We start from the raw sequence: 49706 nt of genomic DNA, 5'->3' as shown, positions 1-49706 counted from the left end.
CAGAAGGCAGAAGGCAGAAGGCAGAAGGCAGAAGGCAGAAGGCAGAAGGCAGAAGGCAGAAGGCAGAAGGCAGAAGGCAGAAGGAAAAAACAGAACAGGAACCATTTTGGCGGTTGCTGTAATATGAATCTCGATTAGCCGTGTTGGAGACAGAAAGGGGGTTTGATGAAGGAAAAGACCTTGTTGCAGTTGTTGAACCGGGTAAAAAAAACTCGGTTTGTGCGATCGCGATCGCGTAATATCATGTCAAGTAATTTAAGCATTATGGGTACGCAGCGAGGAATGCAAGTCCTCATACAATTGTGACGACGAAGGCCCTCACTACGAACCAATTTTATTGCGGTTGTTCTAGCGGACAGAATATAAGTTTTTATCCCAAATTCGCAAAGGGCGGATTTTTTTGTGTTTGGAGTTGCAACAAATATTGCGGGTAAAACCCGCGTCTACAACCACTGACTAAAAACTAAATAATTTAGCTATGAACAGTACCGTCGGGTAAGATTGTACCTGTTAATGTAGTCCGGGTAAGTTTGACCATAACTCGATCGCCGTAACCGATTTTCGCTCCTGTTAAGTCAGCACCGCTCAAGTCAGCACCGCTCAAATCGGCTCCGATTAAGTTGGTTTCTCTCAAGTTGGCATTGATCAAACAAGCTCCTAACAAATTGGCCCTGAACAAGTTTGCTTGGTGCAAATTAGCGCCTGTGAGATTGACGTTGTGTAGAAAAGCATCACTTAAGTCGGCTTCACTCAGGTTTGCATTGCTCAAGTTTCTTCCAGAAAAATCCTTTTCTTTTAAGGAAGCTCCTTGGAAGTTGGAACCGCTCAAATCGGGAGCTTGGGGGCCAGCTTGGCGGTAAGACTGAGATGGCGGCGGCTGCGATTGGTAGCGGGAGGCCTCTGAATAGGGCCCTGCAGGGTTTCCCCCATAGTTTCCCGCATAATTTCCAGGATATTTTCCTGAAGAGGGTTCAGAAGAGTAGCGGGGTTCTTTTGGGTTGGCCGGTGGTGGCTGGGTGTTTGGATACTGAGTATTTCTGTACTGATTGTTTTGGTACTGAGTGTTTTGGTACTGAGTATTGGGTTGCTGATTGTTTTGGTACTGAGTGTTTTGGTACTGAGTATTGGGTTGCTGGGTATTTTGTTGCTGGGTGTTTCTGTACTGGGTATTTTGTTGCTGGGTATTTTGTTGCTGGGTATTTTGTTGCTGGGTGTTTCTGTACTGAGTATTTTGTTGCTGGGTATTTTGTTGCTGGGTATTTTGTTGCTGAGTGTTTTTGTACTGAGCGTTTTGTTGCTGGGTAGTTTGTTGCTGAGTGTTTCTGTACTGAGCGTTTTGTTGCTGGGTGTGTTTGTGCTGGGTGTTTTGTTGCTGGGTGTGTTTGTGCTGAGTATGTTTGTGCTGAACGTTCTGATTCTGACCTCTTGGTTGAATCGATCGCAATTGTTCGCGAGCTTGATTAATTTCCTTAATCTTTTCTTCAGCTTTCTGTAGTAGTCTGGGATTGTCTTTGGGGATGCGATCGGGGTGCCAAATGAACGCTAAATCCTTGTAGGCTTGGCTAATTTCTTCTCTGGAAGCTCCCGGCAACAGTCCCAGCACTTTATAGTATTGGTCGAGGTCGTTCATTGTACCACCTTTCGCTTTAAGAAATTAGGAATTAAAAATTAAGATCGGAGCAAAAGCCGTTCTCAAAGCTTGCTTGTCCGATCGTGCATTAGATGAACAATAACTCAGCTAAGCCGCTGCTGGCAAAAAGTCTCGAATTCGCTGCAAGTATGTTGCAGCATCCTCCAGCATCGGAAAGTGAGCCGTATTCGGAATTATAACAAATTCTACTTTTTTGCTGAGGGAGGCCGCTTGCTCTCCCATGACGGCGGGGATAATTTGGTCAAATTCTCCTGCCACAAGCAGTGTGGGAACACTCAGCCGCGCAAATTCTTGGGGCATTTCCTCGGCTGCTCTTTTGCTGACGGCTGTCACCATTGTACCTATAGCAGCTTGCTCGTCTGCCATTAAAAAATCCTTGAGAAACGCCAGACTGACCTCTGTGGGCAGGGAACGGCGCAAAAACCGGGCCATAAATAGCCGATCGGCAAAAGGGATCGATGCCAGCCAAGATGGTCTAAATTTTACCACATAGCCACCGAATTTGTGAAAAGTTGTAAAGGCTTTTTCATCGTATTCAAAAATCCCGCTGCAAGTGAGAATTGCTTTTTCTACTTTTTCAGGGTAAAGGTTCAGAAATAAAGTAGCAATTGATGCACCTGTAGAGTGAGCATTGAGAAAGACGCGGCTTAAATTCAGAGATTCTAATAATTCCGCTAAGTCGTGGGCATAGGTTTCGAGTTCGTAGCTGGACTCAGGAGGCTCTTTCGGCAAGGGCGATCGACCAAAACCTCTCATATCGTAAAGCAAACAATCAAAATCATCAGCAATAGCCCGTGCCGTGCTTTCCCAGTAGCGCGCTGATCCCGCCCAGCCGTGCAGGAATACCATCACTGGTTTCCCGCTAGGTTGGGCCGTGTTATCTGCCGTTATCCACTCGTAATAATGTTCTACACCGCGAATTGAAATGAAAGACATGATTAAGTAGTTTTGAGTTGTGAGTGATAATTTTAAATCATATAGGAATGAGGGGCGATCGCGTCTCATATCAAATCCGGTTGCATCGTCCTGTATTCATCTCTGTATTCTCTCCCTCTGCGTTCTCTGCGCCCTCTGCGGTTAAATCATTCCGATGCTACCGGAAACGATATCAGTTAGCCGAACTCGTATAATGTAAGCAGCAAAAGATTAAAAGGAAATTTAATATGAAAGAATTAAATAAATTAGAATTGGATGGAATTAAGAACATGGGGGCAGTTAAGACTCAGGTAAAGCTGACCAATGCCATAGATGAAGCTCTAATTAGTCGGGGGTTGCTCGCGCCTCGGCTGTTGCGTGAGTGTGAAACAGAAGCTCTCGTAGATACAGGATCGGTTTACCTAGTAATTTCAGCAGAGATGGTACAGCAGCTAGGTTTACGAATTATAGGACAGCAGCTTGTTAAGTATGCTGATGGTCGTCAGGAAACCGTAGGAGTAACGGAGGCTATATTAATTGAAATTGAGGGGCGTAGGACTACCGAGGATGCTCTGGTAACAGGTGATGAGGTGTTGATTGGTCAGGTGGTTTTGGAGAAGTTAGATTTGCTTGTCGATTGTAGGAATCAGCGGTTAATCGGGAATCCCACTAATCCTAACTATCCTGTAACTTATATCAAGTTAACAGGCGGATGCTAAAAAAAACACCCAGATTACCAACTTCTTAAAAAAGTCGGTAATCTCAAAAAAATCTGCGTTAATCTGCGTCAACCCGCCCACATCTGCAGTCAAAAATTACCAACATAGGAACCAATCATAAATCTTAAGCCGCAGAAGCAGCCAGCCAAAATAAACCATCTACCAAAAGCGTGCTTAACACCGCGCCGCTAAACGCGCGCCAGTGCAGTTGCGTGCCCCGCAAACTCAGCAAACCGACTGTTAGCAACACAGCGATTAAAACTAGAGCGCAACCTATGCCCCAAGGAGTTTCAATTTGACCGATCGCACTTTGAAAAATCGGCATTGCTAATTCCGGTTCCGCGTGCATCACTTGCCGCCAGTAGGGCATCAACCCAGTTAAATAAAAATATAAATCAGTAATGGCAGTACCGAATAGCGAACCCAAGTAAAAATATCCGCCAACTTTTCCCCAAGATTTGCCCAAGCACCAAATAGCAAAAGGCAAGCCAATTGATTCTATAGGTAGATGTAAAATTGGTTCCCATCTAAACCACCCCCAATAGATAGAACCTGCCAGCCAACATCCGGCGAATCCTAATAATAAATCTCCCCAAAGTTGTGTTTTGGGGCGGAAAATTAGAATTAAACTCAGAACGAACCAGGGGATAGTTGATAGCAAACTGATGGTTGGATATAAGCGCACTAACGGTGCTTGCACGAAGACGGGAATTGAGACTAAAAAAGCTGAGGCACCAAATATCAACCACTGTTTGATGCTGTTGGTTGTGGCTGAAGTGAGAGAATTGTCTAGGCGGGCGATGGTGGCAATAGGTGCGATCGCTGAGGATACTAAATTTAGATTAAACAACTGATTGGACTCCGTATTGTTTCAATAGGTGGACTAAAAATTTTGCTGCGGTTGTTGGTGCGACAGTCTCAATCCCGGCGGCGGTGTGGCTGACGTGCCAGCCTTTTGCCGTTTGGGGATCTCGCCATAAATCCAAATGTTCGATCGCGGGATCTGCATAAAAGCTTTCTCCACCGCCACCGAGAATTGCCGAACTCCAGTGCGTAAAGCGATCGTGGCTGATTCGGTGGATCGGAAAATTGCCCGCCAGAGGTACTCCCCAACCGTCTAAGGCAAAAAATGCCCCGACTTTGCCGCCGAGTTGCTGCCACATCCAAGCCGCCCCGATCGCCCCGGCTACTCCTGCCGAAAAGCTGACAAATACTAGACTTTCTCCTGCTAAGTCTTCGCTGCACAAAAAGTGCAATATGTCAAGAGCCGAGAAAGGTGGATATTTATGAGCGGGAAAAATCTTGACACGATCGACTATTTGCTGGTTTGGGCGATCGGCTGCCAGTCCCCAAAGCCCCGAAAGTCCCGCCAGGAAACAGTCGGTTAGCTTTGGTTCGTGGACTCCGGGGCAAATTACCAGTCTCATAGTTCGTCAAGAAAGTTAATATAGTTCGCAACATAACTTTATCATATAGCTATTATATCATATACTACCCCAGGGGATAGGGTGTTAAAGTTATAATAGAGTCAAGTTTGAAGAGTATCCCCCCAAGTTAAAAGCTGGGAACGCTCCAAACCGCATTAATCTTAGGCAAGGTCAGGGAGTCTTAAGAAAACATAAAAGTTATCCCCCCCGGCCCCATGCCCTGTCAAGCTTAGCAAAGGCTGATTCTAGTTTTAAGCTGTTCTGTATTTAGATTTAACTTTTCCGGCGGCGTCGAAGCTGACCCCACAAAAGCTTAAAGAAACAGGATTGTGAAAATTAGAGGCCTGCCAGCTTAGCTGCCCTACGAATTTCGGGTCAGGGTCAATCGATTTTAGATTTGAGATTTTAGATTTTAGATTGACCCCACGGATAAATGCGGCGGTGTGAGGATTTTCGATTTGGGATTGATTCCACGGATAAATCACGTGGCGGGTACCACCTTTGAAATTCTTGGTCAAAAAACCTACTTAGGAGTGATGCCCATCAATCCGGTTTCTAGGATAAATAAGAGGTTTGACCGGGAAGTATGGGCCAAGAAACCGGGAATCAGCCCCGCGCACGTCAGTCGTGCGATCGCACACAATGAAAAATCTCCCATTCCCCCTTCATCCTGCCTGGATCTCTTAGAATAAATAAAATTGAGGAATACAAAGTGGTTGCTTCTCCAGAAAAAATCGATTTCAAAACATCTGCAGCACCCGCAAGTAACGATCGCGTTGCTGTATTGCTGATGGGTTACGGCGAAGTCGAAAGCTACGACGATTTTGCCAACTACAACGAACAAGCTTTAAATTTGCTTACGGCAAAGTTTGCGCCAGTACCGCTTTGGATTTATCCGCCGCTGGCGAAGATTTTAGCAATCTTTGACTTGCACGAGTGGAGTCACCAACACGGTCAATTCGTTTCGCCGCACAATGCAATTTTTGAACAGCAGCGCGCTGGGATTGAAAAGAATTTACAGGAGAAATGGGGCGATAAAGTAAAAGTGTTCAAAGCTTTTAACTTTTGCGCGCCGTTTTTGCCGGAACAAGTAATCCCTCAAATTCAAGCAGAAGGATTTGACAAAATTCTGATTTATCCGCTGTTGGTAGTTGATTCTGTTTTCACCAGCGGCATTGCAGTCGAACAGGTGAATAAAGCTTTAGCACAAACCTTTGATGGCAAAGAACATTGGGTAAAAGGACAGCGCTACATTCCTTCTTTTTACGATGAACCTGCTTACATCCAGCTAATGGCGGATTTGGTTGAAGAGGAAATTAAGAACGATTTAGCTGTAGCGCATTTGCCTTCTCAGATTGGGATTGTGCTGATGAATCACGGTTGTCCGCACAAGGCGAAGGGCTTTACTTCGGGAATTGTGGAAAGTCAAGCTTTGTACGATCGCGTGCGGGAACGTTTGATGTATCGCTATCCTTTGATTTCGGTGGGTTGGCTGAACCACGACACGCCGCTGATTGAATGGACACAGCCGGATGCGACGTTAGCTGCGAAGAATTTGATCGATCTGGGTGCAACTGCGATCGTCTTTATGCCGATCGGATTTGCGACAGAAAATCACGAAACTTTGTTAGATGTAGACCACATTATTGAGTCTTTGCAGAAACAGCGTCAAGGAGTTACTTACCGCAAATTGCCTTGCGTTAACGACCATCCAGAGTTTCTGAAAATGGCCGCTGAGTGGGCAAATCCGCAGATTGAAGCGTTGTTGAGTGAAACTGCGATCGCTGTTAATCCGAGTTTGGCTGCGGCGCACCGCGAGCACGCGCATTCTCATGAAGGGCACGGTCATTCTCATGGGGGACACGGGCATTCTCATGGTGATCACGGGCATTCTCATGGTGATCACGGGCATTCTCATGGCGGGCACGGGCACAGTCACTAATAGGACTTGGGCCTGAGAGCTCAGAAACCGGGTTTTTTGCGAAGATACTGCATGGAAATGGCAGATTTAGTGAAAAACCCGGTTTCTTTTGTTAGGGTGCGTAGGTCGAAATTTGGGCGAAAAGGGCGATCGGCTACGGGATAGCTATGCTTTACGGCTTTTTTATCAGATTTTCTGTGCTTGTCAAACATCCGCTTAGTCGCTACACTGTAGATACTCTGTATATACATTATTTTACCAAAGGTTGATTAACAGTAAGACTTTTTCTGACATTTGCTAACAATCACTTACATTTGCCTTCTGGTCTTCATGTCATATAGAATGAATTTAGCCACTCAGATGTAGGTGAAAAACCTTGGTAGTACGCAACCGCTATATAAATAAGTTGCCTCTACATTATCAAAGCAAATAATCAGATTGGCGTGGGGCTGTAAGCGATAACCAAGCTGAAGGCAAGAATATAAGTGCTTGTAGAAAATTCTACGGGCATCGGTTGATACGCCTTGGTTGATATCTGATCTCAACTTATGTATTTGTTAGCAAATGTTAGCAAAAAAGTATCGGTAAATTCCTCAGAGTAATATTACTAGCTAGGGCATCGGTACAGTATTAGGAGTTGACAAAAAAAGAGATGAAAGGCTTGTGAGATGAGGATTACATCTGTTCACAATCTTAAAGCATAGCTTTGAGCAGTGAACAGATGGATGACGAGGCGAACAAACTTCTTACTCACTATCTTGGGGAATAGGTGTTGCGCTCGCGCCCATTTTCCAGCTTCCCATCGCGCTCGCCTTACTTCTCTCCTAACTCGATTTTCGATTTTTTGCTGAAAATCAGTTGATCGCAAAAACCGGGTTTCTCCACAATCCAAAATCTTTTTGGTGAATATCAGACTGGAAAAAACTCGGTTTTTGCCTACATTATCTATTTCTTGAAGTTGAGCGTAGGCGTTTTACAAAGGTCAACACCATATAACTCAGTGGATTTGCCGTCTGAGTATTCGGCGCTGACATCAAAAATACAGCCCGCTTCCGAGCCGCCGTAGTCAGCTTGATCCCAAGAAAAATTTTGCGTTTCCCGATCGGCAATGGGGGACGGTAGCTCGTTTTTTCCCCAATCATTTGTATCGGGAGGGCCGATATAGATGGCTGTCATCGTCTTGCCGCTGTTGTTAATTACCGAAATTTTGATTATCTCAGCGAAAACGCTAGCTGCTGTCAGCGCTAACAGGGGCAGTGACAGCCCCGCAGCGATCGTTACTTTGCTTAACAACTTGTTAATCATTTACCCTCGTACCTCAAGAAGTGTGATATTTATTTAACTTTAGCAGAATACTTTTTTAAACGTCTCCTGCTCAATAGTCCGGACAGTTTTTATATGGCCCAATGGCTTATTCTCGGTTGACTTCGCAGCCCCTGTGGATAATTAAATCAATGTCAGCTCCACCCCGCTCGTTGCATTTAATTGGACTTTATTTATGATCCTTGCGCCGCGTAAGCTTGTAGTCTCGTTCCAAAAACTGTCCGGAGTAGTGCTGCTAAAGTAACACTAATTGAGGCGTATTAGCCACAACTTTATGAAAGCACCCTACAGGCCTGGAACTTAAATTATAAGCTTAGGAATGAGAATTAAATAACTTACACAAGGAAAGTGGGGTGTCCCGCCCGCCCTTTTTGGACGGGCGGGCGGGACACCCCACAATAACAATTACAATTGTAAGTTATTTAATTTGCGAGCCTTAAGCACAATCATCGTATTAATATCCATAATTTATCTTTACAGATTAGAGATTAGAGGAAAAGAAAAATTATTTGTCCGTACATTCCTGCTCCCATAATCTCTCTATTTAGCACTCGGTTGCGGATGCAAACAGTAGTCATTGCAGCCCATAAATGGGGTTTTTCGCTAAATCAAATTGCCGCTGAGTATGATTTAAGTGAAGCTCAAGTGAACGATGTATTCGCTTTTTATGCAGTCCACTGTCAGGAAATAGACGCCTCTATTGTCGCCGAACAAATTATCGAGCCTATCGTTCGTCGGCGGTATTCGCTTGAGGAGTTGGTTGGGGCGATCGCGCCTGAGAATCTTCATAATGAGATTGACAGTGGAGTTGCTGTGGGGAACGAAGTGTGGTGACACAATATTGCTATTTGTATGGTGCGTCGCTGTGAGATTTTCCTGCTAGTTGAAATAGCTACGGGAAGCGACGCACCCGAAGGTATTACTGTAGGGAACGAAGAGAGTTTCCTGTCATACTCACCAAATTGTTTGAATAGTAGTTAACGCTTGAATTTTTGCGTCGCGAGTAACTAACGGAAGACTCAAAGATAAAGCAGTAGCCGCAATAATCCTGTCTGGCATATCAGGAACCGTTGCCCTGTCAATTTGTTGAATAGTTGCCGAGATATTGCGATCCAAAGGTGCTAGCATAATCCCCACATTTGGATCGTCCGCAGCATTTAAAACTCGTGTCAGCACCTCGCCTGCCAAACGCCCTCGCTCAATCAAGTAAGAAATTTCTACAATTGTAATTGCGGAAAAGTAGATAAAATTTCCCTCATTAACCGCTTGCTCTAATGCTGTTAATGCTGCTGGCGACAATCTTGGCAGTTCAAAAATGTACCAAATTAGGGTATGGGTATCTGCTACGACTGAGGGCATCAAACAATATCCCTGGGAAAATTTCCCCACATTTCTTGTCGGGCTTGGGCGATGTCTTCTTCCGTAATATCTACTTTTAAATCAGCACACAACCCTTTGGCACTCTTTAGCGGTCGTTTAGCCATAGTTTTTTGTTGAAGAAATTCAGCAAAATCTAAAACTTCTTGCTGTCGTTCAGGGGGCAATGCCCGCAACTTATCTAAAACTGCTTGCTCTAAATTCATCGTTTATTGCCCTCCGTAATTACTCTAAAATTATCTTCACGCTTTTACTTACCAAATTCAAAAAATGTGCTTGCAACCTACTTACCATATTATAAGGTAAATCCCACAAAAAACTAACGCCTCTTGCATCCTAGTTTGAAATAATATTTTTCGGATTGGAGTGCGATCGCCTCTAATTTTGTAGGTGCGTCGCTATGAGATTTTCCAGCTATTTGAAATAGCTCAAGGCGACGCACCCTACGTTATGGCGATCGCCCCAACCAACCTATCAATCTCCGCCTCAGTTGTAAAATAGTGAACACAAGCCCGCACACAATCAGGATTAAGAATAGTCCTTACCATAATCCCCTGTTTTTCCAACAAATCGACAAGCTTTTTGTGCGGCATCCCATTAGTTAATCGAAACGAAACCAAACCAGCTTCCGGCGCAGATTTTCGCAAACATTCCACATCGGGAAGTTCCGACAAACGCTGCCAGAGATACTTACTCAAACGGCAGATTTCTGCATACCTTTCTTCAATCGTACCCCATTCATGTTGCAGGGCGATCGCACTCCGCAAACCCGCATACAAAGGATAAGCCGAAGTCGCAATTTCATAGCGCTGCGATCCAGGCTTCCACCCAAGAACTTTAGCATTAGCATCCGTCACAATTCCCCGCCAACCGATAAACACCGGATGCAAATCTGCCAAAGCTTCAGCACTCACATAAAGTCCCCCCAAACCTTCCGGGCCGCACCACCATTTGTGACCAGTAAAAGCATAAAAGTCAACCCCTGATTCAATCAAATTTAAAGGCAAAACCCCCACAGACTGAGCCGCATCAACTAACACCCTAACTTTGTGCTTCTTTGCAGACAAATCCTCTTGTCTCCCCCCTTGAATCAGGGAAAAATCCTCTTGCCTATCCCCTTGAATCAGGGAAAACCCCTCTTGTCCCCCCCCTTGGCAAGGGGGGGTTAGGGGGGGTTTTATATCTGTTTCCCCATCCCCTTGAATCAGGGAAAACCCCTCTTGTCCCCCCCCTTGGCAAGGGGGGGTTAGGGGGGGTTCATGACATAATTTCACAATCTCAGCCAGAGGCAAAACTTGGCCAGTATTCCACAAAATGTGACTGATTACCAACAAGCGAGTATTTGGCCGCAAACTATCAGCAATCACCGCCACCGGATCACCCTCATTCAAAGTAGCCGTCAACGGACAAATCGAAACCTCAATGTTGAAACGGCGCTGAAGTTCCATTACACTAGCTACAATGCCGGGGTGTTCGCAATCAGAAAGCAGCAAATGGTCGCCTGCTTTCCAGTCAATGCCCCACAGCGCAATATTGCAGCCGACGGTGACATCTTCAGTTAGGGCAATGGTTTCAGGAGGTACGGTCAACTCAGATGCGATCGCACGTCGCGTCAGCATCGCCTCCTGAACCACCCAAGCCCCCACCTCCCCCGAAAACGGCCCCCCAAGCTGCACCCGTTTGTAAGCCTGATAAATCGCGTCTAAAGCAGGCTCAGGCAGCGGCCCTTGTCCGCCGTAGTTAAAATAAGCTTTATTGGCCAAAGCTGGGAATTGTTGCCGGTGATTGTCCTTTGTCATTTTTTCTGGCGAATTATTGATAGCGTTAATATTGAATAAGTAATGCTGTGAATTTTATACCTTTTGCCTGATACTCTATGCCTTGCGAATACTAAATGTTAATAACTGACAAACTACTACTTTCCTATCAGCGATGCCATCTCCGAGCATTTTTAGATACCTGCGGAGACTGGAAACAACTCGACCCCCCCAGCGACTTTCTGCTGAAACTGATGCGCGACAGCGCCGCATACCAGCAGCAAGCTTTGGAACACGAGACTTACCAACAACCATATTATCCTAGAGGGGATTGGGAAGCCGGCGCGGCCGCTACATTGAGTTTAATGCAGCAAGGGGTCGATCGCATTTACCGAGGAGTTCTGATCCAGGGCGAATTCGGTCAAACCAACGGCGCAACAACTTCTCTGGTAGGAATTGACAGTCAATATTTCCCCGAATTTGGCGAAATCCCCGAAACTCCCGTTCATTTTTCATCCTCCAATCTTCCCTCTTCAAACATTACCCTGATCAGCCGCCCCCATTTATTAATCAAACAGCCGGGACAATCAAAATTTGGCAATTGGAGTTATATTACTGCGGATATTTGGCTTAGCAAGCGACCAAAACAAGAGTATCAAATTATCGCTGCTTTTCACGCCCAAGTTTTAGCTTCCGTACAGGAAACAATGCCCGAGGCTGCGTGGCTGATGCTGCGAAAAAAAGGGTGGTGGCAGGTGAATCTCGACCAGCGAACTCCTCAGATGTTCGAGATTTTAGATGATTGCATTCAGATGATAGAAAATCGGGATAAACCAGAGGTGTTTATTTCCCGGCAAAAGTGCAATCTTTGCGGTTGGTATACTATCTGTCACGCCGAAGCAGAATCTATTAAACATCTTTCCTTATTGCCGGGAGTTACTGCCAGCCGCTATGCTAGACTAAAAACTCTCGAAATTACTGATGTAGAAGCTCTCGCTAATGCTAGTTCCGAACTGCTTGCTGAGTATCCAGAATTCCCGGACAGAGTTGCTTTTGATGTGGTGCAGCAAGCTCGATCGCACTTGCTAAATCAACCGCTGTTGCGGGAAGAAGGAAGTTCGGCAACGGATTTTGTAACGGATGTAACGGATGTCAGTCCGATGGAAGTCGGAAGAGGGAAGAAGGAAGAAGGAAGGCAAGACACGGATTTTGACACGGATACAGGGATTAACGATCGAGAAGAACGTAGAAGTGAGAATTCAGAAGAACTTAACTCATCTGAAATAGTACCAGATATTGTAGACAATATCTTGAATGGCATCGCAGTTGAGGAAATAAAAATTAGAGAAAATAAGCCTGCGACATCTTCTATACCTGCGCCAATCCTCCGCAAGAAACCAATTCCCTATTCCCAATCTGTCTTTTTGCCGATCGCCCCAATCGAACTCTACTTTGATATTGAAGCCGAACCCGAGTTAAACTTAGATTACCTCCACGGAGTCTTAGTTGTTGACAGGTACAACAATACGGAAAAATTCCACGGTTTTTTAGCAGAATCAGCAGCAGAGGAAGGTGCAATCTGGCAGCAATTTTTAGAATTAATGTGGGCTTATCCTATTGCTCCGATTTTCCACTTTTGCGACTACGAAGTCAAGACTTTTAAGCGACTGGCTAAACTTTACAATACTCCCGCTTATTTGTGGAAACCTGTGCTGAAACGGTTTGTAGATATTCACAAACAAGTGACACAAAAGGCGATTATGCCGGTGGAAAGTTACGCACTCAAACCAATTGCCCGCTGGTTGGGTTTTGACTGGCGAGATGCTAAGGCTAATGGTGCTCAGTGCGTCTGCTGGTACGACGATTGGCTCAAAACTGGCGATCGATCGCTCTTGGAGGCGATCGTCCGGTACAATGAGGACGACTGTCGGGCTACATACATAGTTAAAGATTGGTTGACCAATTTTTTGCTGAATCATGAGCCGTGATTTTTAGATGTAATGAACCGCGAAGGCGCGAAGGGCGCGAAAGAAGAAAGGGAAGAAGAAGGTAGTTAAGCTAAAAAATATTCGGTTGGCATTTTGAAAAATATTACACTTCTTGTATTCGGCCTCCTGTAAAATTATTGTGGGGTGGGCATCTTGCCCGCCCCAATATGCAGGCTCAAAGTGAAATAGTTTAATAGCCTACTTATTCATCAAATGCGAAATCTAATAAAAGCAACTATATTTATTTTCTGTTTTTTGATGGCAGCAAGTGTTGCTATTTGGGTAAACCAGTCAGCTCAATCTTTCGCCGTTACGAAAATAAATTTTATCGACCGAGCAATATTTCCTACAGGTTCTCCGTTTCAGGGGACGGAAATTGGCGGACTTTCGGGCATTACTTATGATGCCGAGAAACAAGTTTATTATGCCATTTCTGATGACCGCAGCAGCAAGGCTCCGGCGCGCTTCTATACTCTCAAAATTAACTTGCAATCTGGGAAACTGGAAAAAGAGCAAATTACTTTTACTGGTGTCACTACTTTATTAGATGAAAACGGCAAAGGTTTTCCTGAATTAAGTTTAGATCCGGAAGGGATAGCTTTTACTGGCAATAGCGTGTTTGTTTCTTCTGAGGGAGATGTCGATCGCCAAATAAATCCTTTTATCAAAGAGTTCTCCCTCGATGGTAAACTCCTGAAAACGCTGGCAATTCCTGAACTATTTTTGCCGGATGACAAGGGTACTAAAGGCATCCGCAACAATCTCGCTTTTGAAAGTTTAACTTTAACGCCCGATCGCAAATACCTATTCACCGCTACCGAAAACGCGTTGGTTCAAGATGGCGCTGTACCTTCCCTGGAAACCGGGAGCCCGTGCCGGATTTTGCGCTACGATGCGGTGAGCGGCAATCCAGAAGCGTCGTTTCTCTACATCACCGAACCGCTACCCGCTGGTGCGAATCCTGTGGGAAAATTAACTACTAACGGTTTAGTGGATTTATTGGCGATCGACGATAATCGGTTACTGAGTTTAGAGCGTGCTTTCTCCCTGGAAACCGGCACAACTATCAGAATTTTTGAGATTTCTCTGGAAAAGGGCGATCGTATTGAAGCACTCGAAAGCCTCAAAAGCCGTCTGGGCGAGCTTTCTCCCGCTCAAAAACGCCTGCTGCTGGATTTGGAAACGCTGAAAATTCCCCTAGACAACATTGAGGGGTTGACATTTGGCCCCGCCCTGGCGGATGCTAGCAGAGGTCTGATTTTGGTGAGCGACAACAACTTCAGCCCGTTGCAAGAGACTCAAATTTTGGGCTTCCAAATAAAAGTTCAAAAAACCTCTTGACAAAAGGTGAAGTGATAGGCATAATAGAAATTGTGCCTGAAAAAACGGCAAAACGAGGGACAGTAGTTCAATTGGTTAGAGCACCGCCCTGTCACGGCGGAAGTTGCGGGTTCGAGCCCCGTCTGTCCCGTTCAAAATAGAAAATGTTCAGATTGCTGAAAAAAGCTATCGCAATTTCTTATTGATTATAAATCAATGGGTAGTTGAACATTTCACTACTCAATAAATGGGTAGAGATACGGAAGTCTCTCGATATCATCTCAAATCAGGTGACATCTGGAGACTTTCGGTATGTCATCGGCTTACAGAAACAGCCTTGGACGCATCAAAACCAAAGCAACGGGGTTTTTGGCCGTTGAGGCGGGCTGTAACTAATTATTCTCGCAAAAAAACCCGGTTTCTGGCCGCCCGGGAGTCCACTACTAAGAAAGAGTTGCGGAAACTTGATGTTATATTTTAGTTGTTGGTATATGAATTACCTAAATTTTAGCTACATAACGGGTTGATTAGGAAAATGCTTACCAAAACCCATTTATAGCAATCATTTGCGTAAACGATATTATAGGAGGAGGGAAAATGCGTGACTCAGCCTTCGACGGGTTAGACGAAAAGAGCTTTTTTGACCGGGTACAAGCGAAATTTGTTGAACAAGCACCTGATTTATCCCAATCCCTCAACATTGCGATTATCGGCAAGGTAAGTGCGGGCAAAAGTTCACTCATTAATGCTTTGTTGAAACTGAGCCGAAGAAAAGCTTTAGAAATTGCCAAGGTAGGAGCAGTTTCGGGCGTTACTAAAGATTTAACTATTCTAAAACTTGATGAAAAGGTTTATTTAATTGACTCACCAGGTCTTGATGATGTGCGTGCAGAGAATAGTGAAGTCACCAAGAATTTTTTGAGGCATATTGATGTTGGCATATTTGTAGTAACTGGTTCATCAGATGCTTCACAAAAGAAAAGCCTAGATGACTTGAGGCAGCATTGTGATTCATTTTTTGTCGTTCTTAACAAAATTGATGAGTGGGATGATCTAGATCCAACGGTTGTAGACGATGTAGTCAATCAGTGGAAAAACGATTTAAAGGTAGACAAGATTTATCCAACTTGTACGAAGGGTTACGATCCTAAAAGCCGTAATCCCAAGATGGATATTAGAGGAGTTTTCCCGCTACGCAGTGAGATCGAGGCATTTCTTGAAAAAAAGGGAAAAGACCTGCTGCTGGCAAGACACATGGCTGAAAAGCAGTCTTATGCAGTCAAAATAATTGCGGTAGCTTTGATAGCAGTGGCAGGTCAAGCATTGATTCCGGGCAGCGCAGTATTTATTACCGCAACCCAGGCAGTTGCCATAGGGTCTTTACATTACTTATACACTGGCCAACTTTTGTCTCCTCAAGCTGCGCTTGCTATTTTGCCAACATTTTTAGATGAAACAGTGAGTTCCAGCCTCTTTTTGTTTGTTAAATCCTTTTTTCCACCTACAGGTATTTTTGATGTGGCGGCGGCTGGGGTTGCAGTTATTCTCACTCTTGCAGTATTGGCAACCGTTAATTATATTCTTTCTAGTGATGCTAAGCTTGAGCAGGAAGAGCTTCTACGTTCAAAATTTAGAAGCTACCATAAACAAGCTAAAGATGTGTTGAGGGATTTAGCATTGACTGACATACGCGATCTGCGCGATCTGCCTTCATGGACAGTGCTTGTTAGCAAATTTTTGGGTGGTCTCTAGTTTCCGCCTAGTCCAGCGCGAAGTTGTGGCACTCACTCCACCCCCATCAACGACTCCTAATATTCATTGCCCTTTCCTAGAAATCTCCTCACAAGTTCCGCAAACTATTGGCCTATAATTAAATTTCAATATCGACTCCCAGCAGCCCTCAAAGGTGCGAGGAAATAAAGGGTCGGGCGATCTGATATGTCAAAACCAGGACGATCGGCACGAGTATCGGAATCGCCACTAGCAGTCCCCATTTGCCAAACCTAAGTTTTTGACCGTCCGATTTTAACAGGAAAATCACAGCGGCAATTCCCATAAGTATCCAGAGACCACCGAAACCCATGAAGACTGTATAGCCTGCATCTTGCATTTTTTTTGACCTTTAATAGTAGTCCATCTTTAATGTTAGTTGCAGTCTGTTTCGAGTGACATCTTCTGATAGGTCGATCGAACTTATTAAATATTACTCATTTCGAGTTGGGTTGGCAGCGGCCCTGACTTTCGCACTCGATCCGCTGAGTTCGATCGCTCATAATAGTTGCTAAATCCGGCCTTCCCGTCAGCTTCAGCCGCCAGTCTGCCCAAATTCCGTACAGCCAATTGGCGATCGCCCCGATCGCTGGTAACTTAGTCACAGCATAAACCCAGCCCATACCTAAAATCTCGTAGGTGCGACGAAAAACCTCCACATTTTTAATTGCCGTACCGTCGGGTAACACCGCGTGAATCCGACCCATCGCCGTTTCGTAGTCGATTCCGCCGTGGGCCTCCGGGTTGTAGCCATCATCCGCGATATCCACAAACGACACTAAATCTCGCCCCGCGTCCTGTTTTTTCAAGAAATTAACCTCCCGCACGCACAGAGGACATTCACCGTCGTACAGCAACTCAATCTGCCAAGCAGGCGCAACAGACTCTGGTGAGGGCGCAACAGATTCGGAAAACTCGGTTTTAGTAGCAGACATAGGGAAATATATTTTAATGTCGTCGATCGCACACAAACATTTTACAAGCATCAATAGTTATCAGGTGCGGCTTGGGTAGTCCTAAAGCAGTTATTTGTGGTGTGAAAAATAGTCCCAAAGGTGAATCCTGTCTTGGCCGCCCGCAAGCTATTATCATCAAGATGCCCTCTCCTGCCTTGCCGGAGACTTTACGCCCGATCGCCCGATAGTCGAATATCCAACAATTCGAGGCAAAGCACCGGCCAAGCACAACTGTTAATTCGGCAACAAAATATAATAAAATTTAAAGTCTTAAACATCAGCTATTCCCCCAACCAGCAAATCGCCCCCAATCTAAAAGCAAAAATCTACATGAATGTCAGAGTCCGTCTAGCCCCCAGTCCCACCGGAAACCTACACATCGGTACCGCCAGAACCGCCGTATTCAACTGGCTGTTTGCCCGCAACCAAGGCGGCAAATTCATCCTGCGGGTAGAAGACACAGACGTAGAACGTTCTAAAAGCGAATACACCGATAACATCCTCGAAGGACTCACCTGGCTGGGTATGAACTGGGACGAAGGCCCGAGTTTTCAGTCACAGCGTCTGGAAATATACCGCCAAGCAGTCCAAACCCTTCTCGACAATGGACTCGCCTACCGCTGCTACACCACGTCGGAAGAACTCGACGAAATGCGGGAAGCACAAAAAGCCAACAAACAAGCCCCCCGCTACGACAACCGGCACCGCAACTTGACAAGCAAAGAGCGCGCAGCTTTTGAAGGCGAAGGGCGACAAGCTGTGATTCGGTTTATCATCGACGACGATCGCACGATCGCTTGGAACGACATGGTGCGCGACACCGTAACCTGGAAAGGTAGCGACCTCGGCGGCGATATGGTGATTGCCCGTGCATCCAGCGGCGGCGTCATCGGCCAACCCCTCTACAACCTCGCAGTAGTTGTCGATGACATCGACATGGGCATCACCCACGTCATTCGTGGCGAAGATCACATCGGTAATACTCCGAAACAAATATTGCTCTACGAAGCTTTGGGCGCGACAATCCCAGAATTTGCCCACACGCCGCTGATTTTAAACTCCCAAGGACAAAAGCTTTCTAAACGCGACGGCGTAACCTCGATTTCTGACTTCAAAGATATGGGCTACCTGCCCGAAGCTTTAGTTAATTACATGACTTTGCTCGGTTGGACTCCGCCGGATTCAACGCAGGAAATATTTACACTGTCGGAAGCAGCAGAATTATTTACATTCTATCGAGTCAACAAAGCCGGTGCAAAATTTGATTGGGATAAACTCAATTGGCTAAACAGTCAATACCTGCACAAAATGCCAGTGCCGCAATTGACAGATTTGCTGATACCTTATTGGTGGCAGAAAGGCGGTTATGAGTTTGACTTGGAGGCCGATCGCCCCTGGCTCGAACAAATAGCTGCTTTAATCGGCCCGAGTCTCGTTCGCTTAACCGACGCTGTGGATATGTGTAAGGTATTCTTCTCCACCACGGTGGAATACGAAGAAGAAGCACTCGCACAATTGCAGCAAACAGGGGCTGCACAGGCTTTACAAGCAGTTGTAGAAGCGATGGAAAGTCATTCATCCCTGACATCAGCGGAAGCTCAGAAAATCACTAAAAAGCTCAGTAAAGAGAAAAATCTTAACAAAGGGCTAATTATGCGATCGCTCAGAGCCGCTCTGACAGGTGCAATGCACGGCCCCGACCTGATAGAATCTTGGGTAATCCTTCACCAGCGAGGAACGGCTAAAACCCGTTTGCTTGATGCCATTAGCAACTTGAATTTGCCGGCTGTTGGTGTCGCGGACGAAACTTCTACCCCAGAACAACCAAAGGCAGAAACAGTCGCCGAAACTTCTGCTACAGAACAGTCAGCAGCGGAGGTTTCAAAAGTCGAAACACCGACTATTGAAACAATCGAAACCCCGGTTGTTGAACCATCAGCAGCAGAGGTTTCAGAAGTCGAAAAACTTGCGATCGAAACAGTCGAAACGCCGACTGTCGAACCAGCAGTGGAAGTTACAGCAGTCGAAATACCGACTTCAGAAACAGGCGAAGTGTCGGCTCTTGAACCAACCGACGGGGAGGTTGCAGCAGTCGAAATACCGGCTCTTGAAACAGTCGCAGCAGCAGTTGAAATACCTGCCGCCAACCAGCAAACAACTATTGCGAGTGGAGAAATGACTTCATCAAACGAACCAGAAACAACCGTTATCATCACCGAAATTCCTGCCGGAAATGAAGCAGACAGTTCAAGCGGTACAACAAAAGTCATAATTACCGAAGAACCGCCGAGTCAGGGCCAGCAGATCAAAGAACAAATTATCTCAATTTTGTCCGAGTTTCCCGCTTACATTGGCAGCTTTTACGAGCAGTACAAAAGTCCCCTGACTGTTATCGGTGTAATTGTAGCCTCGATTGTCTCTTTGAAAGTGCTTTTGGGCGTAATAGACGAACTCAACGACATCCCCCTGCTAGCACCCACATTCGAGCTAATTGGTATCGGATACACCGTGTGGTTTGTCTACCGCTATTTGCTGCGATCGTCCAACCGGCAACAATTAGGTCAAGAAATTCAAGCCTTGAAAGAACAAGTTTTCGGCAAAAAGTCCTAAAATTTTGCTGGTAATTTGTTGAATTTGTGCCCGACATTGATAACTTTAAATAAGTTGTTAGTGTCGGGTTTTTAAATCAGGGCTGTTTCATTCTTTTGTAGGGGCAAACCCCCCGTGGTTGCCCCGATCGCTGAAATGCCCAATTTATCGTGTCTGGGCCTGGGCGGGCACGGGGGCACCGCCCCTACAAAATCCTGGTTTTTCTGAGAATGAAACCGCCCTGGTTTTTAAATGACTAATAACTAATGACTAATGACTGTTGACTAATGACTGTTGACTAATGACTGATGACTAATGACTACTGACTACTGACTACTGACTAATGACTAATGACTAATGACTAATGACTAATGACTAATCACTAAACCCCAGTCGCAGTAAAAGCCGCCCAATAATAAGGATTAGCAAAAGGATAGGGTTTGCGGTTGCGAATTTGCTGCAAAGAAGCCTCCGCAATCAGGCGCGAACTTTGAGAAAGCCGCTCGAACATTTGCGAAATTTGAGGTTGAAAATCCGCCAGCAACACCTCCAATTCCTCGCTAGTCAAATCCCGCAGCCACCTTTGAGCGTCCCCCAGCGCGATCGCCACATCTCCCACCTGCAACCGAGAAAACCGTCCCAGATTTTCATAAAACTTGCTCGTCAGCAGCAGCGTAGAAACATCGTTAACCTTCCAAAGACTGCTAACCACACTAGACGTGCCAGCATACAACAAACCCGCCGACAAACCCACAAAATCTCCTCCAGCACCGCTAACTCCGCCAGCGGCAATTTCGCAACCCGATAAAGTAACTAAAAAATATTGCCGAAAATCCAGATTAAAAATTTCCTCCAAACTCAGAGAATCATTCCTCAAAAACACTGCGGATTTCAGTGGCCAAGCCAAATTAAGCAAACTCAAACAAGCAAAGTGAGCGCATTTTTTATGCGGCAACTGCCCTATTTGCTGGGGCGAATTCCCATTATTAGCAGACATTTCTGGGGAAAAAGCCTCTTTAATTGCCGGCTTATGGCGCACAACTTCTGTACTGGCAAAATACTGGGAAATAGTGCCGATTTCAATGTTGCTGTAGAACGCATCTCTGGTGAAAGTTGGAATTGCCAAAAGCTGCTGCAAACCGGGTTTGTACCGACCAATAGCCGCTCCGTGTGCACTTTGTCTCAACAGCAATAGCTGACAGCTAGGAGCATAGCGAATTCCTCCGGGAAATCGATCGATCAAATAAGCAGCAGGCGCTGCAACGTCGCCAAAAGACGAACTTTGAGAAAAATCCGAAAGGCTGTAGGTTTCCACATCAAAACCGCTGCGATCGCTCCACCCAGACCTAAAAATTCCCCCACCATCCTCAAACCCGTCTCTCCCCGCCAAAGGCAAAGCGTGGAGTGGCAAAGCGTGCAAAAATCGGTGCGGCACAAAAATCAGCCGATCGCAATTGTCGGGAATCAGCGCCACCACTCGATCGATTTCCAGCATCGTAGCCAAGCGTTTGAGGCGAGTCGGGAGATGATTGATCCAGCGACCTTTTTGTTCAGAATAAGCGGTGAGGTACTCCTGGCCCCAACTTTCGGCAGCCAAAGCATTTTCCGACGAACACAGGTGAACGGCGGGATATTGTGCACTCTTTACCACCACAAAAGCAACCAGCAACTCCCCCAAACTCGCCCACACCACAGCAGCGCAATTGTCATCAGGCAACAATTGGCGAATTTGCTCGAAAGCGATCGGTTCAACTTTGTGAGCTAGGCTGAAGAAAGGATCGTTTGCCTGCACCTCCCGTGCAATCAACCTATCAAACTGCTTCCACAATTGATTTAAGTGCATGAAGTCCGAGTTCGACAGCAGAGAACCGCTGTTCAAACCTGGGCTATCGCCCTCAGAAATCAAAGTCGTGTTGGGATCAGGTTCTCCCTCTTCTTGGTGCTGCTGTTCCCCCGCTATTTCCAGTTGCAGCGACTCCAACTCGCTTCGCACCCCTGCGGGAATTTCGGCTTTCGGAGTCAAGTGGCATTTAACCAGCAGTTCTACCAAATTCCGATTTTTGTGGCGTTCGGCGTATTCCAGAGCCTTAGCGTAATATTCAGGTTGGGTGGCGCCGAGTTCCAGGCAAACTTGCACCAGGCATTTATAGAGTGCAGCCCAGGTGCGGGTTAATTTGACTTTTGCGGTACTCGTCTGTGAAGCGTAGCTATCCCGTAGGGAATCGCCAAAATCAACTGTATCAACCCCAACTTCGCAACGCAAAAATTCCACAGTATCGACAGCAGCAGTAAAAACCCCGTAAGCGCGAAGCAAGTCGCCTCGAACTCGGTAAGCTTGACCCAAATAAAATAAAATTTCAGCCCAGCGGTGAGGATAGGTTTCGCGAGTGTAGACTTGACAGGCACTGTGATAGCAGCCGATCGCGCTTTCCATGTGCGACAAGTTTTCCGCCTCCGTCAGTTGCGAATAAGCCCTACCGAGATAAATTTGCAGCATTGCCCAGCGGTTGGGATATGCCTGCCTGGTGTAGACTTCGCCCGCATTTTGATAGCAGGCGATCGCGCTTTTGAGGTTGCGGTTTTTTTCCCCTTTCAGGTGTTCGCAGAAAGCGCGGCCGAGGTAGGCACACAGCATTGCCCAGCGTTCTGGAGTTTTTTGGCGGTTGCAAAACAGCAAAGCATTTTGATAGCAGGCGATCGCCATTTCCATATTTTCGGCTTTTTCCCCTTTCACCCGCCGACTGTAGATCCTACCGAGGTAAGTTTGGATCGAAGCCCAGACTTCTGGAAATTTGATGCGGGTGTAGACTTGTAAAGCATTTTGATAGCAGGCGAGCGCCATTTCCAAATTTTCCACCGGATCGCCTTTGATGCGATCGACAAACACCCGGCCCAAGTTCCTTTGAGTCGTCGCCCACTGCAGCGGAAAAGCTTCCCGAGTCCGCACCTGCAAAGCTCTCTGATAGCACGTAACCGCGTATTCGAGATTTTCAGCTCGGTTGCCCTGCAGCAACTCGCAGTAAGCATTTGCCAAATTATTTTGAGTGGTGGCCCAACGCCGGGGAAACACCTTGCGGTTGTAGACTTGCAAAGCATTGTGGTAGCAAGCGACGGCCAGTTCCAGATTTTGGGATCGGTTGCCCTGCAGCCGGCGGCTGTAAGCACGGCCGAGATTGTTTTGAGTGCTCGCCCACTCTTGCCCGAAAGCCTCGCGGCTGCGAACTCGCAGCGCGTTTTGATAGCAGGAGATCGCGTGTTCTAGATTGTCTGCCGGATCTCCCCGGAGACGCTCGCTGTAAGCGTTGCCCAGATTATTTTGCAGCGTCGCCCACTGTTCCGGGTACTGTTCGGGCGTGCGTACTTGTAGGGCATTTTCAAAGCAAGCGATGGCCTGTTCGATATTTTGAGCCTTATCACCTCTGGGGCGATCGGTGTAAGCGTTGCCCAGATTGTTTTGCATCACCGCCCATTCTTGGGGAAAGTCTTTGCGGGTAAACACCTTAGCAACTGTTTCGTAACCGGCAATTTCGATTTCCAAGTTATGAGCCTTGCTGCCGAGGGGAAACCGCCCAATTTTGTTGCTCAGATTGCCGATTAAGGCTGCAATGCGCCTAGTCTCTGATTCTTTGGCAGCAGAGAACACCAAATTGGCCCAGTGGCGCAGCAGTTCTGCGAAATTCTGGTCGAGTTTGTCTAAATTGTTTCTCAGCAGCGAGTACAGGTGCTGCGAATCAGCGTCGCGCGCGACTGCTTGCAATACTTCTGCTAAAAAAGCCAGATATGCTGCTCCCGTTGCAGGCAATTTATAATTCCCCTTTGCAGATTCTAAGGGTGCGATCGCCCTTTGGAAAAATTTTGCAGCTTTGAGCAAGCTTTCTCGCGTCAGTGCCACTTCTTCTAAATAAAGCGTTTGCACGAACTCAAAGTCGATCGACTTTGGGTTCGTCCTCAAAATCAAATCTATTCCTGAGTCCCCAGGATTTTCCAGCAGCGCTTGGAGCATATTAACATCTGTTTTGCGACGCTGTTCGTCCATCGTGCATTCCGCCAAACTATTAACCATAGGAGCGCTGCTTCCCTGCAACCAAGTGAACTACCCACCCCTAAATCGTAGTACCGAATATAGTAGGGGCTTCTGTACTCATAGGCGAGTGCCTTAGCGGAGACTTTCGTCCCAGCTTTGGTCTTACCTCGCATCCTAAAGCAGAAACGGCTGAACCTTCCGCCTTTAGTATTTTGATACCTTCTGCTTTCATCTTTATCGCTGCGTTCCCCTCCCGATCATGGTCAGTAGCACAGTGAGGACAAGTCCATTCCCTCATATCTAAGGGCATCTCGGTCATTTTATCGAAACAATTAGAACAGAGTTTGGAACTGGAAACCCCTCTATCAATCTCGACTAAGTTTCCGCTTTTGCGTTCCCACTTGTAGGCTAAGAAGTTTGTAAAACTTTCCCAAACCTCCTCTGATATTGCTTTCGCCAACTTGGAATTGCGAATTATGTCCCAGAAATGAAATTTTTCTACTATGACCGCGAGGCGATCGCTGACCAACTTATAACTAAGTTTATGTAGAAGAAAGTCTTGCCACGAATTCCTCAACCGTTCGCATACCTTGGTCACAGCTTTTATATATTTGTATTCAGAATTACTTTTTTTCTGCAAGTCTGTTAACTTTTGCTGCTTGCGCTTCAAGTTCTTCTCGTGCTTGGCCAAATGCTTAGCATTAAAGTCATATTTAGATTTTTTTTCATCATCGGGGACAATAGCAAAGTATTTCACTTCTAAATCAATGCCCGCAATCCTACCTTTTTTTGTTGTCTGGTTTTCAGCTTGAATTTCAGTCAGTATAGATGCAAGATATTTCCCTGAATATTTTTTACTAATAATTGAATTAGGAATTTTACCCTCACTTAATCTATATCTATTTATTTGGGGCTTCGTTATTTCGCTATACCGGAAAATTCTAGTATCCGCTACCCATGTGACGGTTTGAGGATACTGAAATGACTGTTTTTTCTCTTGAGATGGGAACTTATAAAAACCAGCCAATCTATCAAAAAAAAATTTGTAGGCAGTGGTTAAATTGAGCGTAGTTAATTCCCAAAATTTGCTGTAAAACTCACCTAACCCTCCACTTTTATCGATTTTTTTGAGAGTCGGTAAAAGTGTGTTGAACCCGAAGCAGCCACGTCCTTTACCAGTTTTTTTATAAACTTCAATTGATTTATTTAGACCATAATTAGACCACCAACGCGCCCACCCCAAAGTTGAAGCTACTTGTATTTGTTGATTTTGGGTAGGATACAAACGAACTTGGATAGCCTTGTGTAGCAATCAACATCACCTCCTTGGTTCTTCTATTCTCTCACAATATACAGTTGATTATCAAAGCATTACGAAAAAATTTTGTGACGAAGATTACATATTTTCTCTCTTGAAAGCGATAAGCAAAATTACTTGAGGATGCAATCGTCCTCACCTGCCCTTCCCACTATAACGGTACTCGGTTTAGTGGGAAGGGGGCGAAATAGTTAAACCAGGATTCACCAGTCCCAACAGATACGCAGATAGCGAAACTAGCACCTACGATCGCTAATAGTATGATTTTGCGCGTGCCTCTTGAGTAAAATCGCGGTTAAAGGCGCTGTCACCCTGTGGGGGCGGGTTTCACAGGCCTTTATAAAATTGACAAACCCGCCCCGACAGACTTGCAGCGGGACGGGTTTACTTTTACCCTTATGGGACTTAGGCTAAGAAACCCCGTTTCTGGGAAACTCTTGGGTTTAGTAACGAGAAATCTCGAAAGAAACCCGGTTTCTGAGGAAGAGTGTGTCTTGGACTAAGTGAGTTATCTAGGATATGGCGCGAGTTGCAGCGCTACAGCTAACAAAAATCAACTCAGTAAATTTTACTGTACCGCTTGAGAGCGCAAGGCTGATTCCACTGCCTGCAGAGCTCGATCGACTTCAGCAGCAGTGACAATCAGCGGCGGGACAAATCTCAGCACTTTCGGCCCTGCGGGAACCAACAAAACTCCTGCGGCGATCGCAGATTTGACAATATCAGCGGATGTAAGTTCGATGTCAGCTTGCAATTCCATCCCGACAATCAAACCCCAACCGCGCACCTCAGCAATTAAATGCGGATATTCAGCCGCCAACTTGTTGAGGCCTGCTTTCAACTGTTCCCCGCGCTGCTGCACGTTTTCTAGAAGGTTTTCCCGTTCCAAAGTTTGGCACACACACAAAGCTACAGCGCAAGCAAAAGGATTGCCGCCGAATGTGCTGGCGTGACTTCCCGGTTCAAATACATCGCAGGAAGATTTGCACAGCATAGCGCCGATCGGGATACCGCCGCCCAATCCTTTGGCAGACGTAAAAATATCCGGTTCAATGCCGAGGTTTTCGTAGCCCCAGTATTTGCCGCTGCGTCCCATCCCGACTTGCACTTCGTCGAGAATTAGCAAAATGCCTTTTTCGTCGCAAATTTCCCGAATTCGCTGGAAGTAGGCGAGATCTCCGGGGCGAACTCCGCCTTCGCCTTGCAGCGCTTCCAGCATAATTGCAGCTACTTGGCGTTCGTCTTTGTCGAGTTGCTCGATCGCCGTTTCGATCGCACTAATATCGTTATAAGGCACATAGTGAAATCCCGGCACCAAGGGGCTAAAACCCTTCTGGTATTTAGGCTGTCCCGTTGCCGTAATTGTCGCCAAAGTCCGCCCGTGGAAACTCGCAACGGCGGTAATGATTGTCGGATTCGAGATATTTAATTTTTCGTGGGCGTATTTGCGGGCGAGTTTAATTGCCGCTTCATTAGCTTCCGCGCCGGAGTTGCAAAAGAAGGCTCTGTCCGCGCAAGAATGGTCTACAAGCCACTTCGCCAGCTCGCCCTGTACGGGGATGTAATAAAGGTTAGAAACGTGGTGTAGGGTCTGAATTTGCTGAGTTACCGCTGCAACCATTGCCGGGTGGGCGTGTCCCAGAGTGCAGGTAGCAATACCGGCCACAAAATCGAGATATTCGCGGCCCTCGGTATCCCAAACGCGGCAGCCGAGGCCCCGTTCTAGGGCGATCGCAAAACGCCCGTAAGTCGTCATTACATAGGTGTCGAAGCTCTCAGAACTGAAGGGACTGGCTTCGGCTTGCACGCTTGGTTCTTTTAATAAGGTTTCTGGACTCACGAATCGCTCCTTAACACATAATATGTAAACCTCGATTGTACGGTAAAAATCCAGGTTAGCGGTGCAGGCTGTTAGTTTTGTCATAAAATCATAACAGTAACATCCATTAATCCCTCACAAATCTACTGATGAGTTATTACATTTCTCCTAACTTTCTCGATAAAGTTGCGGTGCACGTCACTAAGAACTTTTTAAATTTGCCCGGGGTAAGAGTTCCCCTAATTTTGGGAATTCACGGCCGCAAAGGAGAAGGCAAAACTTTTCAAACCGAACTGGTTTTTCGGCGGATGGGCTTTGAACCGGTGATGATATCTGGTGGGGAATTAGAAAGCCCGGATGCAGGAGATCCGGCGCGTTTAATTCGCTTGCGCTACCGGGAAGCTGCGGAGCAAATTAGGGTGCGGGGCGAGATGTGCGCCATCTTTATTAACGATTTGGATGCTGGTGCTGGCAGGTTTGATACTACTACTCAATATACTGTCAATACTCAGATGGTCAATGCGACTCTGATGAATATTGCTGACAATCCAACTAACGTGCAGTTACCGGGAAGTTATGACAGTACGCCGCTGCACCGAGTGCCGATTATTGTCACCGGAAATGATTTTTCTACGCTGTACGCGCCGCTGATTCGCGACGGGCGGATGGAAAAGTTTTATTGGGAACCCAGCCGGGATGATAAAATTGGCATTGTTGGGGGAATTTTTGAGTCGGACAAGTTGTCAAAAACCGATATTGTGGCGTTAGTCGATAATTTTGCAGATCAGGCGATCGACTTTTTTAGTGCTCTGCGATCGCGCATTTATGACGAACAAATCCGCGAATTCATTCACAAAGTAGGAATCGAGCGAGTTTCCAAGCGTTTGGTAAATACTTTGGAAGCAGCGCCCGATTTCCATAACCCGAATTTCAGCCTCGCTCATTTATTAGAAATGGGCAGTTTGATGGTTGGTCAACAAAAGCGGATTCAGGAAATGCGCTTAGTAGATGAATACAACCAATCGCGCCTGTTTAACGTTCAAGGAACGCCCAATGCCCCTGCTGCTGCGCCCACGCAAAGTCAATTAAACGACCCCTCCTCGAAATATTATAAGGCTTACGAGGAGCCAAGTTCTGAAGTGGGTAACGGTCATGCGGCGCGGCTGAGTTCCGAGGTATTGGAACAAGTAAAGCAGTTGTTAGCAAGAGGCTGCAAAATTGGCATGGAATATGCAGATAATCGCCGATTTAAAACTGGTTCTTGGCAAAGTTGCGCGACGATTAAAACTGAACAAGAAAAAGATGTGGTTGCATCTTTAGAAACTTGTTTGGCGGAACACGGCGGCGAATACGTGCGGCTGATTGGTATCGATCCAAAAGTCAAGCGACGGGTAGTTGAAACAATTATTCAGCGGCCGCAGGGTTAAAGTTAAAGCAGTCCGCCAGGGAATGAATTCCCTGTCTAATAGCTAAAGTCCTCTGAAGAGGACTAATGAGTTTAAAAATTTTTATTCTCATATCATGTCCGGTCGAGCGATAGCGATTTTTGTAGGGGCGGGTTCACCAACAATACCTGCCAATAATTGACCATCTCAAAAACCCGCCCCGACCGGGATATTATGGTTAATCGATCGGACATGATATAATGAGTTTAAAAATTTTTATTCTCAGTCCTCTTTAGAGGACTTTAGCTTTGAGGCAGGGGTTTCAACCCCTGTCGGACTGTCGGACTATCGGTTTAACGTTAAGTTGACACCAATGAACACTGTTGTGTCCCTACAGGCAATATCTTCTTACTCTCGCCGTAGACTACAGGACAGACAGAGATTATGCAAACCAGCGGCGAATTAATTCAACTTGGAAACGGTAGCCCTCACTAACTTCCTCAATCAATTCGCGTTGCAAAAGTAAATTGAGAGCATCGAATTTATTGGAAAAGTGTTGCAAAATAGTTGATCGGCTGACTATTGCCCCTTCTCCTTGTGCTGCCAAAAACTGCAAAATAGCTAATCCTGCTGCATCTGCTTGATTGCTTTGAATATCGGCAAAAAAGAAACTGCCAACACTTAAAGCCTCTGGTATTGCTGCTTCTACATCGGCTAAAGTTGCTAGTCGGCGGATAGATGGATCTTGCTCGTTTTTTAGTGCGATAATTTCAGCGCAGAGGAGTTGTATTAGGAAAGGGTGACAGCGGGTGAGTTGCAAGACTCGCTCAACCGCATTGAGTTCGTAACGCAGGGTAAAATCTTTGACTGGTTGCTCAATTAGTTGACGCGCTTCGGGTTGTTTCAGGTAGCTGATATGAACGACTTGGACATTGATTAAATAGCTAGCCCAACGCTGAAATTCTTCTATTGTATGGGAACCAGCTAGCAGCACTTTGAAGCGGGGACGATGTTGAATCAGGTGACGCAACATTCCCAGAACATCCTCCCGATCAAAGCGTCCTTTTGTGATGGCATTATCTAGCGCCTCGAATTCATCGAAGGCAAGCAGGGCAATATTTTGTTGTAGGGCTTCTTCTACTTCGTCCAGCCATTCATCAAAGCGGGTGAAAGGGTCATCTTGCAGTGTTTCGCGCTTAAGAGATGGGAGAGTGAAGGCACTTTGGCGCTGGGCTGAGTTTGCCATACTCCGGGCGATATTGTAGAGAAAACCAGCATAATCACTCGCTGATGAAACTGGCCCTTGTAAGTCTACAAACATGGGAATGATAGTGCTGGGTAGCAAGCGTCCCAAATTGTTGAGGAGGGATGTTTTGCCCATGCGCCGCTGTCCGTAGAGTAGCAAGGGAAGGCGGCGGCGGTCTAGCAGTAATTGCTCGATGCGCGTACTGATGTAAGTTCCACTTAAGTCAACGGGTTTGACAAAGATTTCCTGTTGTTCTGTCAGGGGTACGCCGATTATATAAGGGTTGTCGATTTCTTGTCGCAGTTCGACAACTTCTGCTAGTTCCCGCACATAGTCAGTGACAATTTCATACCAACTGGTAGCAATGGGGCGAAAGCGTACTGCATATTTGTCACCACTGCGGGTCAATTCTCGAATTAAACTGTTTAATTTTTCTGCTACTGCACTGAGGGCTAAACGCTGGTTGTAAGGACTTTGCTGGTTGAGGGCTGCATCTACGTCTTGGCTGATATAACTGAAGCTATTCAGTAGGGCGCTGACTGGACTGTTTAATTCGCCGATCGATATACTGTGGTGAGCGTTACTTATGGTTGTTACGTCTGCACAAATTTCTAGCCTTTGTACATCCTGTTTAATCTTTGTGAGCCGATCGGACGATCGCCGATAGCTAGTATATCCCAAAAATATAAGTAAAAATGCACAAATGAGTGCAAATATATAAAACATTAAAATATGAGCGAGCAATAAATTAATGCAGCTCGCTAAAATTGGTGTGTTACATTTGCGTTAGGGAAAAAGAGAATAGAGTGCCCAGTACGGTTAGACTCTGGACACCCACGCTCCCCCTGAACATTACCCTGGAGCTACCGTTCAGAAGCCTTGATCAAACTTTTGAAGGAAAACTCGATGAGTATTTTTTATCGACTACTCTTGGCTGTTGCTTTGATGGCCTGCGCCATATTGAATGACGTACCTTTTAATGATCCAGTCGTGTTTCCCGTTATCATCCAATTACTCATGCCTATGGAGGACAGGAGCAAGGGCAAGGATGAGGACAAGCATGAATAGCAACAGTGTGAATCGTTGAACTACTTTTTTTAATCAAGAACAGCTAAGTAAGGTGACAACTTACTTGGCTTTTTTGTTTTAAACGACTATATCGCTTTAAACGAATACAGTCTGTTTACGTCAACTGTTTACGTCAACTGTTTACGTCAACTGTTTACGTCTATACATATCTGTATAGTACATTAAGACGTGATTGAGTTAAAGGTTGAGCAAAGTTGATTTATGGCTGACTTATGGATGATTTAGGAGTGACTTTTGGTAAACAATTAAATGCTTGCATAAATTAGCTCGCCCAAGACCGATTACCAGCCCCCCACAGGCAAGATCCCGTTTCAAATTTAAGGGCAAATTAGTTTTCATGGCATTTACCTTTTAAAAATCAGCGAATGGCTCTATGTGTTGTAAACCTTCTTCACGCCAATTATCCTCAGTTTCCCCATCTTCCAGGCTAAATAATCGTTCTCGACAAAGGATTTGCAGCGGCAGAGGCCAGCATTTACTTTGATTCAAAATCCACTCGACATCCTCATCAGGAAAAGGCATGGGCGAACTGGCTATCAACTCCCGCGCTTCGGCTGCAGTCATAGCTCCCAGAGTTGTGGTATATCCAAAGATATTGAAAAAAGGCGAACTATGTCCGGTGCTACGCGCTAATTCCATTGGTGATTCAGAAGTTGCCAAAACAAACCCTAAATTTCCATTTGTTTGGTTAGTCGCCAAAGAGCGCAAACTCTCCCAAAACCCATCATCTAATTCGGGACAGCGTTGCAATCCTGCGCCAATTTCATCTAATAGGATGACTGTAGGCTGACGTAAATTACTGCTAACCACATCCATAAATTTATCTAAATCGCAAGGGTTAGGTACTGACATTTTTAGGGATTCTAAAATGTAGCGCAGCAGCCCTTCCCGACTCTGCCGTCGCGCATCTTGAAAATCTACGAAAATCCAACGATAGTTTTCTGGATGGGGCAACCAGTCAGATTTTTGACCGGGACGCAACTGTTCTGTTGGGGTGGTGGTAATATTTTTTAAGTAGTGCAGCAAAGAAGTCTTGCCACTGCGCCTCTTGCCGATAATGGCAGCATTTTGCAGGGGACGGCGTTTCAGTAAGTCGAATAGGCGTTTTAGTTCTTTCTGCCGCCCGAAAAAGTGATGCGGATGGGTGATGGGAGTTCCAGTGATGAAAGCTGAGGTTTCCTCGAAGATAGGCTTAGGGATAGTTTCGTCTATATGTACGATATTTCTCCACTCATACCCCAATCTCCCGCTAATTTCCTCAAAATTTCTATAATCAACAGGTTTACCCGTCAGAAAGCTCTTGACGGTGGATAGGGAAATTTCTAATTCTTCAGCCAAAGCCTTCTGAGTCGGAAAGCCGTTGCGTCCTAAAGCCGATTTGACTTGTTCGATACACCCTGGAGAAACTTTGAGCGATCGCCCCATGATGCCTTTAGAGAAAATTACTAATTTAGATTATAGGTTCGATCTCAACTACAAGTCAACTCGCTCAACCTTTTTGCTCAACCCTGAACTCACGTTAAATTTAGAGAACGATGGTCGATCGTCCTCTGATGATTCTTCCAAGATCGCTCGTCGTTGGGAGATGATTCAAGATAGTTGGCGTTAAGCTCGTTTTAGTTCTAACGCAACTTTTGGATTCATCATCACCAGCGCTTTAGTCAATATTTTAGGCATCGGACTGTTGTTTTCTGGAAAAGTCACAGAAGGCTCAGTTGCCACCGCTGGCGGATTAACATCAAATATTGTGAGCGTTGGGTTACTCAAGTTTACAAAAGAAACGAACGACAGACTCGATCGCCTAGCCAAAGAATTCAAAGACGACAATTAAACAAAAATAGTTAAAGTAGGGTGCGCCTTCCGCACCTGACAAATTCAACTAACACGCACCTGACAAATTCAAGTTAAATTATGCAAAAATTTATCAAAAGTTGCCCGATCGCACATAGCACCTTGAGCACCCACTTTAGTCGTGCACAGAGCGCCCGCTGCTGCGCCCCACCGCACCGCCTCCGACAAGGACAGACCGGCATCTAATGCAGAGGCTAACCCGCCGTTAAAAGCATCGCCAGCAGCCACAGTGTCGATCGCCTCCACAGCAAAAGCCGGTACAAAAAAGGTTTCATCCGCCGTAACAGCAACAGCCCCGCGATCGCCCAACTTGACAATAACATTCTTGACCCCACGATCCTGCAAGTGTTTGGCAGCTACAATCGCTGTTTCGGTGTCATTCACCCGAAAACCGACTAACTGGCCCGCTTCCACTTCATTCGGCGTGATAATGTCAATTAGCGGATAAAGTTCGATCGGCAAATCCGCCCTAGCCGGTGCTGGATCGAGAATAACTCGCACCCCGGCTTGACGAGCAGCTTTCGCAGCTTTTTGGACAATTTCCAGGGGAATTTCTAACTGTAACAGCAAAGATGTAGCTGCTGTTAAAAGTTTTTTGAGACGTTCTATCTCGGCTTCACCGACATTGTTATTCGCGCCCGGAATCACAATAATATTATTTTGACCTGTCTCGTCTACCGCGATAATTGCCACTCCTGAATGAGTGTTTTGGTCTATTAATACATTGTCGGTACTTAAACCATAAGATTGTAAATTTGTCAATAATTCTTCAGCAAATTTATCGTTGCCGACGCGACCGATGATGTGGGTGGAAGTGCCGAGACGGGCGGCGGCGACGGCTTGATTTGCTCCTTTGCCACCGCCGGCCGTGAAAAAATTGCTACCGATGATAGTTTCGCCTGGTTGCGGCAACCGGGGAGTTTTTGCTGCTAGGTCGATGTTGATACTACCGAATACGATAATGGTCATAATTTAAATTGGGAATTGGGCATTGGGCATGGGGCATTGGGCATGGGGCATGGGGCATTATAGAATTGGGAATTGGTAATGGGTAGCAACTCGCAAATAACCCATAACGAATAGACATCTCCCATAATTATCGTGGAACAGGCAGGATGCCTGTTCAAAATCTGCTTTTTAGGAGAAGTCTAATAACAACAAATAACAAATAACAACAGCCAACAGCTAACAGTCAACACCCAACAGTCAACAGCCAACAACCAACAGTTAACAACCAACGGCCATCAAACGTGCTAGAACAGTTATGGTCTCCACCGGTCAATTCAATGGCTGCAATTACTCTCGATCGCAATCCCTGTGTCCTGCTAGTTGAAACAGACGAAGTTCTCGCCGGCCACTTGAGTCTCGACTTAAAATCCTCCGGCTACGAACCGGTAGTGGCTTCTAATACCGCCACTGGCCAACATTTAGCTCATGAATTGCAGCCAGCTTTGATTGTAATCGATCGCATACTTGGCGCTGAGTCGGGGCTGTCACTGTGTTCTCACCTCAGAAGTATTGGCAATCGGGTGCCGGTGCTGCTATTGGTCGGTCGTGATACAGTTGACGATCGCGTAGCTTGTCTGGAAGCTGGCGCGGATGATTATTTTCTCAAACCTTACCGCACTGAGGAGTTTTTGCAGTTGGTGCGCTTGTATTTGCAGCCGGATAACAGCAGCAACGAACAATTGAGGTTTGGCGATTTAGTTTTGGATTTAGCCTCTAGGCGGGCCCTACGCAATGGACGGGCGATCGACCTGACGATGAAGGAATATGAGCTGCTAAAGTATTTGATGGAACATCCCCGCGAGGTTTTGACTCGGGAACAAATTCTGGAAAATGTTTGGGGTTACGACTTTTTGGGTGAGTCGAATGTGATTGAGGTTTATATCCGCTATCTGCGGCTCAAGATTGAAGATGAGGGCGAAAAGCGTTTGATTCAGACGGTGCGCGGTGTTGGCTATGTGATGCGGGAAGCTTGAAGAAGTCATTAGTCATCAGTCATTAGTCATTAGTCATTAGTCAGTTGTCAGTTGTCAGTTGTCATCACTCAACGCAGTCAACAGTCAACAGTCAACAGTCAACAGTCAACAATCTAAAATCATTATGAATTATTTAACTAATTTGCTCGGTATTGGAGTAAGTATATTTTTGCTGGGATGTTCGCCGACTTTACCGATCGCGAATGCTGGTGCTACTGGTATTTTGGCCTCGCAGTCTCCGACGGCGACAACATCGGGTCAAGTGCTGCCTGTTTCTGCTAGAGCTCGGATAGGCGATCGCCCAATCGAACTCGAAGTGGCGAAAACACCGGAACAGCAGGCTATGGGTTTAATGTACAGAACTTCTTTGCCGGATGACAGAGGAATGCTGTTTGAGTTTAAACCGGCGCGGCGGGTCAATTTTTGGATGAAAAATTGCAAGATTTCTCTGGATATGATTTTTCTGCGAGATGGGGTGGTTGAGGCGATACAAGTTTCTGCACCTCCTTGTACTGAAGATCCTTGTCCTACCTACGGGCCCGATACTGTTGTCGATCGAGTTATTGAACTCCGGGGCGGGCGAGCTGCTGAACTCGGTGTCAAAAAGGGCGATCGTATTGAAATCGAGTTTTTCCAGTAAAACTTCGGACTGTTTCAGTAAAACCTGCAGACAGAGATAATCCCCCGGTTTCCATCGCCCAGAGAGCCCTCTGCCTTCGGACTACCCAAGAAAATTTAGAAACTTTACAAAAATTGATAAAATCTATTAGAATATTAATGTAACATTCAGTACAAACACCGAAAGATTTGCTACGATGTCGATCTCAGTCAGTCAGGACTTGAGCTTGTTTCCGGAAGCTGTAGATTCTTGGTCGCAGGTATGAGACGAGTCAGCGACTCGTTACCAATCCTGAGAGACGATACTCAGCCTCAAGGTGTAGCAACACGAAAAGAAATTCTCTGGAAGTTCTGGCGATCGAGCTAAATCTACTAAACCTATCTAAAGTAATATGCTACGAGCCAAGTTAATTGGCTGTAATTGGCAAACTTAACTTCTGGTAGCAGTTTCAGGTTTGATCGAAATATCTAACTAATTTTGCCGAAGTAGTTTTGCGGATTCTGCATTTCGGCAGATGAAGTTAAACTCTGAACTTGGTTTAGTAGTTTTAGGTAGCAGAATTTATTCTGATTCGCGCTGCAGAGATGCCGAGGTATTCAGTTTAGGTTCGATCGCGATTACCAGTCGATCGGGCAGACATCAGCCAAATTGCAAAACCTTTCACTTTTTGGGAAAGGTTAGCTTGTGCGCTCGCACTCAGCATTACGTTTGGCAGTTCAACCGCTAATAGCGTTTTAAAACCTATCGACGGTAACAAGACAAATTTAAAACTGGCTTATTACTCATCAAAAACATCAGGTTCACATCAGAAAATGGTGTCCTATACTTAGAGGTGAAATCACATGGCACCCGCTACATACACTAGATTAATTCGATTTTTACAAGAAGATTTGGCAATTTCTCCCGCGTCAATTGCTGTCGCCGAACGTGGCGGTGACAAACAGCGCCAGCGCGATAAAGACCCGAATTCCTTGCCGATGGTTCTGTGGCAATACGGTTTAGTCACTCTCGAACAGTTGGATAAAATCTTTGATTGGTTATCCGAAGCATACTAAAAGGATTTTAGATTTTAGAGAGTATCAAAAATCCAAAATCTAAAATCCTTTAACAACTGAGATTAGGATTCAGCCAAGAATTTGGCAGCAGCGGCAACGCCGGCACCAGGAGTGTAGCCTTCATGACCCAATTCGCTCAGCACGACTTCTAAAGAGGAAATTGCTGCTAGAATATCGCGATCGCACACAAAGCCCAAATGACCGATTCGGAAGATTTTACCTTTCAAATGGTCTTGTCCGTCGGCGAGAGCAATGTCAAATCTCTTTCTCATCAAAGTCCGCACTTTTTGAGCATCTACGGATTCTGGCGGCATAACCGAAGTAATCGCAGGGCTGGCGGCATCATCAGCCGCAAACAACGGCAAACCTAAAGCTTTTACAGCAGCGCGAGTAGTTGTCATTAAGCGTTTGTGCCGCGCGAAAACATTTTCCAACCCTTCTGTTTTCATCATCTGCAGCGATGCTTGCAGGGCAAAAAACATATTGACAGGGGGAGTAAAAGGAGTGGTATTTTTGGCAGCGTCTTTGCTATATTTGCCCAAATCCAAATAATAGCGGGGCAGTTTTGCAGTTTTGTAAGCTTCCCAAGCTTTCGGACTGACGGCCACAAAACCCAAACCTGGAGGAATCATGTAAGCTTTCTGAGAACCCGAAGCAATGACATCGATGCCCCAAGCGTCCATCGGAATATTGACAGCGCCTAAGCTAGTGACAGCATCGACCATAATTAAAGCTTCACCGTGGGCTTTAACGTGGCGGTTGATGGTTTCGAGGTCGTTGAGGACGCCGGTGGAGGTTTCCGAGTGCGTGATGATGACAGCTTTGATTTGCTTCTCTGTATCTGCTTCGAGTTTTTCGCGGAAGTTTTCGGGGTCTAAAGGTTGGCCCCACTCGGCTTTAATAATTTCGGCGTTTAAACCGTAAGCTTCGGCGACTTCAGCCCAACGTTCACCAAATTTGCCGTTAGTACCGACTAAAACTCGATCGCCCGCACTCAAGAAATTAATGATCCCAGCTTCCATCGCCCCGGTACCAGAAACCGTTAAACTCAGCACGTCACTTTTTGTTTGGTGCAGCCATTTGAGGTTTTCGGTACATTCTGCAAAAATCGCGTCAAATTCCTTGCTGCGGTGGCCCATCGGGTGTTTTGCCATCGCTAACAATGCCGCTTCAGGCACCGGCGTCGGGCCCGGAATCATCAGCATTAATTTGTTGTCCATGATATTGTCCTAAGTTTTTCTGTGGGAGTTATATAGAATAAATCAAATACGATACGTCACGTCGCGTCGATACTCTAAGTTTTTTAACTTTTAACTCCCTTGTGGTTAATTTCATTTAGAGCCCAGCGATGTTCTACCGCTAAGTTCGATCGCTCGCAGCTTTGTTCTAATTGCTTTTGAATGGCAAGGGCTTTACGCAGTGTAATAATAAGTTGGTGAACTTGTTGCTGCTGCGGCGATTGTGGACTGACAGCAAACATCGTTTTGCGTTCTAACAATTGAAGTAGCAATTCATAATGAATGTACGAAGGAAGGGGGATTGGCTCCATGAAAGCTAACATACCTCAGCGAACCGATACCCCATTGCAATTGCATGAGGCATCACGGTGAACATTAGATGCCCGATTTTTTATTTGTTTTCTAACCGTCCAATAAACCCTGCTTTGCCGATCGAATATTCGGGGCTGGGTGCGTTGGACACGCTAAATCTTGCGATCGACAGGCTTACAGAATAGATTTAATTGCTTTCTGGCAAAATATTTCTATGCAATATAGCTTTCAGTGCTATTTCTTTTTTACAGTAGCGCTTGAGTCGATGCAGGCTAGAAATTCTCATTATTTACCTACCTAATCATTTTTTATCAGAATTAAGGGTGGTTTGTCAAGCGGTCTCGCCTTTCACAGGCTGGGAGGGCGATCGACAAGGGAGGCTAAAGCCGCACCCGGATCGGGCTGCTTGACCAGAGATTCGCCGATGAGGACGGCTTCTGCTCCGGCGCTGGCAAGTTTAGCTAGGTCGTCGGGAGTGTGGATTCCTGACTCGCTGACGATGAGGATGCCTTTTGCTTGGATTTCGGTTTGTCGATCGGCTAATAGTTGACCGGTAGTTTCTAGGCTGACGGAAAAGTCTTCTAGGTTGCGGTTGTTGATGCCGATTAGGTTGACGCCTTGTAGGGTTAATACTCGATCGAGTTCTTCGAGAGTGTGAACTTCTATTAAAGCTGTCATGCCCAATGTCTTGACAATTTTTACAAAGTATTGTAAGTCTTTGTCAGATAGAATGGCTGCGATTAACAATACAGCATCGGCGCCGTGAATCCGGGCGAGATAGATTTGGTAGGGATAGATAATAAACTCTTTGCAAAGTAAGGGTAAATCGACGGCGGCACGGATTTTAGCGAGGTTGTCGAAGCTGCCTTGAAAGAACTTTTCATCGGTGAGTACGGAGATGCAACTGGCGCCGTTTTGTTCGTAAGCTAGGGCGATCGCCACTGGGTCGAAATCTTCGCGAATTACGCCTTTGCTGGGGGAAGCTTTTTTAACTTCGGCGATGATAGCGGGTGTGGTTTTGCCGTTTTTAAGGGCGGCAAGAAAGTCGCGGATGGGCGGTGCAAAGGGGAGTTTTTTGTGAAGATCGGCTAATGGGGTGCGATCGCGCTTTTGGGCCACTTCAGCTTCTTTTTCCCAGACGATTTCTTCGAGGATGTGCTGGGGTTCGGCGTCGGGTACGGCGATTTGGTAGCTGAGGTAGAGTACGGAGACGGATGTGCTGGGGGGACGACGGCGGATTTGAAGCATGATAGGGGGATAAACAGTTGACAGTTGACAGTTGACAGTTGACAGCGAGGTTTTTAGGCTGGGGATTTATACCTTACCGCGATCGCAACAAGTTTCAACCTATTATATAATGGTTACAGTAAATCCTCCTAGCCTGAGAGCTAATGCGTGCCAGCTAAAGATATTTATCACGATACAGTTAAGCGTGCCTTGCAAAAGGATGGGTGGACAATTACTCACGATCCATTTTCCATGCAAATTGGTCGCAAGCGTTTATCTGCTGACTTGGGTGCAGAACGTCTAATTAATGCTGAAAAAGACACCCAAAAAATAGTTGTTGAGGTCAAGAGTTTTGTAGGACGATCGGATGTAAAAGATTTGGAACAGGCTTTGGGACAGTACGTTCTTTACCACCAAGTGCTTAATGAAATGCAGAGCGATAGAAAACTCTATCTTGCTATTTCTAAGCCTGCTTTTAAGAGCGTATTTACCATAGAACTAGGGCAAGTGTTATTAAAAAATCAAATTGTTAAACTGATTGTTTTTGATGTAAAAAGTGAGGAAATACTTCAATGGATACCCGATTGAGATACCAAGAAATTATCAAAAGTATACTTCAGGAACACGCTAAATACCGCAATACTATACCTGACGGCTATCATTCTCAACTGTTATTTGATGATGAACGAGGAGGATATTTAGTTTTGGATATAGGTTGGAATGATGACAATTACCTTCACGCCACACCAATCCACATCAATTTAATCGGCGATAAAATCTGGATTCAATATGATGATACCGAAGAAGGAGTGGCGACGGATTTACTGGCCGCCGGTGTTCCTAAAGAAGATATTGTACTCGGTTTTAGGCATCCTCAAGTGCGGCAGTACACTGAATTTGGAACTGGTTTGAGTGAGAAAGATGAAGAAATTGTTGCTGAATCTGCTGCTGTGCGATCGGCCTAAGTAGAGTACGGAGACGGATGTGCTGGGGGGACGGCAACGGATTTGCAGCATGATAGGGGGATAAAGGGCGATCGTAACAAGTTTCTATTATATAAGGTCGATCGCCCTTTTCAATTTATGATAAAATGCGATTAACTAAGTATTCGGAGATAAACCGATGCAATTAGAAGACTATTTTGAATTTCTCGACCCCGATGACATCCGCATCAAAGGACATCGGATCGGCATTGACGATGTAATTAAATATTACTTGGATGGATATTCGCCCGACCAAATTCTGGAAGAATTACCAAGTTTGAATTTAGAGAAAATTTACGCGACGCTAACTTATTATCTGCAAAATCGGAGGCAGATGGATGCTTATATGTTGCGGCTGGCGAAGTGGCGGGAAGAACGCTATCAGGAATGGTTGGCTAAGGAACCTTCTGATGTAGTAAAGCGTGTAAGAGCAATCAAAGCACAGCGAGAACAGGAGTTACTTCTACTCAAGTGAAAATTCGTTTTTTACTCGATGAAAATTTGCCGCCTAAGCTTAAAAGTGCTGTTTTAAAACTCCAGCCGGAGATAGATATTTTGCGAGTGGGCGACGCCAATGCACCGCCATTAGGAACCCTCGATCCAGAAATCATCAGCTATTTGGAATCATCGCAAAGGCTATTGGTAACGGATAACCGCAAAAGTATTCCCGGACATTTGGAGGAATATTGGGCGACGGGAGGACAAATTTGGGGACTGTTTTGGGTGCGTCCAAGTGCAAGTCTAGGCAGATGGGCAGAAGAAATTGTGATAGTTTGGGAGACTTCGGAAGCTGAAGAATGGATTGATAAATTGGATTGGATTCCATTATAAAAGATTGTTGAAAAAGTGCGTGAAGCGTAGCTATCCTGTAGGGAATCGCACATTTTGCGGCTAAAATCCCTTCGCTAACCCGCAAGTCCGCCGGGGGTTGAAAACCCCCGTCTCATAGCACAAGTCCTCTAAAAGAGGACTGAAAAGCCAATTCAGTAAACAAAGGTCGATCGCGCATTCCCAAATTTTACCAAAAGGTCGATCGCACATTTCTAAGTTCAAGATAATTCACTTGACGACAATATAATTTTTTATTACTCACCGTTGGGGCGGGAATAGTTGGTTTTGACATACTCTTTTAGTATCGGGCAAAGGGTAAAAAATGTGCGATCGCCCTCCGGGATTTTTTCAACTAATGAACGCCGTCCCAAGGATTGCATAACTTTCAAAAATGGCGATCGAGATAATTGCAGATTCTCTGGCACTTTTGAGAGGGAAACTGGCGCGGTTTCACTCGCTAGCCATGACATTACCTGTTTTTCTGACTCGGATAAGCGATTAAATGGCTGATGCAGTAAAGATTCTAAATCACCTAAAAATAGTGTATCATCAGACAAAAATTCCGATAGGCTGCAGTTAAACAAATCTTGAATCATTGTAGCCACTATTTTTAACCACAAGGGATTGCCTCTGTATTGTTCAATTAGTTCTGAAAATTTTGCATCTTCAGTTAAACCTTTTTCTCTAAGGATTTCCCCCGCTTCAGCACCTAAACCATTCAGTTGTAATGAGCGAATTGGCTGATTTTTGCCTTCTAATGCGGCGATTTCTCTAGGCTTTTCCGCACCTATCAGGATTAAACAACTATTGTGAGATAATTCTCCTACCTGTCTGAAGAGTGTGCCGTAATCTTCATATCCAGGTTTGTAAATACCAGCGAGTTGTCCGCTGCTATTTACCATTTGTACGTCATTGAGTATCAGCAGACAGCGGTATTTTTGCAAGTAGTTCAGTAGGGGCAATCCCCCCGTGGTTGCCCCTTCTTCTGGGGAGGGGGCGGGCACGGGGGCACCGCCCCTACCGAAGGCGGGCACGCCGTCGGCATTTGGGGCGGGCACGGGGGCGCCGCCCCTACAGAAGAATTGAATTATATTTGTTTGAAGTATTGACAGGGGTGGAGATGTGGCGAGACTTCGCCAGATGACGAAATCAAATTCATGTTTGATTTGTTCTACTAGGTGTACGGCGAGTGCGGTTTTGCCAATTCCTACTATGCCGTGTATAGCGAGTAGGCGGGTGTTTTCGTGGAGAATCCACTGTTTGAGGGTGGTGAGTTCGGATGTGCGATCGTAAAAGGTGAAGATTTTGGGTGCGTCGCTTAAGTCTATATGGGGTCGTTTGGGGGTTTGTTGGGTGTCTTGGAGAGAGGTAGGCGATCGATTCTTCATAACTTCTTCTGATTGTTGTATGTTACCATTGCAAAAATTAACATTCCTAACATTTGTAAATTCTGTTGTAAAAGTTGATGAACTAATAGATAAATAAGATTTTTGTAATGTACGTCGAAAATTAGACTTATTAACTTCTTGACCTAAAGCATTTGAGATAATTTGCCATAATTCCGATGCGACATTTCTTACATGGCCTTCTGTACAATGTTCTTCTTCTGCAATCTCGCTATATTTCTGACCATCCCAGGTTCCTTTCAAAATAGTCTCTTGCAGACGATCTATATGTTTACCCGTCTCCGCAAAAAATAGACTATCTGTAAACTGCAATATATCTTTTACGTCCATTGCTTTGATTTGTCAATGATTTATATCATATTATCACAAATATCTGACATTTGATGACATTAGCAATAGTAGATGACATTGGCTGATATTTGGGCTGAATAAATTAGTTACTTATTCTGACATATTGTAATTGGCATTTCTAACAGCTTAGTTGAATAATATTAATAGAAAGTGTTCAAAGGTTAATTATTTAAATAGGAGACCATAATTGATGATAAAACCAGCGCAACTTAGTAAAATAGCGATGGCTGCCTTAGTTGGTAGTGTAGTTCTTTTTTCTCACACTCAGCCAGCCGATGCAGCCTGGTTTAGACATGACACCTGGCTGGGTCAACTTTCGGAAAATGACAATGCTGCTTATTGGCGAGCCCAGGGCCAATGGTCTAGAAACTTTCAACCTCCCAATCGGAATCAGCTTTGTCAATGGAGGTATGGTAATAACAATGTATGGGGCAAGGGTGTTGGTTGGGGTCAGAACTTTTACAAAACAAATTGTTATCGTTGGCGATGGTTTTGGCAGTAATTGTACCGTCATCTTGTTGTGGCTCACATTCTTATATTTGTTAGTTAGGCAGGATATACACCAATATCCATAAGGCACCAAGATTTTCTACTAAGAACATAGGCTTTCAGTAGGAAGTCTTTGTGCCTAGTTAATGTGACTGTTTAATTAGGGTAAAATGGAATATATATTAAGGATATTTAATCGGTTTTCTCGCAAGCAAAACTCAGGCTTCACCCTTGTAGAGTTGTTAGTGGTTATCATCATTATAGGTATTCTCGCTACTATCTCTCTGGGCACGATGTTTAATTTCATCAAGAAAGCTAAACAAGTAGAGGGGATTACTTACGTTAATACTTGTCAAAAAAAACAACTAGCTTACTATGCTGAAAACAATCAGTTTACAGAGTCCCTAGAACTACTAGGATTGCCAAAGGAAAGTAACAATTATATGTTCAAAGTAGATATATTCTCTCCCACAAAGCCTGAAGACGGTAATGAAACATTAGCTTGTTGTATGGCTGGGGAAAAGGGAGGCGGTAGCGATATGGTGTTTATGTGTGCATCATCTGGTGGCTAAAGTGCTTGTAATATAATAGGAGCGATCGCCCTTTCCTTACTCAGAGTGCGATATTTGGTATAATCAAAAAATTCCGATCGCAGACAGCCAAATGGAATATCTCCCCAATAACTGGGGGGATATTCAGCCAGACATCATATATCAAACGCTGGCTGATATGCTAGTATCTTTTAGTAAAAAGCAAATCCGCCTCGGCAAGAGATACGATCAAAACAATAAACATCTTAAAGCCATTCAAAATGGTAGAGTACCGCCTGATGGTAGTATAGGTCTTATTCCTTCAGAAGAAGAAGGATACGATCTCAAATCTAAGGTGTTAGGAGAAGGCGGAGATTACCGCTATCATGCAAAGTTTATTGAGGGAATTTTACACTTTTCAGGTGTCAAGACAAGTCATTAAGGGAGAATTAAGCTGATGAATGCAGTAACTGTGACAAATCACCAAATTTGGGATGAACTTGCTCAACTCTTAGCACCGATCGCCCTGAATCACCTCATCATAAAACATTTAGAATCCTGTAATTACAAAATACGCGGTTATTGGGATAGTAATAAGTTTTATGAAGAGATAGCTTTCATTCATCCAATCTGTGCTGAGTTGATCGGTCGCTCGATAGGGACAAATATTATCAACAAGCATTCCACTTCTCACTGGATTAAACTTAAATTTTTACTCAAAGCCGATTTATCTGGTGGCGAAAACAACCTGGTTAGCGATGATGGGGATGATGAAATTGGCGAACTGACTCTGATTTTAGATACCAATCTAAAAGTGATTGATGAAAACTGGTCGATCGATCTCGAATCCCCTTTTGTGGTTGCCAAAATTCAGCCAGATTTGCAGCATTCTGCCTAAAGTGCGTAAACCGTAGCTATCCCGTAGGGAATCGCACTCTCACTTAAATCTTAACCGCTTGCTGCGATTGAATTTCCATCGCCTGCAACGCTCTCAATGCAGCCTCAACTACCTTTGTCCACTCACAAGATTTAATATACTCCTCATCAGAAACTCCTGTCCCCAACGCCTCAAATACTAAGTCTATAGCCTGACAAACTGCTGACATCAAACGGGCTTCTTTTTCATCTTCAATAATTGCTCCAATTGCCAGATATGGGTTTTCTGCCAACACAGTATCGTCGTAAAGAAAATGAACCACCTCATCAAAACAGTCGTACTTAATTTCTGGCGGATAATCTCTTTCTAACCAAACTTTATGTTGATATTCTCTATCTGCCAAACTGCGGAGAGTTTCTAATAACTCCTCTCTCATTTTCGGATACTTTACCATACAACTTTCTCCTTTACTAAGGTGCGTACCAGGTTGACCATTGCAACCATTCATCTAAAGGGATGTGGGCTTCTGTGGGATTATTTTTGATGCTACCTGCGATCGGCTGACCATGTTTACCGATAACTTGACCGTCTTTTCTAAGAATAACGTGGTCTACCTGCTGAGAAGGAAAACTGCTATCTGCATCCCCTTTGTCAATCCTTACACCATTTCCCTGATTTGTTGGATATTGCCACCGCCAACCTGGTTTCTTTTTGTTTGGCTGTGCATCGCCCCAGGATTCGGGTATTTTCTGGCTGGCTGCTTCTGGAAATGTCCAATCTTGACTTGAAATCACCTCGCACCTGGTTTATGCTTAATCCTGTTCCTAGACACCAATTTTAGCACAGAGGATATATCGCCCTCCAATCATTTACAACAAAAAATATGAACATCAACGATAAGCTTAAAAACATACTGATGCAATTACGATCGCACTTCGAGCAACTTTACGACAGCCGCCTTGTCACAATGGTGCTCTACGGTTCCCAAGCCAGAGGCGATGCACGCCCCGACTCTGACATTGATATTTTAGTCGTCCTCAAAGGGCAAGTAAACCCAGGCGAAGAAATTAAAAGAACCAGTCACATTCGAGCCGATTTGTCGCTCCAAAATGATGAAGTCATTAGCTGTCTGTTTATGGACGAACAGCGATTTATACATTACAACGGGCCTTTATTGAGGAACATTCGCAAAGAGGGAATAGCTTTACGATCGGCACTCTACCGCCGCCTTAAATACGCGTAATTCCCTACGGGATAGCTACGCCGCGCGTACTTTCATCTATTTTAGCTTCCTCTGCCATCAAAGCAAAATCGTGCAGATTTTTCATCGCAAAATATCCACCTACTTTGAGCAAATCACCCGTGCAAGTGACAGGAATTCTCTCCTGATAAGCTTTCAGTGCTAAATTACAATCAATTTCTGCGATCTCAAGATAGATTTTCCGCAGCTTGTTCACCACAAACCCCATCATCACCACCTTAGCGATTTCTGCCCCATCTTCGCGATCGACTTTCACAACAAATCCCTGAATCTCAGTATTGTCTAACGAAGTAATTAAATCGCTTAAAATCTCTAATTGAGAACTATTTTCTGACACTTCCAGCGTCTTGATAGCATCTCCCATCCGAGCTGGATAATCCGCAAACTCCCTTGTCAAAGGTAGCCCGATATCAAACACATCTCCTGCATCATTTGTTTTGACCCAAATCGCTCCTTTATTGTCGTAAATTCGGCTGTGTTCGTGCCAGCCATTTTTTTGTAAATATGCTATAATTACATTCACATCTAAACTTTTGAAAACTTCCAAATCCCGTACAGTTACTTTCATGGGAAACCTCCTTTGCTAATACGCTGCATAATTGACTCAAGAGCCTGTGGAGTAAAGTGATTCCTGCGGGGCAATTCAACAGTAATGCGATTTGTATTTCTAGTTTCAGGCATTCCCCGCAGCGATACCCAATAGGCACAATGTCTAAGCAACATTTCCTGTTCTGACTGTTGTATCCATTCCCCTATATTTTCCGGTACTAAAACGACAACCAGCATGCGGGGAATAAAGGCAGTTACTCTCAAGTCGTTGTAATTTTTGACATTGAGCGGATATCGCACAGATTGAGCATCGAGTACATCTCTTGAAGTACATTTTAACTGCAATTCGAGGCGGTGCGGTTGCATTGGATCGCTGCCGATCGCCTTGATACAGAGATCCACGCTATCATAATCATTCTCAGGTTGATCTACAGAACAGCCGGCGACTGCCGCCACAGCACGGACATAAGCCTTGCTAAATAATTCTTTGCGTTGATTCAGTTCCATTTAAACACAATTCTCAAAAACGGGCGGCCACGATCGCACATTGGTGTCAACAAACAGGTCAAACATAGTACCAGTCTTTTGTTGCTCCGATAGGCTTTCGATCCCCCCTAGCCCCCCTTAACAAGGGGGGGACAAGAGCATTCAAGCCCCTTTTAAAAAGGGGTGAAATGGATTTCAAAGTCCCCCTTCTTAAGGGGGATTTAGGGGGATCTAGACTGGAATACAAACGAGTTTTCTCAAGGGTTTAGACTTAAGTTGACACTAATCGAGACACCGCCCCTACAAATTAATGACTACCCGCTCCAGCCGCCCGTTTAAACGCCTCATCCAACACTTCCGAAAGCGTCGGGTGCGTGTGAACTCGGAATGCTAAAGTATTAACAGAATCGCGCTGGGCGATCGCATTTGCCGCCTCCTGAATCAAATCCGCAGCGTGCAAACCGAAAATGTGAACTCCCAACAACTCCCCAGTATCTTTCCGGTAAATCACCTTAGCCATACCGTCAGTTTCACCCTCCGCAATAGCCTTAGAATTTCCCTTAAAATAACTCTTGACAGAACCGACCTCAAACCCTTCAGTTTTTCCTAACTCTTTGGCCGCAGGTTCAGTCATCCCCACATAGCTAATTTCCGGGTGAGTAAACGCCGCCGCCGGGATACTCAAATAGTCAACTTCGCGGGCACGGCCACAAATATTTTCTACTGCGGCAATTCCCTGAGCAGACGCAGAATGCGCTAACATCATCTTGCCATTAACATCGCCGATCGCCCACAAATTTTGCACCGGTTCTCCCGCCGCCAAAACCTGCATCTTATCGTTAACTGGGATATAACCGCGCATGGTTTCCACCCCAACAGTTTCTAACCCCAAATTCTTGCTCACAGGAACCCGACCAGTTGCTACCAAACAAGCATCAACTTCCAAAACTTCGACAACTTCCTTAGTTTTGAAATCAGCTAATTCAATAATCACCGGCGAACCAGGAGTAATCTTCTTCGCCAACAACCCAACTTTTGTTTCAATATCGCGGGGTGCAATTAACACTCGTTCTGCCAACTTAGCAATATCCGGGTCAAAAGTCGGCATCAATTGATCTAGAGCTTCAATCATCGTAATTTCGCAGCCCAGGGCTGTGTAAATATCCGAAAACTCCAAACCGATATAACCGCTGCCAATAATTGCGATCCACTTCGGCAGCGATTCCAACCTGACAGCATCATCGCTGGTAAAAACAGTTTTGCCATCAATTTCTATCCCTGGGGGGACGAAGGGAATCGAACCTGGAGCGAGAATAATATCCTTGGCGGTAATAGTTTTCTCGCCTTTATCGGTTTCCACGGTAATTTTTTGAGCACTGGCAATTTTGCCCCAACCTTGGATGACATCCACGTTCAAACGTTTGAGGCTGTTGGTCAAGTCGCCGCGAAGTTTGCTAACAATAGTATTAGCGTGATTGGCGATCGCCCCGCGATCGAAATCCACACTGCCCAATTGAATGCCCAAAGTCTTTAGGTGGTGGGCATTCCGCAAATCTCGCACTCGCCCGGAAGCCGCCAACAGCGCCTTAGAGGGAATGCAGCCGCGGTTGACGCAAGTCCCCCCCATGTCGCCCGCTTCGATAATTGCCACTTTCAGCCCGCAGCTAACCGCGTGTATGGCCGCGCCGTGTCCGCCCACGCCAGCGCCGATAATTGCTAAATCGTAATCAAATCCCTGAGTCACCTTAAAATCTCCTAATGCCTTTGAAATCTTAGAACTCAAGCAAAAAACACCGTCTCTGGGTCCTTTCGGGGTGGCGCGTTGCCATCGCAACCCTTGAACAGCGGTAATAGTTGCATAAGTCCTGTCTCCTTATTCTCGACTAGACTAGGGTTAATTAGACAACGAAAGAGCCGTAACTGAGATTTTTTCAGGGTCAAGGATTTTGAGCTGGGTCTGCACCAAGTCTCAAATCACTCAGTAGGCGGGTGTAGAGTTAAATATAGTTTGAAGGCTGACAATGCCCGTAGCAGGTTTTATATGGGGCAGCAAGTTCAGCCACAGGCATTCCCATCGCCCGGTTAAATTCTGTCCTCCTGCTTGTTTTAGTCGGTTTTCATGTCTAATATCTGCACGCGCCGGGGCGGACAGAGTTTGTTGGCAAATTTTAGACCCTATGGAGTGGCTTATGACGGATGACGACGACCAGAAAGATTTACGCCGGGCCTCGGCTCAATCATTTTTTGAGTCCCTGGATGAATTGTTCGATTCTATAGAATCGAACAGCACTCAAGCTGCACAACCTAAATCTCCACCGCCTCCGGCTAAGCCTTCGAGTCAGTCTTCGAGTTTGCCGAAGAAGACTAGACCTGCGAAAATTAATTTGTCGGATTTTGAAGATGCGATCGCCGATTTGGAACAGTTTATCCAGAAAAAACACTCCAAACGCCCGGAATCCAATCAATAGGACGATGACACATTTTCAAGTAATGACTGTTGACTGTTGACAAGCGAATTTCAAAGGTGGTACCCGCCACGTGATTGATCCGTGGAATCAATCCAAAATCTAAAATCTAAAATCCTCAAGCCCCCGCATTTATCCGTGGGGTCGCCTCTAAAATCTAAAATCTAAAATCTAAAATCGATTGACTGTTGACTGTTGACTGTTGACAAGCGAAAAATTTTAGATTAATGTTTACCCTCCCAGATGAATCTGTGGAGTCAATTTTTAATGTCAAATTCGGTAGCATACGAATTATTCATCTCTCTGTTCTCTGACTCTGTGTTCTCTGTGCTCTCTGCGGTTTAATCATTCCAAATGCCACCGGAATTGATATCAATCTCAAATCTAAAATCTCAAATATAATAGCCTAGAAATGATTCATCTCTCTATTCTCTGACTCTGTGTTCTCTGTGTTCTCTGCGGTTTAATCATTCCAAATGCCACCGGAATTGATATCAATCTCAAATCTAAAATCTCAAATCTCAAATCTCAAATATAATAGCCTAGAAATGATTCATCTCTCTATTCTCTGACTCTGTGTTCTCTGTGTTCTCTGCGGTT

The 49706-nt window shown here is 45.3% G+C and carries 49 protein-coding genes, 1 tRNA gene and 2 pseudogenes; 26 read left to right on the top strand and 26 right to left on the bottom strand.

Annotation, left to right across the window (positions count from 1 at the left end; translation table 11 throughout):
* Window positions 1–165 precede the first annotated feature (165 nt).
* Window positions 166–306 (top strand): hypothetical protein, encoded by a 141-nt coding sequence (locus tag QUB12_RS10370; RefSeq protein WP_333306649.1) that lies wholly within the window; start codon window positions 166–168, stop codon window positions 304–306.
* Window positions 307–472: 166 nt separating this feature from the next.
* Here QUB12_RS10370 and QUB12_RS10365 read toward each other — a convergent pair whose 3' ends face one another.
* Together QUB12_RS10365 and QUB12_RS10360 are read right to left on the bottom strand one after the other, a co-directional pair.
* Window positions 473–1630, bottom strand: a complete 1158-nt coding sequence (locus QUB12_RS10365; protein WP_333306646.1) for a pentapeptide repeat-containing protein — start codon at window positions 1628–1630, stop codon at window positions 473–475.
* Between the two features lie 108 nt (window positions 1631–1738).
* Complete coding sequence (locus tag QUB12_RS10360; RefSeq protein ID WP_333141652.1) at window positions 1739–2587, bottom strand: alpha/beta hydrolase; 849 nt, start codon at window positions 2585–2587, stop codon at window positions 1739–1741.
* Between the two features lie 227 nt (window positions 2588–2814).
* On the opposite strand from QUB12_RS10360, the gene QUB12_RS10355 reads away from it, so the two are divergent.
* Window positions 2815–3285, top strand: a complete 471-nt coding sequence (locus QUB12_RS10355) for an aspartyl protease family protein (RefSeq protein ID WP_332983681.1) — start codon at window positions 2815–2817, stop codon at window positions 3283–3285.
* A gap of 124 nt (window positions 3286–3409) precedes the next feature.
* Here the strand turns inward: QUB12_RS10355 and QUB12_RS10350 are convergent, their stop codons facing one another.
* The 3 genes from QUB12_RS10350 to QUB12_RS10340 all read right to left on the bottom strand — a co-directional run bounded on the left by QUB12_RS10350 (window position 3410) and on the right by QUB12_RS10340 (window position 5370).
* The gene (locus tag QUB12_RS10350; RefSeq protein ID WP_333141650.1) at window positions 3410–4135 is read right to left on the bottom strand and encodes a DUF3120 domain-containing protein; all 726 of its coding nucleotides are present in this window, start codon (window positions 4133–4135) and stop codon (window positions 3410–3412) included.
* The gene (locus QUB12_RS10345; RefSeq protein ID WP_333306644.1) at window positions 4128–4712 is read right to left on the bottom strand and encodes a hypothetical protein; all 585 of its coding nucleotides are present in this window, start codon (window positions 4710–4712) and stop codon (window positions 4128–4130) included. The genes QUB12_RS10350 and QUB12_RS10345 overlap by 8 nt, the downstream gene beginning before the upstream one ends.
* A gap of 523 nt (window positions 4713–5235) precedes the next feature.
* Window positions 5236–5370, bottom strand: coding sequence for a hypothetical protein (locus QUB12_RS10340; protein WP_333306642.1), 135 nt, complete (start codon window positions 5368–5370; stop codon window positions 5236–5238).
* 54 nt (window positions 5371–5424) lie between these two features.
* On the opposite strand from QUB12_RS10340, the gene QUB12_RS10335 reads away from it, so the two are divergent.
* Window positions 5425–6654, top strand: coding sequence for a ferrochelatase (locus tag QUB12_RS10335; protein ID WP_333141645.1), 1230 nt, complete (start codon window positions 5425–5427; stop codon window positions 6652–6654).
* 924 nt (window positions 6655–7578) lie between these two features.
* On the opposite strand, the gene QUB12_RS10330 is transcribed toward QUB12_RS10335, so the two are convergent.
* Complete coding sequence (locus QUB12_RS10330; protein WP_190744682.1) at window positions 7579–7938, bottom strand: hypothetical protein; 360 nt, start codon at window positions 7936–7938, stop codon at window positions 7579–7581.
* A gap of 579 nt (window positions 7939–8517) precedes the next feature.
* Between QUB12_RS10330 and QUB12_RS10325 the strand changes: the two genes are divergently transcribed.
* Window positions 8518–8790, top strand: coding sequence for a hypothetical protein (locus tag QUB12_RS10325; protein ID WP_333141639.1), 273 nt, complete (start codon window positions 8518–8520; stop codon window positions 8788–8790).
* Between the two features lie 120 nt (window positions 8791–8910).
* Here the strand turns inward: QUB12_RS10325 and QUB12_RS10320 are convergent, their stop codons facing one another.
* The 3 genes from QUB12_RS10320 to QUB12_RS10310 form a co-directional block, all read right to left on the bottom strand.
* Window positions 8911–9315 (bottom strand): type II toxin-antitoxin system VapC family toxin, encoded by a 405-nt coding sequence (locus tag QUB12_RS10320; protein ID WP_333141637.1) that lies wholly within the window; start codon window positions 9313–9315, stop codon window positions 8911–8913.
* Window positions 9315–9539 (bottom strand): DUF2281 domain-containing protein, encoded by a 225-nt coding sequence (locus QUB12_RS10315; protein WP_333141635.1) that lies wholly within the window; start codon window positions 9537–9539, stop codon window positions 9315–9317. The genes QUB12_RS10320 and QUB12_RS10315 overlap by 1 nt, the downstream gene beginning before the upstream one ends.
* Window positions 9540–9776: 237 nt before the next feature.
* Complete coding sequence (locus QUB12_RS10310) at window positions 9777–11132, bottom strand: aminotransferase class V-fold PLP-dependent enzyme (RefSeq protein ID WP_333306640.1); 1356 nt, start codon at window positions 11130–11132, stop codon at window positions 9777–9779.
* A gap of 95 nt (window positions 11133–11227) precedes the next feature.
* Between QUB12_RS10310 and QUB12_RS10305 the strand changes: the two genes are divergently transcribed.
* From QUB12_RS10305 to QUB12_RS10290, 4 genes are all read left to right on the top strand, one after another.
* A complete protein-coding gene (locus QUB12_RS10305) occupies window positions 11228–13078 on the top strand; it encodes a TM0106 family RecB-like putative nuclease (RefSeq protein ID WP_333306638.1) in 1851 nt (616 codons plus the stop codon).
* 258 nt (window positions 13079–13336) lie between these two features.
* Window positions 13337–14419, top strand: coding sequence for an esterase-like activity of phytase family protein (locus QUB12_RS10300; protein ID WP_333306636.1), 1083 nt, complete (start codon window positions 13337–13339; stop codon window positions 14417–14419).
* A 56-nt stretch (window positions 14420–14475) separates the two neighbouring features.
* Window positions 14476–14549: transfer RNA gene (locus tag QUB12_RS10295), tRNA-Asp, on the top strand.
* A 446-nt stretch (window positions 14550–14995) separates the two neighbouring features.
* Window positions 14996–16150 carry a GTPase gene (locus tag QUB12_RS10290; RefSeq protein WP_333306634.1) on the top strand — a complete coding sequence of 385 codons (1155 nt, stop codon included), beginning with the start codon at window positions 14996–14998 and terminating at the stop codon, window positions 16148–16150.
* Between the two features lie 148 nt (window positions 16151–16298).
* Here the strand turns inward: QUB12_RS10290 and QUB12_RS10285 are convergent, their stop codons facing one another.
* Both QUB12_RS10285 and QUB12_RS10280 read right to left on the bottom strand, forming a co-directional pair.
* The gene (locus QUB12_RS10285; RefSeq protein ID WP_190735803.1) at window positions 16299–16508 is read right to left on the bottom strand and encodes a hypothetical protein; all 210 of its coding nucleotides are present in this window, start codon (window positions 16506–16508) and stop codon (window positions 16299–16301) included.
* Window positions 16509–16605: 97 nt separating this feature from the next.
* Window positions 16606–17154: a DUF393 domain-containing protein gene (locus QUB12_RS10280; RefSeq protein ID WP_333306632.1), complete on the bottom strand. Its 549-nt coding sequence runs from the start codon at window positions 17152–17154 to the stop codon at window positions 16606–16608.
* A 300-nt stretch (window positions 17155–17454) separates the two neighbouring features.
* Between QUB12_RS10280 and gltX the strand changes: the two are divergent.
* Both gltX and QUB12_RS10270 read left to right on the top strand, forming a co-directional pair.
* Window positions 17455–18897 (top strand): annotated as a pseudogene (gene gltX / locus QUB12_RS10275) (glutamate--tRNA ligase); the annotation flags it as partial.
* Window positions 18898–19299: 402 nt separating this feature from the next.
* A complete protein-coding gene (locus QUB12_RS10270) occupies window positions 19300–19734 on the top strand; it encodes a CAAD domain-containing protein (RefSeq protein WP_333141683.1) in 435 nt (144 codons plus the stop codon).
* A 361-nt stretch (window positions 19735–20095) separates the two neighbouring features.
* Here QUB12_RS10270 and QUB12_RS10265 read toward each other — a convergent pair whose 3' ends face one another.
* The 3 genes from QUB12_RS10265 to QUB12_RS10255 all read right to left on the bottom strand — a co-directional run bounded on the left by QUB12_RS10265 (window position 20096) and on the right by QUB12_RS10255 (window position 26895).
* Complete coding sequence (locus QUB12_RS10265) at window positions 20096–23776, bottom strand: CHAT domain-containing tetratricopeptide repeat protein (RefSeq protein WP_333306630.1); 3681 nt, start codon at window positions 23774–23776, stop codon at window positions 20096–20098.
* Window positions 23777–23816: 40 nt separating this feature from the next.
* A complete protein-coding gene (locus QUB12_RS10260; protein ID WP_333141617.1) occupies window positions 23817–25049 on the bottom strand; it encodes an RNA-guided endonuclease TnpB family protein in 1233 nt (410 codons plus the stop codon).
* Window positions 25050–25623: 574 nt separating this feature from the next.
* Window positions 25624–26895 carry an aspartate aminotransferase family protein gene (locus QUB12_RS10255; protein WP_333306628.1) on the bottom strand — a complete coding sequence of 424 codons (1272 nt, stop codon included), beginning with the start codon at window positions 26893–26895 and terminating at the stop codon, window positions 25624–25626.
* 128 nt (window positions 26896–27023) lie between these two features.
* On the opposite strand from QUB12_RS10255, the gene QUB12_RS10250 reads away from it, so the two are divergent.
* Entirely contained in the window at window positions 27024–28301 is a 1278-nt protein-coding gene (locus QUB12_RS10250; RefSeq protein ID WP_333141612.1) for a ribulose bisphosphate carboxylase small subunit, read from the top strand.
* 400 nt (window positions 28302–28701) lie between these two features.
* On the opposite strand, the gene QUB12_RS10245 is transcribed toward QUB12_RS10250, so the two are convergent.
* Complete coding sequence (locus QUB12_RS10245) at window positions 28702–30231, bottom strand: AAA family ATPase (protein WP_333306626.1); 1530 nt, start codon at window positions 30229–30231, stop codon at window positions 28702–28704.
* A 714-nt stretch (window positions 30232–30945) separates the two neighbouring features.
* A complete protein-coding gene (locus QUB12_RS10240; RefSeq protein WP_333141608.1) occupies window positions 30946–32019 on the bottom strand; it encodes an ATP-binding protein in 1074 nt (357 codons plus the stop codon).
* Between QUB12_RS10240 and QUB12_RS10235 the strand changes: the two genes are divergently transcribed.
* The gene (locus tag QUB12_RS10235) at window positions 32018–32203 is read left to right on the top strand and encodes a hypothetical protein (RefSeq protein WP_333141606.1); all 186 of its coding nucleotides are present in this window, start codon (window positions 32018–32020) and stop codon (window positions 32201–32203) included. The genes QUB12_RS10240 and QUB12_RS10235 overlap by 2 nt on opposite strands.
* Window positions 32204–32215: 12 nt before the next feature.
* Window positions 32216–32425: pseudogene (locus QUB12_RS37550) on the top strand (TRADD-N-associated membrane domain-containing protein); the annotation flags it as partial.
* A gap of 68 nt (window positions 32426–32493) precedes the next feature.
* On the opposite strand, the gene rbsK reads toward QUB12_RS37550, so the two are convergent.
* The gene (gene rbsK / locus QUB12_RS10230; protein ID WP_333306624.1) at window positions 32494–33414 is read right to left on the bottom strand and encodes a ribokinase; all 921 of its coding nucleotides are present in this window, start codon (window positions 33412–33414) and stop codon (window positions 32494–32496) included.
* A gap of 317 nt (window positions 33415–33731) precedes the next feature.
* Here rbsK and nblR point away from each other — a divergent pair, with 317 nt between their 5' ends.
* The 4 genes from nblR to QUB12_RS10210 all read left to right on the top strand — a co-directional run bounded on the left by nblR (window position 33732) and on the right by QUB12_RS10210 (window position 36101).
* Window positions 33732–34427: a response regulator transcription factor NblR gene (gene nblR, locus QUB12_RS10225; protein WP_333141600.1), complete on the top strand. Its 696-nt coding sequence runs from the start codon at window positions 33732–33734 to the stop codon at window positions 34425–34427.
* A 124-nt stretch (window positions 34428–34551) separates the two neighbouring features.
* A complete protein-coding gene (locus tag QUB12_RS10220) occupies window positions 34552–35067 on the top strand; it encodes a DUF192 domain-containing protein (RefSeq protein ID WP_333141598.1) in 516 nt (171 codons plus the stop codon).
* A gap of 493 nt (window positions 35068–35560) precedes the next feature.
* Window positions 35561–35773, top strand: coding sequence for a hypothetical protein (locus QUB12_RS10215; protein ID WP_333141596.1), 213 nt, complete (start codon window positions 35561–35563; stop codon window positions 35771–35773).
* A gap of 115 nt (window positions 35774–35888) precedes the next feature.
* Window positions 35889–36101, top strand: a complete 213-nt coding sequence (locus QUB12_RS10210) for a DUF2949 domain-containing protein (RefSeq protein ID WP_333141594.1) — start codon at window positions 35889–35891, stop codon at window positions 36099–36101.
* A 62-nt stretch (window positions 36102–36163) separates the two neighbouring features.
* Here QUB12_RS10210 and QUB12_RS10205 read toward each other — a convergent pair whose 3' ends face one another.
* From QUB12_RS10205 to trpC, 3 genes are all read right to left on the bottom strand, one after another.
* Entirely contained in the window at window positions 36164–37321 is a 1158-nt protein-coding gene (locus tag QUB12_RS10205) for an alanine--glyoxylate aminotransferase family protein (protein ID WP_333141592.1), read from the bottom strand.
* A gap of 83 nt (window positions 37322–37404) precedes the next feature.
* Window positions 37405–37650, bottom strand: coding sequence for a DUF5340 domain-containing protein (locus tag QUB12_RS10200; protein ID WP_333055069.1), 246 nt, complete (start codon window positions 37648–37650; stop codon window positions 37405–37407).
* Between the two features lie 349 nt (window positions 37651–37999).
* Window positions 38000–38899, bottom strand: a complete 900-nt coding sequence (gene trpC / locus QUB12_RS10195; protein WP_333306622.1) for an indole-3-glycerol phosphate synthase TrpC — start codon at window positions 38897–38899, stop codon at window positions 38000–38002.
* Window positions 38900–39046: 147 nt separating this feature from the next.
* Between trpC and QUB12_RS10190 the strand changes: the two genes are divergently transcribed.
* From QUB12_RS10190 to QUB12_RS10175, 4 genes are all read left to right on the top strand, one after another.
* Window positions 39047–39466: an element excision factor XisH family protein gene (locus QUB12_RS10190; RefSeq protein ID WP_333141588.1), complete on the top strand. Its 420-nt coding sequence runs from the start codon at window positions 39047–39049 to the stop codon at window positions 39464–39466.
* Complete coding sequence (locus tag QUB12_RS10185) at window positions 39451–39843, top strand: XisI protein (protein WP_333141586.1); 393 nt, start codon at window positions 39451–39453, stop codon at window positions 39841–39843. The genes QUB12_RS10190 and QUB12_RS10185 overlap by 16 nt, the downstream gene beginning before the upstream one ends.
* Before the next feature lie 157 nt (window positions 39844–40000).
* Window positions 40001–40336 carry a DUF433 domain-containing protein gene (locus QUB12_RS10180; RefSeq protein ID WP_333090952.1) on the top strand — a complete coding sequence of 112 codons (336 nt, stop codon included), beginning with the start codon at window positions 40001–40003 and terminating at the stop codon, window positions 40334–40336.
* A complete protein-coding gene (locus QUB12_RS10175; RefSeq protein WP_333204798.1) occupies window positions 40333–40692 on the top strand; it encodes a DUF5615 family PIN-like protein in 360 nt (119 codons plus the stop codon). Before QUB12_RS10180 ends, QUB12_RS10175 begins: the two co-directional genes overlap by 4 nt.
* A 254-nt stretch (window positions 40693–40946) precedes the next feature.
* Here the strand turns inward: QUB12_RS10175 and QUB12_RS10170 are convergent, their stop codons facing one another.
* Complete coding sequence (locus QUB12_RS10170) at window positions 40947–42428, bottom strand: NB-ARC domain-containing protein (RefSeq protein ID WP_333306619.1); 1482 nt, start codon at window positions 42426–42428, stop codon at window positions 40947–40949.
* A 680-nt stretch (window positions 42429–43108) separates the two neighbouring features.
* Between QUB12_RS10170 and QUB12_RS10165 the strand changes: the two genes are divergently transcribed.
* The 3 genes from QUB12_RS10165 to QUB12_RS10155 all read left to right on the top strand — a co-directional run bounded on the left by QUB12_RS10165 (window position 43109) and on the right by QUB12_RS10155 (window position 44366).
* A complete protein-coding gene (locus QUB12_RS10165; RefSeq protein ID WP_333306618.1) occupies window positions 43109–43510 on the top strand; it encodes a prepilin-type N-terminal cleavage/methylation domain-containing protein in 402 nt (133 codons plus the stop codon).
* Window positions 43511–43601: 91 nt separating this feature from the next.
* Window positions 43602–43910 (top strand): hypothetical protein, encoded by a 309-nt coding sequence (locus tag QUB12_RS10160; RefSeq protein ID WP_333306616.1) that lies wholly within the window; start codon window positions 43602–43604, stop codon window positions 43908–43910.
* Between the two features lie 15 nt (window positions 43911–43925).
* Complete coding sequence (locus tag QUB12_RS10155; protein ID WP_333306614.1) at window positions 43926–44366, top strand: hypothetical protein; 441 nt, start codon at window positions 43926–43928, stop codon at window positions 44364–44366.
* 43 nt (window positions 44367–44409) lie between these two features.
* Here QUB12_RS10155 and QUB12_RS10150 read toward each other — a convergent pair whose 3' ends face one another.
* Together QUB12_RS10150 and QUB12_RS10145 are read right to left on the bottom strand one after the other, a co-directional pair.
* Window positions 44410–44799 (bottom strand): SCO4402 family protein, encoded by a 390-nt coding sequence (locus QUB12_RS10150; RefSeq protein ID WP_333141574.1) that lies wholly within the window; start codon window positions 44797–44799, stop codon window positions 44410–44412.
* A 16-nt stretch (window positions 44800–44815) separates the two neighbouring features.
* The gene (locus QUB12_RS10145) at window positions 44816–45139 is read right to left on the bottom strand and encodes a hypothetical protein (RefSeq protein ID WP_333141572.1); all 324 of its coding nucleotides are present in this window, start codon (window positions 45137–45139) and stop codon (window positions 44816–44818) included.
* Between the two features lie 89 nt (window positions 45140–45228).
* On the opposite strand from QUB12_RS10145, the gene QUB12_RS10140 reads away from it, so the two are divergent.
* Window positions 45229–45588: a nucleotidyltransferase domain-containing protein gene (locus tag QUB12_RS10140; protein WP_333141569.1), complete on the top strand. Its 360-nt coding sequence runs from the start codon at window positions 45229–45231 to the stop codon at window positions 45586–45588.
* Window positions 45589–45592: 4 nt separating this feature from the next.
* Here QUB12_RS10140 and QUB12_RS10135 read toward each other — a convergent pair whose 3' ends face one another.
* The 3 genes from QUB12_RS10135 to lpdA form a co-directional block, all read right to left on the bottom strand.
* The gene (locus QUB12_RS10135; protein ID WP_333306611.1) at window positions 45593–46174 is read right to left on the bottom strand and encodes a hypothetical protein; all 582 of its coding nucleotides are present in this window, start codon (window positions 46172–46174) and stop codon (window positions 45593–45595) included.
* On the bottom strand, window positions 46171–46662 hold the full coding sequence (locus tag QUB12_RS10130; RefSeq protein WP_333306609.1) for a DUF4365 domain-containing protein: 492 nt from the start codon (window positions 46660–46662) through the stop codon (window positions 46171–46173). Before QUB12_RS10130 ends, QUB12_RS10135 begins: the two co-directional genes overlap by 4 nt.
* Before the next feature lie 286 nt (window positions 46663–46948).
* The gene (lpdA, locus tag QUB12_RS10125) at window positions 46949–48385 is read right to left on the bottom strand and encodes a dihydrolipoyl dehydrogenase (RefSeq protein ID WP_333306607.1); all 1437 of its coding nucleotides are present in this window, start codon (window positions 48383–48385) and stop codon (window positions 46949–46951) included.
* 433 nt (window positions 48386–48818) lie between these two features.
* Between lpdA and QUB12_RS10120 the strand changes: the two genes are divergently transcribed.
* Entirely contained in the window at window positions 48819–49109 is a 291-nt protein-coding gene (locus QUB12_RS10120; protein ID WP_333237170.1) for a hypothetical protein, read from the top strand.
* The last annotated feature ends 597 nt before the right edge of the window (window positions 49110–49706 follow it).

The organism is Microcoleus sp. B7-D4 (assembly GCF_036705125.1).
Lineage (GTDB): Bacteria > Cyanobacteriota > Cyanobacteriia > Cyanobacteriales > Microcoleaceae > Microcoleus.
Note: the sequence above shows the minus strand (reverse complement) of the source record. Positions and strands in the feature narration are given on the sequence as shown.

Excerpts from the sequence above, each read along its gene's own strand:
- QUB12_RS10370 (WP_333306649.1), top strand. The coding sequence starts at position 166 with ATGAAGGAAAAGACCTTGTTGCAGTTGTTGAACCGGGTAAAAAAAACT.
- QUB12_RS10365 (WP_333306646.1), bottom strand. The coding sequence starts at position 1,630 with ATGAACGACCTCGACCAATACTATAAAGTGCTGGGACTGTTGCCGGGA.
- QUB12_RS10360 (WP_333141652.1), bottom strand. The coding sequence starts at position 2,587 with ATGTCTTTCATTTCAATTCGCGGTGTAGAACATTATTACGAGTGGATA.
- QUB12_RS10355 (WP_332983681.1), top strand. The coding sequence starts at position 2,815 with ATGAAAGAATTAAATAAATTAGAATTGGATGGAATTAAGAACATGGGG.
- QUB12_RS10345 (WP_333306644.1), bottom strand. The coding sequence starts at position 4,712 with ATGAGACTGGTAATTTGCCCCGGAGTCCACGAACCAAAGCTAACCGAC.
- QUB12_RS10340 (WP_333306642.1), bottom strand. The coding sequence starts at position 5,370 with ATGGGAGATTTTTCATTGTGTGCGATCGCACGACTGACGTGCGCGGGG.
- QUB12_RS10330 (WP_190744682.1), bottom strand. The coding sequence starts at position 7,938 with ATGATTAACAAGTTGTTAAGCAAAGTAACGATCGCTGCGGGGCTGTCA.
- QUB12_RS10325 (WP_333141639.1), top strand. The coding sequence starts at position 8,518 with ATGCAAACAGTAGTCATTGCAGCCCATAAATGGGGTTTTTCGCTAAAT.
- QUB12_RS10320 (WP_333141637.1), bottom strand. The coding sequence starts at position 9,315 with ATGCCCTCAGTCGTAGCAGATACCCATACCCTAATTTGGTACATTTTT.
- QUB12_RS10315 (WP_333141635.1), bottom strand. The coding sequence starts at position 9,539 with ATGAATTTAGAGCAAGCAGTTTTAGATAAGTTGCGGGCATTGCCCCCT.
- QUB12_RS10310 (WP_333306640.1), bottom strand. The coding sequence starts at position 11,132 with ATGACAAAGGACAATCACCGGCAACAATTCCCAGCTTTGGCCAATAAA.
- QUB12_RS10305 (WP_333306638.1), top strand. The coding sequence starts at position 11,228 with ATGTTAATAACTGACAAACTACTACTTTCCTATCAGCGATGCCATCTC.
- QUB12_RS10300 (WP_333306636.1), top strand. The coding sequence starts at position 13,337 with ATGGCAGCAAGTGTTGCTATTTGGGTAAACCAGTCAGCTCAATCTTTC.
- QUB12_RS10290 (WP_333306634.1), top strand. The coding sequence starts at position 14,996 with ATGCGTGACTCAGCCTTCGACGGGTTAGACGAAAAGAGCTTTTTTGAC.
- QUB12_RS10285 (WP_190735803.1), bottom strand. The coding sequence starts at position 16,508 with ATGCAAGATGCAGGCTATACAGTCTTCATGGGTTTCGGTGGTCTCTGG.
- QUB12_RS10280 (WP_333306632.1), bottom strand. The coding sequence starts at position 17,154 with ATGCTTGTAAAATGTTTGTGTGCGATCGACGACATTAAAATATATTTC.
- QUB12_RS10270 (WP_333141683.1), top strand. The coding sequence starts at position 19,300 with ATGACTTCATCAAACGAACCAGAAACAACCGTTATCATCACCGAAATT.
- QUB12_RS10265 (WP_333306630.1), bottom strand. The coding sequence starts at position 23,776 with ATGGTTAATAGTTTGGCGGAATGCACGATGGACGAACAGCGTCGCAAA.
- QUB12_RS10250 (WP_333141612.1), top strand. The coding sequence starts at position 27,024 with ATGAGTTATTACATTTCTCCTAACTTTCTCGATAAAGTTGCGGTGCAC.
- QUB12_RS10245 (WP_333306626.1), bottom strand. The coding sequence starts at position 30,231 with ATGTTTTATATATTTGCACTCATTTGTGCATTTTTACTTATATTTTTG.
- QUB12_RS10235 (WP_333141606.1), top strand. The coding sequence starts at position 32,018 with ATGATGCCTTTAGAGAAAATTACTAATTTAGATTATAGGTTCGATCTC.
- QUB12_RS10240 (WP_333141608.1), bottom strand. The coding sequence starts at position 32,019 with ATGGGGCGATCGCTCAAAGTTTCTCCAGGGTGTATCGAACAAGTCAAA.
- rbsK (WP_333306624.1), bottom strand. The coding sequence starts at position 33,414 with ATGACCATTATCGTATTCGGTAGTATCAACATCGACCTAGCAGCAAAA.
- nblR (WP_333141600.1), top strand. The coding sequence starts at position 33,732 with ATGGCTGCAATTACTCTCGATCGCAATCCCTGTGTCCTGCTAGTTGAA.
- QUB12_RS10220 (WP_333141598.1), top strand. The coding sequence starts at position 34,552 with ATGAATTATTTAACTAATTTGCTCGGTATTGGAGTAAGTATATTTTTG.
- QUB12_RS10215 (WP_333141596.1), top strand. The coding sequence starts at position 35,561 with ATGAAGTTAAACTCTGAACTTGGTTTAGTAGTTTTAGGTAGCAGAATT.
- QUB12_RS10210 (WP_333141594.1), top strand. The coding sequence starts at position 35,889 with ATGGCACCCGCTACATACACTAGATTAATTCGATTTTTACAAGAAGAT.
- QUB12_RS10205 (WP_333141592.1), bottom strand. The coding sequence starts at position 37,321 with ATGGACAACAAATTAATGCTGATGATTCCGGGCCCGACGCCGGTGCCT.
- QUB12_RS10200 (WP_333055069.1), bottom strand. The coding sequence starts at position 37,650 with ATGGAGCCAATCCCCCTTCCTTCGTACATTCATTATGAATTGCTACTT.
- trpC (WP_333306622.1), bottom strand. The coding sequence starts at position 38,899 with ATGCTTCAAATCCGCCGTCGTCCCCCCAGCACATCCGTCTCCGTACTC.
- QUB12_RS10185 (WP_333141586.1), top strand. The coding sequence starts at position 39,451 with ATGGATACCCGATTGAGATACCAAGAAATTATCAAAAGTATACTTCAG.
- QUB12_RS10180 (WP_333090952.1), top strand. The coding sequence starts at position 40,001 with ATGCAATTAGAAGACTATTTTGAATTTCTCGACCCCGATGACATCCGC.
- QUB12_RS10170 (WP_333306619.1), bottom strand. The coding sequence starts at position 42,428 with ATGGACGTAAAAGATATATTGCAGTTTACAGATAGTCTATTTTTTGCG.
- QUB12_RS10165 (WP_333306618.1), top strand. The coding sequence starts at position 43,109 with ATGGAATATATATTAAGGATATTTAATCGGTTTTCTCGCAAGCAAAAC.
- QUB12_RS10160 (WP_333306616.1), top strand. The coding sequence starts at position 43,602 with ATGGAATATCTCCCCAATAACTGGGGGGATATTCAGCCAGACATCATA.
- QUB12_RS10155 (WP_333306614.1), top strand. The coding sequence starts at position 43,926 with ATGAATGCAGTAACTGTGACAAATCACCAAATTTGGGATGAACTTGCT.
- QUB12_RS10150 (WP_333141574.1), bottom strand. The coding sequence starts at position 44,799 with ATGGTAAAGTATCCGAAAATGAGAGAGGAGTTATTAGAAACTCTCCGC.
- QUB12_RS10140 (WP_333141569.1), top strand. The coding sequence starts at position 45,229 with ATGAACATCAACGATAAGCTTAAAAACATACTGATGCAATTACGATCG.
- QUB12_RS10135 (WP_333306611.1), bottom strand. The coding sequence starts at position 46,174 with ATGAAAGTAACTGTACGGGATTTGGAAGTTTTCAAAAGTTTAGATGTG.
- QUB12_RS10130 (WP_333306609.1), bottom strand. The coding sequence starts at position 46,662 with ATGGAACTGAATCAACGCAAAGAATTATTTAGCAAGGCTTATGTCCGT.
- QUB12_RS10120 (WP_333237170.1), top strand. The coding sequence starts at position 48,819 with ATGGAGTGGCTTATGACGGATGACGACGACCAGAAAGATTTACGCCGG.